This window comes from Enterococcus malodoratus, assembly GCF_027659535.1.
Classification (GTDB): Bacteria; Bacillota; Bacilli; order Lactobacillales; family Enterococcaceae; genus Enterococcus_A; species Enterococcus_A malodoratus.
Map to the genome: position 1 here is coordinate 230,687 of NZ_JAQDPG010000006.1, position 57,671 is coordinate 288,357.

Consider the following 57,671-nt stretch of genomic DNA (forward strand, 5'->3'; position numbering starts at 1 on the left):
GGGCTGCTGTTCATTGTATTGATCATGACAACCGTTCTTACTGGAGGTTATTGGATTGGCCGAAAACTGGGTTTTAATGAAAAGATGGCTATGATGATGGCCGGCGGGAACGCCGTTTGCGGTTCATCAGCGATCGGCGCAATTGCACCTTCGATCGAAGCCAATGATGAAGAGAAGGGGCAGATTATAACGCTGGTCAATTTACTAGGAACCGTCATGATGTTGTCACTCCCTTTTTTGGGTCTGTCATTATTCGGTGATGCTTTGCTAAGTAAAAGTGCTTTGCTGGGCGGAACATTGCAGTCTGTCGGCCAAGTCGTTGCTGGCGCCAGCCTGATTAATCCAGAAACGGTAAAATATGCGATGCTCTTCAAGATTACCCGTATCATATTTTTGGTAGTCGTCGTCTTTATTTTTGAACGTAAAGCTCAACAGGATGGCTTGGTGACCGCTAAGGGTTCAAAGAAAAAGTTCCCGATTCCTTGGTATGTTACTAGCTTTTTGATTTTCTGTGTCATCAACAGCTTCTTTTCATTGCCGCCGCTCTTTAGTGACGGGGCTCATTTTATCAGCACTTGGTTTGAGACCACGGCATTGGCAGCAATCGGACTGCGGTTGGATTTCCGAAAATTCTTAAAAGAAGGACCGCGTTTCTTGCTTTATGGTCTATCGGTCGGAGCAGTTCAAACAGTTGCTGCGGTAGTATTTATTTTCCTTTTGCATATCTAAAAAAACAGAGCAGGTTGTATTCCTGCTCTGTTTATCTTTATTCAACTACCGCTACAATCTCAACTTCTACCAAAGCGTCCTTCGGTAAATTAGCGACACCCACACACGAACGACTAGGTTTTTCATTATCGAAAAAGCTTTCGTAAATCTGATTAAATGCAGTAAAATCAGACATGTTTTTCAAGAAGCAAGTTGTTTTGACTACTTGGTCATAGTCTACTCCAACAGCCTTCAAAACCCCTCCGACATTCCGTAAAACCTGATACGTTTGATCTTCAATCGTTTCGCCGACTAATTCTCCACTCGCCGGATCAAGCGCGATTTGACCAGACGCATACAGCATGCCGTTCACGACTTTGCCCTGAACATAGGGGCCGATTGCTTTTGGCGCTTCTGTTGTTTCGACTGTTTGGATCATTGGTTCTTGAAAGTTCACCTTTGTTACGTTGTTTTCCATTTTCCCCACTCCTTTTTTTGATTGCAATTACCCAACAATTGACTCGACACAAACTTGACTATTTTTCTGCTTATTTCCTTGAAATCACGAACAGAACTGATCTGGACTGACAGCTAATTCGTACTAATGGAAAATATTTCTAATCCTCATCGCGCATATCATTTTGCTAAACAACTTGTCACTAACTTGATTAGAAATCATGCTTAGCTGTCATACTCTATACACTGCGAAAAGCAAAACTGACAAAAAAAGCATCTCACTAATTAAAGTGGGATGCTTGGAGAATCCCACTCAACAAATGTCAAACAGGACTTCAATCTGTTTTGCACAAAACAGAATTCAAGTCCTCAGTCTAATAATAATCATTTGTTTAGTAGTCGTCGCGTTCATAGAAATTCTCCTTTAAAATTAAATTTAAATGGCAATTAAATTAATTTATGATTGTAATGATAACGGAGGTTCTATTACTTGTCAATAAGTTTAAAGAATTTTCTGACATTTCAACCTCTCATTTTTGTAAGTAGATTGTTCGCTCAATATATGGTGATCGGCAAAAATATTCGTTAATGTGACATTAAGGAAAGAGCGGATACTCACTTCGCTGTACGTCAATCAACTTTATTTTTCTTGAAATAAGGTTGATTGACGGCTGAGTAAATAGAAATTTTCTTTAAATTAGTGAAAGAGGTTTTTTAATGAATAAAGGAATGACTGGTTTCCAGTTGAAAGTTTTAGGGGTTGTAACGATGGTGCTTGATCACCTTGGAGAATTTTTTCTCTTTTTAGGTGTCCCCATGTGGTTTCATTGGATTGGACGAATTGCCGCACCGATTTTCTTATTTGAAAGTTCTGAAGGCTTCATCCACACGAGTAATCGGAAGAGATATCTGTTTCGTTTATTAGCAGGCTATTGGTTGATGGGCATTATCAATATGATTTTGAATCACTATTTTACAATTGATGGCGCGATCGTGATCAACAATGTCTTCGGTACACTATTTTTAGGTACCGTCTATATGCAGGCCTGCGAATTTTTCAAACAAAAGAAATTCGGCAAAGGAATGATATGGTTCCTTGTGCCAACGCTTTTGAGTGTGTTTGTAATGATATTATTATCTAGCGGCAGTCTATTGGCTTCAAAATTCGGACTGCTCTTCTTCCAAATCTTTACTTTGCTTGTTCCAACCTTAATGATGACTGAAGGCGGTATTCTATTTGTTTTACTTGCCGTTCTATTTTATCTTTTTCACGGTAGGAAGGCTTTACAAATCGCTGCTTTGGTTATAGCAGCAATGATCACTCTAATTCTTGGCGGCGGCATTCAATACGCCTTTACCTTCAATTTCCAATGGATGATGTTTTTAGCAGCAATTCCAATCATTCTATACAACGGTGAAAAAGGCCGCAGCATGCGGAATTTCTTTTATATTTTTTATCCCGTACACATCGCGATTTTTGCTGTGATCAGCTTTTTGCTTCAACGCTGAACTTGACCTTGTTCGTAAAAAGCTTTACAATGCTTTTTGTGAATAAATCGTACAGATAACACGCAATGCGTGTCGAGAGAGAGGCGGTTTCTATTAATTTAGAAACCTTCCTCTCTCTTTTTTTGCCAATTCCACTTTTCTCAGTTTATAGCATTAGCAATCGGTACAAAAATTTTTTATCGGTTTAGATACCGAGCGTTTTGGTGAAATGGCATGCATGACGAAGATAAAGCTATTTGTCTGTTTTTTTGAAAAACAGCTGTAGGTTCTATTCCTTAATCTACTGATTTGGTGCGAATCGATCTTCTAAAATAAAGTTATCTGTGGAAATAAAGTGAGGTTATATTATATGAAAGAAAAGAAAATCCATTTGTTGTTAGCTGTTCTTGCCACTGGGATTATGTCCTTCGCAGGTGTTCTGATTGAAACTGCGATGAACGTAACCTTCCCTACTTTGATCAATCAATTCGGAATATCCACCGGTATGGTGCAATGGGTCACGACCATTTATCTCTTAGTGATCTCCATTATGGTGCCCTTCTCCAATTATTTATTGAAAAATTTTTCGATTCGTAAATTATTTATCGTCGCAAATCTCTTTTTCATCGCAGGTTTAGTGATTGATTTATGGTCGCCCTCCTTCAGCATCTTATTATTTGGCCGTTTATTGCAAGGAGTCAGCACAGGGATCGCTTTGCCGCTGATGTTTCATATTATTTTAAATTTCACACCTATGCACAAACGCGGCACAATGATGGGAGTCGGCACTTTAACGACTTCGATCGCCCCGGCAATTGGACCGACTTACGGCGGAATTATGACCGCTAGTCTCTCTTGGCATGCAATCTTTCTATTCTTATTGCCAGTATTAGCCATTTCGTTAGTGATCGGCCTCTATGCCATTCCGGAAATACCGGTAAAAAAATCTGGCGCTTTAGATGTCGTAAGCTTACTCGGTGTTGCGTTGCTCTTCAGCGGGTTGTTACTTTTCTTAAATCAAATAGGCAGTTTATTAGGGCTGCTTTCATTAGCTGTCGGCATTGTTGGCTTCCTGATTTTTTATCGTCAAGCCACTCGCGGAAAAAATCCTTTGGTACGAATTGCAGTTTTGAAAAATAAAGTCTTTGTTTTATTCTTGTGCGGCTTTTTAGTTTGTCAGTTTTTACTTTTAGGCATTTCTTTTGTCTTGCCTAACTTTATTCAAATCGTTTTAGGAAAAGACGCGTTTATTGCTGGTCTTGTAATGATGCCCGGAGCAGCTGTCGGCGCAATCCTAGCTCCCATTTCTGGCCGCGTCTTAGATACATTCGGTTCAAAAAAACCGATTCTGCTTGGATTGAGCTTCGCAACCATTGGCTGGATTGTCTTAACCTTGTTATTACGCTCACCGATTTTGCTTGGATTTGTCGCTGGACATGTCTTTTATATGATCGGCATCGGCTTTGCCTACAGCAATTTAATGACTACTGGTATGAACTTGCTTTCAGAGGAGGAATACGGGGACGGCAACACCCTGTTCAATACTCTACAACAATTCTCTGGCGCAATTGCCACAGCGATCGTTGCTACGATCATCAACTTGGCACAGCAATCGCAGTCTGATTTTATCGCGGCTACTGTTAACGGCTCACAGATTTCGCTGCTTGTTCTACTGGCTCTACTTGTAGCAGTATTTATCGCTAGTCTGATTCATTTCCGCAAAGAGCCTAAATTGGGTTAATGTTAAGAAAAAGGGCAAAAATTCATAGCTTCGTCGCTGGTTTTCACAGCCCATCCTGATAAACTGAAACTATAGTAAGTTTGGAGGTAGCGAGAATGACACTAGGAACTAACTTTTTCAATGCTCGAAAGAAACAAGGCCTATCGCAAGAAGATGTGGCGGAAAAACTTGGTGTAAGCAGACAGACTATTTCAAAATGGGAACTCGACGAAACACTACCCGATATCAACCAGTCAAAAAGGTTGGCGACCCTGTACAAAATATCTTTAGATGATTTGATCGAATTTGATCCCGATCTAAACGATATAAAGGAAGTTATCGCGAAGACTAGTGAAGAAAAACAGCAGGAAATCGATTGGACATCGGTCTGGTCAGAAAAATATCCAGTTTTAGCAACTTATCAAAAAGTGGTGCGTATCGATGATTATGTCCCAAAAATAACCGACATGCTGCTGCGTTTAAAAAAAGACTATGGATACAACGATCAAGATGCTTTTCTAGTTTTTAAAGATATCCTTGCCAAGACGTATAAATAAAGTAAAAAGCCGTGACTTTTGTGGTCACGGCTTTTGCTTGTCTAAATTTTTCTATTTTTCACATTCAGCAACATCATTCAATGAAATAGTTGCTTCACTTTTCTTCACTTGCATGACTAAGACGATCGCCAATAAAACAATTACTGCACCAAAAATTGGTGTGTAGGCAATCCCCATTTTTCCAGTTACTTGAGCGCCAACAGTTGATCCTAAAGTAATACCAATATTAAATGCTGCAATATTGAGTGCAGAAGCCAACGTAATATCTTGCGGCACATATTTTTCCGCCAATTGCACGACATACAATTGCAGCCCAGGTACATTCATGAAGGCGAACAACCCTAAGAGCATTGCCGCTATCAATCCCAAAATAGTATTTCCAATCAAAATCGTCGCAAATAAGAACACGAGCGCTGCCATCAATAGACCAAACATTTTAATCAACGAAGCCAGTGGTTTTTCATTAGCGAAATGTCCTCCAACAGTATTACCAATGGCCACCATCACACCGTAAACGATCAAAATAATCACAACTGCGCTGGCTGAAAAACCAAAGCCCTCTAAAATCGGGGATAGATAAGTGTAAGCCGCGAATGTTCCGCCATACCCAAAAGCAGTGATCAAGAAAGACATCACTAATGGCTTATTGGTAAATATCCGAGCAAAACCCTTCAAGTCAACCTTACCAGGAATTGGCAAATGACGAGGAACCAAGAAACTGCTGGCAATCAGACCTAGTAATCCAACGACAGCGATAAAAATGAAGGACATGTTCCAAGATGTTTGCTGACCAATAAATGTTCCCAGCGGCACACCCGTCACTGTCGCTACAGTTAAACCAGTAAACATGATGGCGATCGCACTTGCACGTCGTGAAGGTTCTACGACATCAGCTGCGATAACCGTTGATACCGACATAAAGATTCCATGAGCCAACGCTGCTAAAATACGACCCAGTAATAAAATCATAAAGGTTGGTGCAAAAGCTGCCAGCAAATTTCCACCAATGAACAATGCCATGATACCAAGCATCAAATTTCGACGATTCCATTTTCCTGTTAAAACAGTCAGCAATGGCGCGCCGATCGTAACTCCTAACGCATATAAAGAAACAGTCAAGCCCGCTTGAGCCAATGTAACGTTGAAGCTTTTGACGATCATCGGTAAAAGTCCAACACTGATAAATTCAGTCGACCCAATCGCAAAGGCGTTGATTGCGAGAGCTAGTAAAGTTAAGTTTGGTGATATTTTCTTTTCCATGTTGTTCCTCCAAAAAAAGTATTTGTAACCTACGAGAAGATACTATATACTGTTGATGACCTTTTGATAAGTACCCACTTTTTTGTACTATAGGTACCTTTTAGTAACTTTTGGATCATATCAATGTTTTTAGGAGGAATTTTTTTGGAGAATCGTGCATATATGATTGGTGTCGAAGCAACAATGGATGTTATCGGCGGAAAATGGAAACCCATTATTCTTTGTAACCTTCGTCATGGACCAATGCGTCCCAGTGATTTGAAACGCGGAATTACAGGGATCAGCCAAAAAATGCTGACACAACAGCTGCGGGAATTAGAAGACGACAATATCATTGATCGCAAAGTCTATCAGCAAGTCCCACCGAAAGTCGAATATTCATTAAGCGACTACGGCCGCAGTCTTTCAGATATTTTAGATAGTCTATGCAGTTGGGGCGAGCAGCATGTCTCCCACTTACAAGAACAGGGACAAGATATTTGTTTGAAAGCAAACTAAAAAGAAGTTGAGACATTGAAGTGCGAATAGTTAGATTTTTGATCTAACTATTCGCACTCGCTTTACATGCCCAACTTCTTTTTTATTTGATCACGATATCATCTGTCATTTTTGCCCAATGATTGGTTGGTCCATGTCCATGACCGACGAAAATTGGTTGGCTGATCGCTGCTTGGATAAATTTCTTTCCAATAATGATCGCCTCTTTTAATTCCACCCCTTTGGCTAATTCAGCCGCTATACACGCCGAAAAAGTATCACCCGTTCCATGTGTATTAGCTGTAACAACTCTTGGAGCACTCATCCAAAAACTTTCTCCCGATGCCAATAAGACAAAGTCCGCTGCCTCTTCGTTTTGGCTATGTCCGCCTTTAACGACGACATTTTTTGTTCCTAAGACCTGTAATTTTTTGGCTGCATCAATCATTTCCTGGTCTGTAACGATCCGCTGCCCAATGATCACTTCTGCCTCTGGCAAATTCGGTGTAACGATCGTGGCTAACGGTAATAATTGTTCATTGATGGTTTTCACGGCATCACTTTGCAGCAAGTGATGGCCGCCCTTTGCCACCATTACTGGGTCAACAACTAGCGGGCCAAAGTCGACTTCTTTTAGCTTCTTAACCACTGTTTCTACCCGTTCCACGTCTGCCAGCATCCCTGTCTTTGCAGCTCCAATCGCAAAATCTGCTGCTAATGAATCAAACTGCTCTTCAATAAAGGCACTTGGAATCGCCATGCTATCTTGCACGCCATAGGTATTTTGCGACGTCAGTGCCACGATAATACTCATGCCAAAAGCTTTTCGCGCTTGGAAGGTTTTTAAATCTGCTTGGATTCCTGCTCCGCCGCCGGAATCAGAGCCGGCGATCGTTACGACTTGAGGTGTTGCATTGATCATTTTTGTTCCTCCAATACTTCTTCGATTTTTTGTTTTAAATGGCGAACCTTTTCCCCGACATCCTTCGCCCGCATGATCTCACTAACGATCGAAACACCTGCGATGCCCGTTCCGCAAAAATCGATCAAATTGTCTTCTTTAATCCCGCCGATCACAACACTTGGAATCCTTACAGCCTCATTGATAGCTTTCAAGGTTTCAATCGAAGTCAATGCAGTATCCTTGGTTTTCGTTGAAAAAATTGCTCCGATACCCAAATAATCTGCACCCGCTTCTTCGGCTTCCAATCCTCGTTCCACGGTCTTTGCTGAAACGCCCAATATTTTTTCTGGGCCGATCATAGCTCGGACGATCTCTACCGGCAGTTCATCATCTCCGATATGGACACCTGCCGCATCAACTGCCAAACAAATATCCACTCGGTCATTGATGATCAATGGTATCTGATACCGATCCGTGATTGCTTTTACCTGTAAAGCCAAATCATAAAATTTTCCTGCCACTAATTCTTTTTCTCGTAATTGAACAAGTGTCACACCATTTTTACAAGCCGCATCAATCACCGATAAAAATTCTGCCTCGTTAAAATCATAACGTCCAGTCACAAGATATAACGTTAAGTCCATTGTTTTTCCCATCCCTTCACCGCAGTCCACCAATTTTTTTCCATCAGAATCGACAGTTGGTTCAACGTTTCCTGACGGAATGCGGCCAAGCCAATCAGGTCTCCTGCTTGCTCTCCGCAAAGATTAAAATAGCTGACCGCCGTAACAGCTGCATCTGCCGCACTCACTCCATTCCCTAACAGAGCCGCGATCAATGCTCCGACGATATCGCCTGTTCCAGTAAAACGATCTAATGCTGGCACCCCGTTCTTCAAACACCAAATACGCTTTTGATCAACGATAATATCTTGACTGCCAGTGGCTAAAAAAATCGTATTTGGATAGGTCGCTGTTAATTTCTGCATTGCTTCTGATAGCTCTTCTATAGCTGTCTCACTTTGATCTAATACACTGCCGTCTACTCCTCGAGCATAGCTCGGCAATCCGCAAAAATTCCGCAACTCAGAAATATTTCCCTTCACCACAGTTGGTCGTTCTGCGACTAGCCAGCGTCCGACCTGATCGCGAACCTGGCTAACACCGTATCCAACGAGATCAATAACTGTAGGCTTTTGTAGTTTTTTGGCTAGTTTACTAGCGGCTACCAAACTTTTTTGCCGTTCTTCCGACAAATGACCAAGATTCAACAGCAAACTGTCTGTCTGCTGAAACAACTCTTTGAACTCTCTTGTATCCGAGGCCATGATCGGCTTTGCGCCTACATACAGCAAGGCATTCGCCAGTGTTTCGCAAGTCACCTCATTCGTTATACAATGAACTAATGGCGCATTCTCTAACGGAAATACTTTTGAAAAATTCGTTTTGATCATCCAAACATCCTCTCACTCAAAAATAAGCGCTGCCAACGTTTAAAAATCGTCGTCTCCTGCAGCTTAACCAACACGACAAAGGCAATTGCCGAACCAATCAAAGCCGCACCGATAAATCTTGGGGTGTAAATCAACCAATACAAATCACTTTGACTCCCGGTGAACCAGACCATCACAGGATACGACAATAGTGAGCCGATAATCCCTGTGCCCACAATTTCACCTATCATCGACCAGACCAGCCTTTTTCCCAAACGATAAAATAGTCCCGCAAAAAATGCCCCAAATACTGCACCGGTTAAAGCTAACGGCGGAATGCCCAACATCGTCATCCGAATCAAAGCACAAACGAATGCCATCGCAGTTCCATAGATTGGCCCCAACAATACTCCAGCGATAATATTCATGACACTGGACATCGGTGCCATCCCTTCGATTCGCATTAGTGGTGACAGAACAACATCCAACGCAACCATTAAAGCCAGTAATGTTAATTTGTGGATTTTATTTTTCTCCACGACAAATACCCTCCCTTTATTAGAGAAATGCGCAACAGACATCCAAAATTAGCTAACGTAAATTTGAATGATCTTTATCCGCATACCTTTTCACTAATCCATGCTGCAAAAATAAATCACTTCGCCATAACCTGATTAAAATGAAATCGGCAAAAAAGAGTGTCTGAAAAGACAGAAAAACCCAACCAAAATAAACTGGTCGGGTACGATTAGTTAACTAGCTACATTTCCCTGCGACAGTCTTAACTGCATCAGGTTCAATGGGTATAATCTCAGCTAAACAGCACCCCAAATGTTTCTCTTCAATTGCTTGGAGTATAACATACTTTTTTTAATTCAACTAGCGTATACGGAGAAAACAAACACGGATTATTTTGCTAGATCACTTCTTTGTGTTAGAAAATTTTCAAACATCCTTTATACTTAGAGAAAATAGAGAGGATGTTTTTATGTCTAAACCAGATTTTTCGGCGATCCATCATATCGCCATCATTGTTTCTGACTATCAAAAAGCGAAGCACTTCTATGTTACTGTACTCGGTTTGCCGATCATTCGCGAAAATTTCCGTCCGGAACGTCAAGACTACAAACTAGATTTACAGTTAAACGATGCGGAACTAGAAATCTTTGCTGTACAAAATCCGCCAAAGCGTCCCAGTTTTCCTGAAGCAGCCGGTTTGCGCCACTTGGCATTTAAAACAGAGGATATCGAAGCCACCATCGCTTATTTAAACAGCCACGGAATCGACTGCGAGCCTTTGAGAACCGATGATTTCACAGGCGAGAGGATGACTTTTTTCTTTGATCCGGATGGTCTTCCGCTAGAATTGCATGAATAATAGCAAAAACATCCCTTTCTAGAGCAAAATCATCTACTCTAGAAAGGGACATTTAACTACTCCTGAAATTTTTATACTTCTTCCACAGGATATTTAATCGCATTTTTCTTTAATTTTTCACTAATGATCTCATCAATATCAAAATCCAAATTATCCGCCATCATATAAGAATAGATCAGTACATCGGCCAATTCTTCTTTTAAACGTTCCGTTTGCGTGCGCGCTTCTTCAGAATCCTTCCACTGGAAAAGTTCTAACAGCTCTGCAGATTCCAAACAAATCGATAAAGCAAGATCTTTTTCGTTATGAAACGGACGCCAGTTTCGTTCATCACGAAATTGATTGATTTTTTCCATGCTAGTCATACGTCAACCTTCTTTCGCTACTATTCTACCATAGAAACAAAGTTGCGATTTTTTTCAAGCTCATTGATCATTTCTTGAATCCAACGTGTACTTTGTCTTGTCAGAAAAGGATCGATTACAACTACTGGATAGTCCACCGGCAGTCCTTCTGCGGAACCCGTCGTAATCAAGCAGTCATAATGCCTCAACTCATTATGTAATTGGAAAGTGCCGCCAGATAATTTTTCAAAATTGACGATCATTAAATTCCCATAGATCGTATCAGAAATTTGCTTTGCTAAAAAGCTTTCTTCTGTTGGTGTTAAATCAGATAACAGCAGAATCTTCAGCAAAGGTTCCTGGCTAGCCAACCATCTCATACTCTGTTCTTCTGTCGTGATCAATAAGTAAGTATAGTTTCGTACAAAGTCTTCTTCCTGATACATTTCGTATTTATCAACAAACCTCTGTACCAAAGCCTTCACTTTTTCCAGCCCGCAGTTATAAACTTTTGAAACCTCGGACAAAAAAACAGTTCGATTACGCCGCAACAAGCACACATAACTCCCTTGTGGATTGTAAAGGTAGAAATCATTTGATAGGACAGTTGCCAAATTGATTTTACTTTGTCTATCCAAATGATAACCCAGCATTTCATTATATTTTTCCACTAGTTCATAATGGCGGGTAAATAATTGCTGGTATTTTTCATTGTCCTTCATTGCAAGTTCCCGATGGGGCGTACTGAATACGATAGAATCAGAAAAGATTAACCATAGACCATCACGTACTATTTCCGGCGTCAAAACAAGGTCTGTCGCCTCTCTGACAGCCTGCTTCAATGCCTTAAAAGATAATTCCATCGGCAATCGAAATCCTGCCGTTCGTAATTCTTGTTTAGGATACCTATGCCCATTTTTAATTCGCCAAATACTAATATAGAAATTGTAGACTAAGCGTTTTTGAAAGATATATTTTTCATGAATCTGATTGATTTTAACCAAATCCTGCACATATCGTTCAATGATGTGATAATGCTTGGCGGGCAATTTAGGCAAGGTACTCTCAAAGGCATTTTGCCGTTCGCTATAAAAGCGAAAATAAAAATTGCGAATCTCTCCCTCGTCACCTTCCACCCGCAACGGACGGTAGCACAACTCCATCCCTGCTTGAGTCAATGTCTTTTCGATTTTCTTTAAATAGCGTTGCGTATTTGATGAACTGAGATACAGCTTTTTAGCCAATGCCGTGATGTTTTCGCATTCCTCATACAATAGTTCTTCAATGATTTGAAATTCAGGATTGGTAGTTAAAATATTGGCATACAGATTTCCCAGACTGACTTTTTTATCAATAACTAAACGATAGAGACCTTTTGTCTTCTTAATTTGAAATTTCGTATGGCCTTCATTAATCAATTCGATATCATTCAATAAAATTGGTAATGAGCAATTCAGTTTGTTCATTAATTGATCGCTCGACCAACCATCACGACGATAATATAGTTGTTCTAATAGCGCTAATCGTCGTTTGTTGCTTGTCCCTAAAACTGCACGAAAGTCCATGACCATTCCCCTCTCAAAAGAACGCCTTCGCTTAAAACTATCTACTCTTTCCCCTTTAACCGACGACACATCCGAAAACAAGTTTTGGTATTATATTAAAGAACGCTGGATCAATGATTAATAACCTCATTCTGTGCTATTTCCTCAACATTAATTCAATTTTTAATTATAAGAAATGCCAAACACTTGTAATCTTTTTTTGTTGTTAACAAATAATAATATAAAAAAATGATAATGGCAATTTTTGTTAAAAACATTCAAAATACACAATTCTAAAATTACTTTTTTTTAATTTAAGGAAAAAAAACGGAAAAAGCTCTTTAAAATCGCAAAAAAGAACAGAATTAAGCGATCTTTTGGCGTATATCCAAAGGAATAGGCCCACCCATTAACAGAATTTATCAAAAATTTGTTTTCACCATTTTCCCAAATTTTTTCAAAAAATGAAAAAACAAGAACTAAATCAGTTCTTGTTTTTCATTTTCTAATTAATTTTCTGTTTGTTGTATATGACCACACTTAATGAATATACCTGTTGATGGCAAGAAACCGCCTTTTGAACTATTGGGTTGTTAATCTCTCGCTCACACCAAAGAGAGCTTTAGCCGCCTCAAATTCTTTATCTTCATCAATGACTGAAAAACGTTGGGTGCTTCAAATAAAAATAAAAACACTCATTATCTTAAATGAGTGTTCGTTATTCTTTCTATTTCGAAAGGAGTCTAATTGACTAGACTCAAATAATAGTCTTGCCAAAATTTTTCAGTCACAACTTTTTCACCATCTTCAATGGTGAATTCCCCCGTCTCTGGTTCAATGATTCGGTCATCCGGCACATGATACAAACGTCGTTGCCCCTTAATGGGGAATGGCTTGATACAGCGAACATTCGCAAAAACCCATGCATACGAACCTTCGTCCAATTGTTTTACATCCACAAGATCTACAATACAGACAGCATGCCCTGATATACAGTCTGGCGTTTTAATAGCGGTCGAACAAATCAGTAATGGACCGCGATAGTGTGTAGACCACGAACGATACTCTTCTGTTTTTTTTCCTGAAAGAATTTCCATAACTGGCGCTGGATGGATTGAGATAGCTTTCAAAGCATTCGCCTCACTTTTGCATATTTACTATTATCTTATCACTTTATCTACGATCTAATAGAATTAAATTAACCGTTTACATATATTATCTTAAATTTTTTTTTTTCAGAATTTTATCAAAGAGCGGCAGCCAAAATTCTTCATAAACGATTACATAGGTTGTAACCGCATGATTTTCAGCTCTAGCAGCTACCTTATAAAGAACATAAGCTGCGGTTTCTTTTGGGTAGCCGTAAATTCCTGCACTTAACACTGGAATTGCGAGGGTAGACAGCTCGTATTCACGAGCCAGTTGAAAGACTGTTTCATATTCAGAATACAGCAGCTCCTCTTCATTATGCTTGCCATCAATATAACGTGGTCCTACCGCATGGATCACATAAGTCGCTGACAGCTCGAATGCTGGAGTGATCACTGCCGTGCCTGTCGGTGTTCCACCAATCGCGGCCATTGCCTGCTTTAATTTAGGACCTGCGGCTTGGTTAAGAGCCCCATCCACACCTCCACCAGGAATCAGCGCCGAGTTTGCTGCATTGACGATTGCATCCACTTGAAAATCTAAACGGGAAATATCTCCTAGTGTTACTTTGATCATTGTTCTCCGCTCCTTTAATTAGTTTTATCTATTATAACAATAATCATATATGCCCTTCCTTGACCACTCTACCAGATACTGCTGACCTTCGTCAGTTTAGTAAAAAAAATTCAGCCGCAGAGACACTTCTAAGCGGCTGATTAAAAAAATAACCTATCGTTTTACAGATCTTCTCTACTTCGCTATAATCTGAAAATTGGTTTATTCTTGAAAGAAGGACTTTAGTATGAAATTAATTATCTACGGATTATTGCTATTTTTAGCTTTTCGCTTATCCTTGCACGCATTTGAATTCGAAAAGATCTCACGTTTAAAACTACTGAGCATCCCTGTTTATTCGATCCTCATGTTTTTCGCTACGATGAGGTGGACTTCGGAAAATTTCTTTACAGCATTTATTTTGATTCTTGCTGCGGGCTTTATCGGCTGGTTTCAAACCACTAAATCAGAAATCAAGGTAACTGACGAACTCGATCGACACCAGCGTCCAGTGATACTCATCAAAAAAGGATTTCCTTATATTTTGGGCTGGATTGCGCTCTTTATATTGGGGATCATGATGCATTTCTTTCACCATGCCTCTATTGCGATCGACGATATTTTCTCCGAATTCGCCCACGAGTTATTGAAGGATATTGCTGTCTTCACTCGCTTCAGCAGTAAGGACAGCTGGTATGTTTGGGCTTTATCCGGTGTCTCCAGTATGACGTTTACTTTCTTTCTCGAGAAAAAAGAGGCTCGTCTGAAAGATATTTTACATCAAGGAACTAAAAATCAGCAGAAAAGAGCACATCCTGATAATCGCTAACACAAAAAAGGAGAGGGGACACTTCTGTAAGAAAGTGTCTCTTCTCCTTTTTTGCATCAATTTTTAACTAGGCAATTTCTTCATGTGCCCGTTTAAAATCATCCAATATCGCTCGAACTTCTGCTGTTGATTTCGTATTCATCAAACTTACTCGCAGATCATTTGCTCCGGGAAATCCTTTGACATAGATTTTGAAAAAACGATGCAAGCCGACAATCGAACGCGGAACTTGCTCCGCATATTTATCTTGCAGATCAAGCTGTAACCGTAGTAGGTCAATCAGTTCTTTAGGTGAATGCTCTTGCGGTTTCTTCTCAAAGGCATAAGGATTTTTAAAGATTCCGCGCCCGATCATTAACCCATCCACACCATATTTTTCTGCCAAATCTAAGCCCATCTGACGATCCAAGATATCCCCATTGATCGTTATCAACGTTTCTGGCGCGATTTCATCTCGCATTTTTACGATTTTTGGGATCAATTCCCAATGTGCCTCGACCTTACTCATTTCTTTTCGTGTGCGCATATGAACTGAAAGATTCGCGATGTTTTGCTTTAATAGATGGCTGATCCAGCCTTCCATCTCGTCCATCTCATTAAAACCGATTCTAGTTTTCACACTGACGGGCAATCCGCCGGCTTTGGCCGCTTCGATCAGTTCCGCCGCTACCTCTGGACGTAAAATCAAGCCACTGCCTTTCCCCCGCTCTGCAACATTCGGTACAGGACAACCCATATTCAGATCGATTCCTTTGAAACCCATGTCTGCTAGCGCAATACTCATCTCGCGGAAAAATTCTGGCTTGTCGCCCCAGATATGTGCCACCATCGGCTGCTCATCCTCCGTGAACGCCAAACGCCCTCGAACACTCTCAATTCCCTCTGGATGACAAAAACTATCCGAATTCGTAAACTCCGTAAAGAAAACATCTGGTGCGCCAGCCTCTTTCACAACGTGACGAAATACCACATCTGTTACATCTTCCATTGGCGCCAGTATAAAAAAGGGCTTTGGCAGTTCTGCCCAAAAATTATTTATCATTATGTATATGTCCTCCCATCGCACGCTGCACGATCTCCGTTATCATTTCAAAACAACGTTATTATACTAAGGTTTGAGAGAAGAAGCAAAAAGCTAGTTTGAAGCATACCAGCAAATCAAAAATAAAAGCAAGGCCTCATTTAAACAAACAAAAAATGACGGCCTTGCTACTAATAGCTATTTCAAAATATCGATCAATTCTTTTTTCGCGGCGGCTGAAGCGGGTAAATAGCTAAAGCATACACCAATCAAAACGGAGGTACCAATCGAAATCAACACAGTCATCAGATCTGGTCGAACAGAAAACGGCAACGCAAAGGACGCTCCATAGGCGATCAAAATTCCCAAAATATAGCCAATTATGCCGCCGCTAATGGTCAATACGATCCCTTCAAATAAAAATTGCAATTTGATAGATCTCGCATTCGCGCCAAGTGCTCGCCGAATCCCGATTTCCTTTGTTCGCTCGGAGACTGAAATATACATCATATTCATCACACCCACACCTGCGATAAATAATGAAATGGCCGCTACAGCATTAATGAACAGCGTTAGATTATCCAACATTGAACCTAGCTGCTTAATTTCTGAAGTTGGATCATAATTTTGATACTCTCCCTGCAGACGACTCTCACCATTCAGGTTGAGTTGTTTCACCACTTTGTTCATTGCTGCAGCGTCATTATTTTTAGCATTGAACGTGATCGCTAACACCGAATGATCTTCTTTCTTGCCTAAATAATGGGTATAGGTCTTTTTAGGAAAAAAGGCTAACGGTTCATAATTTTGAGGACTGATCGCTCCTGAAGTGTTCGCTGATACACCGACCACAGTAAAAACCTGCCCCTTTAAATCAAACCCCTGATTCAAAGCCGCCTCTTTCGATCCAAAAATCTGTTTTGCTACTACTTCGTCAAGAACAACTACCTTATTGAGTCCATCATTATCAGCAGAATTAAGCTGACGCCCATTCAACAGAGATAAATCCGTTTTTTTCGTTGGTTGAACCGTCATAGTTAGTTTTGTATTTTTATCATAGAAATCAATCGATGGATTACTGTCTTTTTTCATCGCTTTATAATAAGATACAGTTTTAACTTCCGGCAGGTTAGCAACCATGTTTTTATCTGTTTGCGAGATACCGCTATCGTCTTTGACTAAATTGTCAAAATCATTGTATTTGATGTTGATGTATTTGGTTTGGCCAGATTCATCTGCTCCAGTCGTTTCTGACAAAATATTTCGCTTAAAGCCATTTCCTAAAGCAACGATCGTTATGACGGCCGCAATCCCAATAATAATGCCGACCATGGTTAAAAAACTACGCCGCTTATTCTTAAAAATCGAACGAAAGGCTGTTCGCCAGAGAATGTATTTTCTCATGACTGCAACACCTCCTCGATCATTTTTCCATCCCGAATTTTTAATAAACGATCACAGTAAACTACCGTTTCCGGATCATGCGTGACTAGTATGATCGTGACGCCCTCATCATTCAATTGTTTAAATAATTGCATAATTTCCTCGGTCGTATGCGTATCTAATGCTCCGGTAGGTTCATCAGCGATGATAAAACTCGGTTGATTGATCAATGCTCGAGCAATGGCCACTCGCTGCTGCTGTCCACCAGATAATTGTTTAGGTAATTGGTTCAACTTATCAGCTAAGCCCACCCTTGCCAAAGCTTCCGCTACTTTCTTTTGTGTCTCATTGTGTTTGGCACCATTATATAAAAGCGGCAGCTCGACATTTTCAGCCACGGTTAAATTTTCAATCAAACTAAAATTTTGAAAAACGAAGCCCACGGATCGGTTACGAATCACGGATAATTCTTCATCCTCAAAATTCGCTATTTCATGTCCGTTGAAAAGATAATCCCCTTCAAAATTACGATCAATGAATCCCAAGAGATTAATCAAAGTCGACTTTCCTGAACCGGAGGGGCCCATGATCGCCACGAACTCACCGGCATCAATGGAAAAACTAATATCGTCCAAAACATTTAACCGTGTTCCTCCAGTATCATAGTATTTATAAATATGCTCCAATTTAATCATTGGTATTCACCTGAATTTCCGCCCCGTCTTTTAAAGCATCATCGGGATTTTCGATAATTTTATCATTGTCCTTTAGTCCTTCTTGGACAACCTTGCGTCCATTGATATCCATCGTTTGAATTTTAGTCTTCTTCACTTTGCCATTTATATATTTAAAGACATATTGTTCCTTCGCCGTTTTCTTAACGGCAGAATCTGGAAGCAAGAGCTGTTTTTGCTGCAAAGTAATCAGTGTTGATAAATCATCGGTCCAAGGGAAATTTCCTTCTACTGTAAATTCATAAGAAGCAACATTACTGCTATCTCCGCTAGTTGGAAGCGCACTGGCAGCGATATCTTTGACCGTCCCTTCTACTTTTTTATTATTCCCAACCGTTGCTACTTGAACAGCCTGGCCAGACACGAGTTTGTCTAGATCATATTCTGTTACCACACCTTTGATCTGCTTGTTCTTACTAGAAACAGTGACTACCGGCACTTCCGGGGAACCTTTCCCTTTTTCATCCACGGAGGCAACCCCCTCAATTTCTGAACTTACCGTCATCGAAGCCTGCTTTTGCTGTCCGGCCAAAACATCCTTGGCTGATTGAACATCCTCGTACGCACCTTGCACTGCAAAACGAGATTGGCGCAGCTGATCATTGGCTGATTGCAGTTCCGTCTGCTGCTGCTTCAATTGTTCATTGAGTGCCGCTTTTTCCTCCTCTTCTTGTGCTCGTGCGATTTTCTGCTGTGTTTCATTGATCTGTTTCGTGACTGTTTGTACTTGGTTTTCTCCCGCCGTCACGGCAGCCTCAGCTTGAGTGGCGTCCAAAGAGCTTTTATTCACAGCATGCTGCTGTGTAATCGTCTCATTTTGTGCCGTGTCATTCTGATACTCGATCAATGGAGTCCCTACCGCAACTTCCGCGCCATTGCTTACGGGAATGCTTTTTATAGCTCCTTTACTCGTATCTAAAAAATAAAGTTGTCTCTTAATTGGTTCTACTTTCCCTTTCAACTGCAATGGATCTGCTGTTTTGACCGTATAAACATGATAAGGTGATTCTTCATTCTTGGAACTCAATATAAAAAATCCACAACCGGCTATAACTAAACCGGCGATTCCAGCAATCACAAACTTTGTCTTTTTCTTCATAATCTTCCCCCACATAAACTTTCTAGGCCTAGTCTACAAGGAAGATAAATTCTGAAACATCGAATCAGCTTAATTTAAACTAACAAAAAAGTAATACAAGAAAAAACGCTTCCAACTAAATAGCGAAACACGTAAACTTTCGTTATAAACCTAGAGTGATTTATGTTGAGATAAGTCGTTGAAAATGATTCGTTTACTAGACGTTTGAATAATCTTTCATGCTTATTTTATTAATCAGAATGACTAATAATCGATTAGTTTATAGCATCGCCTTTATAAATAATGGCAAATAATCGATTATTCTTACAATTTTAAATGTATTTTGTTTTAAAATTTAATTTCCGAATTAAAAAAGTTAAAAAAAAGGAAAAAATAATCGATCTTTTTTTGATAATGTATTTTTAAGATGATACCAAATAAAAATACGAAGAATTAGTTATCATTTATTGGATTAGTCGCTATATAGTACTTTTCTTACATGAGCTAATTTATTATTGGGAGCGATTATTATGACAAAGGTATTGATTATAACAAAGAATTTATTAGCGGAACAAGATTTACAAGCTGTTCTGCAACGTTCAAATGCAGAAGTATATTGCTCATATGATTTGATGTTGGATGCACAGCACTTTCCACAAGTGATCAGCTATTTCTCGGTGGTCATTTTTAGTGATACAATTTCCACTTTAGAGGTTTCAAAATATTATTCTACCTTCAAGCAAAATGGTCTTTTCATTTTAAGAAAGGGAAATCCTGAACATTTGAAACAGACGGAACTTTCCTATCTATTTGATGAAATCGATGATTGGATTGATCCGGTAACTTCAAATTTGGGAATCATTGAAAAAATCGCTAAATTGACGAATAAACAATCGATATATCCTTCTAGTGAAAAAAGGACGAATTCAAAAATTGACATAAATTCAGAGACCTTCTTTTTTAGTCTCTCTTCTAATGAAAAGAAGTTACTCTACCATTTGTATCAATTTCAAAAAGATGGCGCGATCCTTTCCCGAGAAAAACTCTGTTCATTACTCTGGGAAACGCAAGTAACAAAATCAAACTTGTGTCAGCTTTCCAATTTAACGAATCGTATTAGAAAAAAACTTTCTACTTATAACTTTCCTGAGGGTGAATTGATCACCTCTTGGAATAAGGGATATTTTTTAGGCGATCTGTTATTTAATGAAGTGAAAAATTATCTCGATTAAACAGCGGTCGCTTTCATTCCAAACGAAAAACGGAAGCTGCTACTCTTTAATTACCAACAGCTTTAATTGTTGCACCTAAGTAATACAAAGAAAGACGACTTGCTCATTCTTTATTGACATTTTCCTGGATTTAATAGCGTAAGGAGACAATCAATTGATAGACAACTTTATAGAAAAAGATATTATACGTAGAGTTAAAATTACATATGTATTGTATGAATGCAGGCCGGTCAAGATTGGTGAGCTTGCAGAAAATATGAATGCTAGTTTTAATACTATTAAGAAAGATTGTCAAAAAATAGCTTCAAAATTGGAAGATGATATCGTTTCCTATTCAATTTCTCGATCTGAGTTGTCTTTTCATTTCAAACAAGACACAAGTTGTTATGAGTTGGTACGTAAGCTCTATGCGGACTCTCCTTTCTTAAAAGTTTGCTATCGATATCTTCTAGGAAAAAATAACTATACTGCCATTTCTGAAGAAGAATTTATTTCAGTGACAAAAGTATTTAATTTAAAAAAAAAGGCCGAAAGGTATTTTATACAAAGTTTGGGAACCAACTCCAAAGGCAAAGTAAACTTTGAGAATCATTTAAAATTACGCTATCTGTTTTTGACCATCTGGATGAGAGGAATCGGTACTAGCGAGTTAAATAATCAGCCGCTATTTTTAAAATCCGAACAAATAGCCCATGATCTGGGAGAACTTTTAAAAAACAGATTCAGCAAAAAAAGCCTGCTTTATTTACAATATGCCATTTTCTTGAGTATCAATAAAAAAGAGACTCTTGCGATAGATGATGAAACTATTATGTTTTTAAAAACAGGTATTATTTTTAATAGTATTAAAACTTGTTTCCTACAACATGATTTGGACATAGACGATGGAAATATTGCCTTCATTTCTTTAATCTATAAAAATTTGCCTTATAATCCAGATAGTTATCGGTTAATCGAAGTTGATTATCAATACTATAGAAACAGATTACTGAAAAGTTATCCTTCTGTTGTCCAACTAATCAGAAATTTTGAAGCGGCTTTTGAAATGAATCTATTAGGTGAAATTGAGTTTGAAAAACCATTAATGGATCTAGTTTATACAACCTCCTTAGGAATTAATGAATTTTTACTTAATCAATACTACTTTACAAACTGTAGCGATAGGTACATAAAAGAAAAAGTTAGCCAGACAATCAGGTTATGGTTGAAAGACAATTTTTTGTCCAATATAACGATGTCGGAATCCATCATTTTACAGTTCTGCCATTTAGTCATGCCCATCCTAAAAAAAGGCGAAAAAAAGAAAACGCCGATAATTCTTGTTGCTAAAGATGAATACTCTCATATGCTGTTTCGGAATAATATAAACAAGATCATTTCTGAGAATTATTTTTTTATCAATGACGAAATCTATTACTCCATTGACGAAATTCCAGAATTGTTTTTCAATATAAATTGCTTTATCGTCTGTGAACGCTGCCTTTTAGATCAAGAAAAAAAGTTCATCCTACCAATTTCTATCAACAATCTAACCAATGATCTAAAAGATATCTCTAACTATATTTTTTCCTGCGTATTAACAAAACAGTAAATATATAGTTTTTAAAAGATGTATCCACTTCTATTTACTTTAGTTAGTGGTCCTTCTTTCACTAGTTACCTGATAAATTCGCAACACTTTTCCTTAAAATTTATAATTACGGATAAAAAAATAGAAAAAATGAACAAAAATAAGGCCTCAATCTCGAAAAATCGACATTGAGGCCTTATTAGCTGACAGTTGAGATTAACTTATGTAAAACAACTAAAACGATTGACACTGATGAATGACCGGCCTTGTTAATCTTCCTTATTAGAAATAGTTAGGTCTGTTGGTTTTTCAACATATTCTTTCAAGTTAGCAAATAACTGTTTTAATAATGGATTCTCATTGTGTCTGTTAATTGCCTCTTGGTTTTCCCAGTTCTCCACCATCACAAATTGATTTTTCTCTTCAATCGATTCGTACAGATGATACTTTAGGCAGCCCTCTTCTAGTCTTGCAGATTGAATCAAGGGCAGTACATCCTTTAAGAAATCTTCTCTTTTTTCATTTTTAATATAAAAAGTTGCTTGAATAATTTTCATCATATTCTCCAATTTCTATTTGAAATCAGTAATTTTTTCTGCTGGTAGTCGAACAGATGTATACCCTGCTTCTGTTGCTTTTCCTACTGAAAGAATCATTACTGGAACATAGCGTTCTTTGTCTAACCCAAATGCTTCGGCCAATAAATCTTCTTCAAATCCACCAATCGGATTTGTTTCATAGCCATGCGCACGAGCAATTAACATAAACTGCATCGCTGCTAAACTAGAATCGATTTTTACCACATCATTCATTTGTTCTTTAGTAAAACTCTTGTAATAAGGAATAATCGCTTCCAATTGTTGATCTCTTACTTCTGGCGGCATTTTCCCTTCTGCTACTGCTTGATCATAAATTTCTTCTCCAAACTCATAGCATAGCATATCACCGAAAATCAATACCATTGCCGAAGATGTAGCATTCTGACGTGTATTAAAACGAATCAGCGGTTTTAATTTTGCTTTTTGTTCTTCACTTTCAACCACGACAAAACGCCAAGGCTGCATATTAACTGATGATGGAGCGGTCGTTGCTTCTTGAATCATTTCAAGCATTTCTTCATGAGAAATTTTAAAGGTTTCATCGTACTCACGGACAGATTTTCTGCCGAATGTAATTTCTGAAAAATCATTTGTTACAAATTCTTTTGACATGTTTTTTCCTCTTTTACTTTACTAATTTTGTTAACAATTCAAGCAATGTTTCCTCTTCTGTTTCACTTAGCGGCAACATTTCTTGTTTATCCAACTGACTATGTTCTTTTTCGCATTGCTCTAATTCTTTTGCTGCTTGATTCGTTATCCGCACAAAGACTTCTCGATTATTCTCTTTATTTCTTTCGCGAATCACGTAATTTTTCTCTTCTAATATCTTTAGATGTCTAGTAACTGCAGCGCTATCTATCTTTAGTTCGTTTTGTAATATTGTTTGAGAACAGGGGCCGTTCTCCTTTAAGAACATCATTAATTCATATCGAGTAATACTAAAACCGGTTCTTTTTTCAAATTTACTTGTCAGTTCCTGGTTGGCAAGTTTCAATTGATAAAAAAGCTTACTTATTTGTCTTAGATTCATTACATGCTCCTCTCTGTATTTGACTAATCAACAGTTGACTAGTCAAATATAGAGCATTTTTCTTTTTTTGGAAAGTGTTTTGCTCTGATTCAGCCTATAAAAAAAGAAATTTCTTTTTTCGATTTTATTTTCTTTGGATTTTTAATGGCTCATGAGGTGATTGCTCATTCAGTAAAAAATGTGAAAAAATTTTTCTTTCGAAGTTATTTCCAAAAAATTGCAACTCAGCTCCTCCAAAATGCAACAAAGGAAAATTCGGTGGAAAACCATTTTCCAGTCACATATGATGACTTTAAAGATAAAAAGAACGTTACGGAGGAGAAGAAAATGAAACAATCAATCAAAAAGAAAATCATCATCGGTGTAAGTATTTTATTAGGGATTATTTTAATCACTGGAATTGGGGCCAGCTACTATTTTGGGAAGATGGTAACAGAAGGCTTGTTTTACCAAAACAAAGGAAATGATACAAAGAAAAATAGTTTAGTGCAGTTGAAGGAATGGGGCTATGATTTAGAGCAATTTAATGCAAAATACTCAGGAGAGACTTTTCACTTGGAGGCTGAAGATGGTAATACTTTTCCAGTAACCTCTTTCAGCACGGATGGCGATAAGGCTAAAGATACTGCAATTTTGATTCATGGCGCAGGTGGAGATAACATTTTTCTTTCCCCTTTAGCAGAAATTTACTTGGAAAATGGCTGGAACGTGTTGACCTTTGATATGCGCGGACATGGTGATAATGAAGATCCTTTGGTCACTTTTGGCTACTTAGAACGAATGGACGTACATGCGATCGTAGATTATGCAGAAAAAATAAATTTGGATAAACAAATTGTCGTTCACGGTCAGTCAATGGGCGGCGCAACTGCTGGGATGTATGCAGCGACTGAACATGCGGCGAAGCATGTGAATGCTGTAATTATGGATTCGCCAGTTTATAGTATGGAGGAAATGTTTGCCGGAATTTGGCAAGGCATGGAAGATACTGAAGATATCCCATTCCCTTATGTTGTTGCTTGTGGGAACTTCTATATGAAGCTAAACTACGGCTTTACCTTTAAAGATGTTGAAATCACCGAACAACAAAAATATAATGAAATTAAAACACTTGTTATCAAAAGTGAACAAGACGACGTATGCCTTCCTGAAAAGGTTACTTCTTTATATGAGAATGTTGCAGCGGAAGATAAGGAACTCGTTTCCATCAACGTTAAGCACATTAAAGGCATGCTCGACCAAAAAGAAAAGTACACAGCTGCTGTTATGCAATTTTTACAAAATAACTGATTGAATTGGAGCTGAACTATGCGGATCAAATTATTTCAAGAGGACGCTCTTGAAGAAGACCGAACAGAAATTTACTATCGTGAAATGACCGAGCAAATTGAGAAAGTCCGCCAATTGCTGGAGGATTCCGTCCCCCAGCTTTTTGGGTTAGAGGATGGTGAACAGGTACTTCTGTCACTAGAGGAAATCTTTTATATTGATACTGTCGATAAAAAGACGTTTGCGTACTTAAGGGAACAAGTTTACCAAATCCAAGGAAGCCTAACCTTTCTTGAATCCGCTTTGTCCAAACATGGTTTTTGCCGCATTAGTAAAGCCAATATCGTCAACATTCAGCAAATAGAAAGAGTGAAATCAGAAGCCAATATGCGGCTGAAAGTGGTTTTGAATAACCAGGAAGAACTTGTCATCAGTCGTTATTATCGCAAAATTTTTCAAAACTACTTAAAGAAAGTACGAGGTATTTTACATGACTAAAAATCGTTTAAAAGAAATGCTGACAGTGATTTGCGTCAGCTATACGATTATTTCCTTAGGAACGACCCTCTATGATCGCCTGTTTTACGATGGCCGTGACGATTTCTCCAGTCTGCTGTTCAAATTTATCTGTACCACCATTGCAGTGAGTATCTTATACACGCATCCGTTGCTGGAACGCTTGTCACCGTTGTCGATGATTGTGCTGCAATATGTTGGAGCGATGCTGCTGGTATTTTTGACTATTTGGATTAGCAGCTTTTTTGAAGAATTACACGAGAACAGCTACTTCGGGGCTTTCTCTTCCTTTACAATTATTTACATCATTGGTGCAATCGCTTATTATGTCGGCCTGTATATTGATGTTCGCAAACAGAATCGATTACTGAAGGAAATTCAGACAGGACAGAATAATTCAATACGATGAAATAAGATTGGAACCACAAATTATTTCAATGAGAGAAGTCGCGTATTCACTTAATTCATTATTTAAGTGGATACGCATTTTTTTTAGATTTTCCCCTGCTGACTTTGCCTTTAAGCCACTTATCAGAATCAATAGTGGGGAATTGGTGGGAATTTCCGAAAAAAAAAGACACTCCCCAAAATTGGAAAGTGTCTTGAATGTCGATATATAAAATATATTAACGTTTTGAGAACTGTGAAGCTTTACGGGCTTTTTTAAGACCTGGTTTTTTACGTTCAACCATACGTGAATCACGAGTAAGTAATCCAGCGCGTTTTAATGGTGCACGGAAATCAGGATCTACTTCTAATAAAGCGCGTGAGATACCATGACGGATAGCGCCGGCTTGACCTGCGTAACCTCCGCCATCAACGTTTACAAATACATCATATGAACCTGTTGTTTCAGTAACGCCAAATGGTTGGTTGATTACTAAACGTAAGTCAGCATGTGGGATGTATTCTGCAACGTCTTTTTTATTTACAGTAATTTTACCAGTTCCTGGTACTAAACGTACGCGAGCAACTGCATTTTTACGACGGCCTGTGCCGCTATATTGAACTTGTGCCAATGAATTTCCCTCCTATTTAAATTAAGTTTGTGATGTCTAAAACTTCTGGTTGCTGTGCTGCATGTGGATGTTCTGCTCCACCGTAAACGTGAAGTTTCATGCCTTGAGCGCGACCTAAAGTGTTTTTAGGAAGCATACCTTTAACAGAAGTTTCGATCAAACGGCGAGAATTTTTAGCACGCAATTCGCCTGCTGAGACTGATTTCAATCCACCAGGGAAGTTTGAGTGACGGTAATAAATCTTGTCAGCTGCTTTGTTACCTGTTAATTTGATTTGATCCGCATTGATTACAATTACAAAATCACCAGTATCTACATGTGGTGTGAATGTTGGTTTATTTTTACCGCGTAGTACAGATGCAACTACAGTTGAAAGACGTCCTAAAGGAACATCAGTCGCGTCTACTACGTACCATTTACGTTCTACTTCGTTTGGCTTAGCCATATATGTTGTACGCACGTTTTTTTTCCTCCAATTTCAATTTCGAATGTTTGACAAACACTTGAGTTTCCGGGGCTCTCATGGGGCAAACAATACCATTTACCATAATACTTGCAAAGCCTTGCCATGTCAATGTTTTTCTCTTTGAAAACGCAAAATATTTTCATTTCTCTTTGTTCCTTCTACTATTCATAATAGTTTGTCTTATACATCTTAAAATGAATAAAGACACGTAAATTCAAAATTATTTTGCATAAATATTTAAAAAGTGCTTGCTTTTTGTATTTTACGGTGCTAATATGACTTCAACACATTAATTAGAATTTAATGAAAAAGCGATAAGGGAGCAATCAGGATGAAAGAAAAAGTGATTTTAGCATACTCAGGTGGATTAGATACTTCAGTCTCAATTAAATGGCTTGTCGATGAAGGCTACGACGTGATTGCATGTTGTTTAGATATCGGAGAAGGTCGCGACACCGAATTTATTAAAAATAAAGCATTACAAGTTGGCGCATCAGAATCTTATGCTATCGACGCTCGTGAAGAGTTCTCACAAGATTTCGTATTGGTCGCATTGCAAGGCAATACCTACTATGAAAATTCTTACCCATTGGTTTCTGCTTTGTCTCGCCCACTTATCTCGAAGAAACTGGTTGAGCTCGCTCACAAAACTGGAGCGACTACGATCGCCCACGGATGTACCGGAAAAGGAAATGACCAAGTTCGGTTTGAAGTTTCCATCGCTGCCCTTGATCCGAATTTGAAGATCATTGCGCCAGTCCGTGAATGGAAATGGTCGCGTGAAGAAGAAATCAATTATGCGGCTGAAAAAGGGGTGCCGATCCCGGCGGACTTAGACAATCCCTATTCGATTGACCAAAACTTATGGGGCCGTGCTTGTGAATGCGGCGTATTAGAAGATCCTTGGGCTACTCCGCCTGCTGGAGCCTACGCTATTACCGCAGAATTAGAAGAAACACCAGATAAGCCAACCATCGTTGAAATTACCTTTGAAAAAGGTGTACCAACTGCATTAGATGGTGAAGAATTATCTTTAGCTACTTTAATCATGAAACTGAATACGATCGCCGGCGTACACGGTATCGGCAGAATCGATCACATTGAAAATCGTCTAGTTGGTATCAAGTCGCGTGAAGTTTATGAATGTCCAGGTGCGGAAGTCTTGATGAAAGCACATAAAGAATTAGAAGATTTGACCTTTGTTCGTGAGATGGCTCATTTCAAACCAGTCATTGAACAACAATTATGCCAAATGATCTATGACGGTCTATGGTTCAATCCGACGATGGATGCTTTGATCGCTTTCTTGAAGCAATCACAAGAAGTCGTAAACGGCGTATTGCGTGTGAAATTATTCAAGGGCAATGTGATCGTAGAAGGACGTAAATCTGACAACAGCTTATACAACGAAAACTTGGCGACTTATACGTCTGCCGATACATTCGATCAAGATGCAGCGATCGGCTTCATCAAACTTTGGGGCTTGCCAACGAAGGTAAACGCTGAGGTCCAAGCTGAGAAGAAACAACCAAGCATTTAATGAAAGTGCAAGAGAAACCAGATGTGAGGCGGCTTTTACTTGCCGGTAAATAAGGCCGTCCGGTTTCACATCTTGCCATTGCTCTAGGTGAGTTTCTTTTCCTGTCAGGAAATAAGGAAACCAGCAATGTTTTCATCCTGAGGTATCTGAAAAGATGCCTCCTCCCTAAAATCAAAGCTGCGCAGGCTCGTTCAGCTCTCGAAAATTCTCATAAAGAGTTAGTCTGCATGCTAGAGAAAAAGAAAGACTATGATTATCCGTTATAGTCAAGAAAAGACCGTTGCGACGGTCTTTTTTGTTAAAAATCTATAGATAAAAGCGAGGATAAAACGATGGCAAAATTATGGGGCGGACGTTTTGATGGAAAAAATGAAGCATGGATTGATGCATTCGGTGCCTCGATTCCCTTTGATCAGCAACTAGCTGTACAAGATATCACCGGCAGTTTAGCACATGTCAAAATGCTTGGTGAAACAGGCATTATCACAAAAGAAGAAGCGCAGCAGATCACTGTTGGTCTAAATATATTGGCTGAAAAGGCTGCGAAGGATGAATTAACCTTTACTATTGAAAATGAAGACATTCATTTGAACTTAGAAAAAATGCTTCACGACGAGATCGGACCCGTCGCCGGAAAACTCCATACTGCCCGCAGCCGAAATGATCAAGTCGCTACCGATATGCATTTATATTTGAAGGAACATTTAAATGAAATTATTGAGAAGGTTCAGCATTTTCGCGCGGTCTTAGTCAATAAGGCCGAAGAACATGTTGAAACAATCATGCCCGGCTATACGCACCTGCAGCATGCGCAGCCAATTTCTTTTGGGCATCACTTGATGGCCTATTACGGCATGCTGACGCGTGATCAGTCTCGCCTTGAGGAAAGTATGAAGCGCGTGGACATTTCACCGCTAGGCTGTGCTGCTTTGGCGGGTACGACTTTCCCGATTGATCGTCAGATGACCGCGGACAAGCTGGGTTTTGCGGATCTTTATATGAACAGTCTCGATGGAGTCAGCGACCGCGATTTCATTCTTGAATTTTTAAGCAACAGTTCGATCTTGATGATGCATCTTTCCCGTTTTTGCGAAGAGATCATTCTCTGGTGCAGCCATGAATTCAAATTTGTCGAGCTGACAGATACTTTTTCGACGGGCAGCTCGATCATGCCGCAAAAGAAAAATCCTGACATGGCGGAATTGATCCGTGGTAAATCAGGACGTGTCTTTGGTGACTTAGTTGGCCTTCTAACGGTCATAAAGGGGCTGCCGCTGGCTTATAACAAAGACCTGCAAGAAGACAAAGAGGGAATGTTTGATACCGTCCACACTGTCGCTACGAGCTTAGACATCATGGCCGGCATGATTGATACTATGAAGGTGCACACACAGACGATGCATGATGCGACTGAAAAAGACTTTTCAAATGCAACTGAGTTGGCCGACTATTTGGCCGCAAAAGGGATTCCTTTCCGTCAAGCACACGAAATTGTCGGAAAGCTGGTATTGGCCTGCACTCAAAAAGGTATTTATTTGCAAGACGTCCCACTAGAAGAATATCAAGCGATCAATTCAATCATCGAAGAAGATATCTATGATACATTGGCCTCCAAAACAGCGGTAATTCGCCGGCACTCATTAGGCGGTACCGGTTTCGACCAAGTCAAAAAGCAAATTCAATTGGCGAAGACAGCTTTATAAGACGAAAAAAACGACTACCCATCGCGGGTAGTCGTTTTCTTATACATTGGTATAAACAGAAGTCGCAGTTTCTTTTAATACTGCATTCAATTCTTCGATATTCCGCTTTCCTTGATCGGATAACCAGTCGATCGCTGATGCTTCGCCCTCTTTCACAAACGACTCCACACCGTTTGCCCAAGTTGCCCGGCCGCATAAGACTCCGTTAAAGCTAGAGCCTGATTGCTTCGCAAAGCGTAGGGTTTCTTGGAATAGTTCAGCACTAACACCTGCACTTAAGAAAATGAATGGCAAATCCGTTGCTTCGGACTGTTCTTTGAAGTAAGCCGCTGCCTCTGATTGACTGTAGCCGATCTCTTGACCGTATCCTTCAACAAAGTTCATATTTACTGGCACTTCTACTTTCAAGACATCGACTTGATAACGTTCCTTCGAAAATTCCCGCATCGCTTCAATCACTTTTCGTGGTTTCACCTTTGCATAATCCAATGAAGTCGTATCCGTAATTTCCGCATCATAGGAAACAATTTCTAAGAAGAACGGAATATCTTCCGCCGTACATTCTGATCCGATGCGTTCCATATACGCTCGTTTTTGCTCATTGATCTCATCAGGCTCATCGACATCATAATATAGTAGAAACTTGCAGGCGTCGGCTCCAGATTCTTTCAACCGTTTAACTGACCAAACATTCAGTACATCTGGCAAACGACCGGGTGTTGTTGCATCATAACCCGTTTTTTCGTAAGCCAACAACAGACCACAATCGTTGTCGCGAACCTCTGCGGCTGGAAGACCATATTCCGGATCTAACAAGATTGCGGAGGCATATGGCGTCAACTGCTGAGAGACCAATTCTTTGAACTTGATTACATCCTCTGTGGTTGCTTCCTTGTATTTGCCGATCATTTTTTTCAACGCACCACGTTGATCAATAGCTAAAGCACCAATAATCCCCTCGTCATTCGTCATTTGTTTTAAATAAGCCTTTTTCCCTGCACTGATTGTCTTCATTCATTCTCACCTATTTTTTCATTTAGTAGTGTTGCGATTTCCGTTTTTGTTTGGGCTGTCTTTAATTTTTCCGTTACTTCATTTCTCATCAACAACCGTGCGACCGCTGATAGTAATTTCAAGTGTGTTGTGCCCGCCTCTGAATCCGGGATAAACAGCGTAATCACAAAATTGATTGATTGACCGTCCAAGCTGTTCCATTCAATCCCTTCAGCCAGCGTTACAATGATGATACTCGGTTCACTGATTGACTGATCCTTTGCATGAGGAATCGCAAAGCCATCCATCATGCCGGTGGTCCCTTCATTTTCTCGTTCAACAAGTTTTTTATAGACCTGCTGTTCATCCTCTGAGATCGCTAAACCTTTTGCTTGCCTAGCTAAAAATTCAAAGACTTTTTCTTGCGTGGTCATTGTTTGATTTAAAAAGATTTTTTCTTCTTGAATAATTCCCATTCTTGATCCCTCGCTATTCTGTGATTACCGATTTATCTGCTTGTTCGGCGTTCGCTTTCTTTTCTTTCGCAGCAACACTGCTCTTTTGGATAAAGCCTAAAATTACGCCGCCGACGATCGAACCAATCAGAATCGAAAGCACCCATTGGAGTTTACCAGTCACGACTGGCAGCACTAGGAATCCGCCATGAGGAGCAGGTACTTGTACACCAAACATATATGTTAAGACCGCTGCGATCGACGAACCTAGCATCATTGTTGGCAGTACGCGAATTGGATCTTTTGCTGCGAATGGAATCGCACCTTCAGTAATATGTGTCGAGCCCAAAATAAAGTTAACCAATCCAGCATTGCGGTCATTCGTATCGAAATATTTTCCAAAGAACAATGTCGCAAACCCTGTAATCAACGGCGGCGCGATACACGCTGCTGAAACACCGGCCATGAAGGTTGTATTGCCTTGCGCCAATAACGCCGTGCCCGTTACATAAGCTGCCTTATTGATTGGTCCGCCCATGTCAAAGGCACACATACATCCCACTACTACACCAAGAATCAACGGATTCGAATTTTCAAATCCCGCTAAGAAGCTCATCATTCCTTCGTTAACTGCTTTCATTGGCCCCGCCAATAAAGACATAACGATCCCAATAACCGCTACACCAATGACTGGATATAAGAAGATTGCCTTCAAGCCATCCAGCTGTTTTGGTAAAACATCTAAGATTTTTTGCAAGAATAAAATGAAGTATCCAGCTAAGAATCCGGCTAAAATTCCGCCTAAGAATCCAGTACCGCCATTCATCGCGACAATCCCGCCGACAAAACCAACGACTAATCCCGGCCGTTTTGCGATTCCTTCAGCAATGTATGCGGCCAACACGGGAACCATCATGCCCATTGCTGCATCACCGACTGCTTTTAGCATTGCGGCTGTAGCGTTATACTGCGCATTATCGGGATCAAATGAATAAATCCCCCAAACGGCAAAGGAAATGGCAATCAACACCCCGCCTGCAACTACAAAAGGCAGCATGTGCGAAACGCCGTTCATCAGATTTTTATAAATACTGCGACCAAAACTAGTATTACTCCCCGTTTCCTGTTCTAAAGCATCCACGGCATCATTCTCCGCTGCAATCGAACCTTTTCCAGCCAATGCATCATCAATCAAGCGCTCCGCATCCTTGATCCCCGTACTAACGGAAACATCGATAATTCGTTTTCCCGCGAAGCGTTCCGGATGAACATCTTTATCTGCGGCAATAATCACGGCATCTGCATTTTTGATCTCTTCCGCTGTTAACTCATTCTCAACACCGATTTGCCCATGCGTTTCGACTTTGATCGTGACCCCTTTTTTCTTAGCCGCCTGTTCCAGAGCCTCTTGAGCCATGTATGTGTGTGCAATTCCTGTCGGACAGCCTGTTGCTGCTATTAATTGATAATTCCCCATGTTTTTACCCTCTCTTCTTTGATTTCAATTTCTTTGCTTAACTCATCCACATCCGAAAAATCAGTCAGTCCTTTGCGAAAAGCCGTTGAGCTTCCTGCCGCTAAACTCTTTCGCAACGTGTCTTCCAGCGGCTGATCTGTCAAATACCCCGCTAGAAATGTTCCCAACAACGTGTCTCCGGCACAAGCTGTGTTGACTACTTTCCCTTTTGGCGAATTTCCTCGAATAATTTTATTTTGTGTGAAAAAAATGGCTCCTTCTCCACCAAGAGATAACAACACATTTTGCGCGCCTGCTGCCAATAACTGCTGCCCATAAAATAAATAGGCTTCTTCTGTATCGATCACTTGTCCAAACCAAGACTCCAATTCCTCTTCATTCGGCTTTAGCAAAAACGGTTGATAAGGCAAACAATCCATCACTTCCTGATAACTGCTGTCAATGATCAAGTGAACATCTCGCTCATGGCAGATGCGGCTGATTTCAACAAGTATCTTTGGCTCCACTCCTCTTGGCAAACTCCCTGAGATACAGAGATGATCCCCCGCTTGCAACCCCTTAATCTGTTCTAAAAAGGCTTGAACCTTTTCCGTCGGTATTTCCGGTCCTTGATTGACTAGCTTGTATTCCTCCTGTGTCTGATTAACTTGCGTGAATACATTGATACGAGTCATCCCTGGAACCTCAATAAAATCTGTAGAAATAACTTTTTCGTGCAAGTAATCCTCGATATAATTTCCTGTAAAACCCGCCCGAAATCCTAATGCTGTGGTGGCGACGCCCAGCATCTTTAATATGAGTGAGACATTCACTCCTTTTCCATTTGCTTGGATATCATCATCCTTCGTTCGATTTACAGTAAAAGGATTCATTGTGTCGGTTTCAATAAATAGATCAATCGCTAAATTCATAGTGCATGTATAGATAGACATGAGTGATGACCTCCTTGTCTTTATTATGGGGCATGACTCACCGAAAAGGTTTTCACATTCCGGTCAATTTCCTGAAAAGCTTTACATCTTTTTACGAAACGTGATACTTTTTAACTAGTGATATGTTGAAAGAAGGTTATTGAGACCATGGAACATAAGTTAAGCGACACTGAACAATACCTCTGGGATTTTATTGAAAGCCATATTCTTGAGATTCCTAATTACTCCATCGTCAAACTTAGCGAGCAAGCCAATGTTTCGACAGCAACGATCGTCCGCACGATGAAAAAGAAGGGGTACGAAGGATTCACCGCCTTTAAGCACCATTTAAAGGAGCAAGAGAATAAAAATATTAATTTTTCTTCATTAGATAAGGTCGATAAAGGAATTCGGCGAGCGATTCTAAAAAATGAACAAGAGGTCGTTCGTACGATCAACATGATGGAGATCGGCAATATTGAAGATGCGATCCAAAAGATCAAGTTCGCGGAACGAGTGATTATTTTTGCGCGGGGTTTTTCAGAGATGATCGGACAGGAAATGATGGTGAAGTTTCAATTGACTGGTAAAAACTGTCAGATGCATACCGATCCAGAGATCATTAAAAATATCAGTCGTAAGCTCAATAAGCGCGACATCGTGATCTTTATTTCTCTAAACGGCGAAACCAAAGAACTCGTCGTCGCAGCTAAAAATTGCTACGACGCGGAAATCGGTTCAATTTTGCTGACGGCAAATAACTCTTCCAGCTTGATGAATTATTGTGAGATCGCTTTGGTTGGTTTCAAATCCGAAGGTTCTTACTTTCCTGATTATGAGGTTCGTTCGCGATTGCCGTTGCAGATCATTGCACGAATTTTACTTGATTCCTATGCTTTACGGGTCACTGATAATTGAAAATAGCTTATTCACTAAAGAGGAAATATGACTTTTAGGTACAAACAGTCTGTATAGACAACCTTCCTCCAGATAGAAAAGAAAAAGGAGTGAATCGATGAATCAAAAACTAAAAGAAAATATTTCAGAGTCTTTGTCGGCCGTTCTGCCGATCACAATTACCGTTCTAGCCGTTAGTGTTTTTTTGGTCCCTATGGAAATAGGAACCTTCGCGATGTTTTTAATGGGAGCTGTTATGCTGATCATTGGCATGGGGTTCTTCCAATTAGGTGCAGAGATGTCCATGACACCCCTTGGTGAAGGAATGGGTATTCAGCTTTCAAAAAATAAAAAAATAGGTATACTGGCCTTCAGTGTTTTCATTATCGGAGCTGTTATTACTATTGCAGAGCCTGATCTGCAAGTATTGGCAGATCAAATGCCTGCTATTCCCAGTAATTTATTGGTTTGGACTGTAGCCGTTGGGGTCGGTATTTGTTTAACGATCGCCGTTTTACGAATCTTGTTCAAAATCAATCTATCCCTCATACTGACGGTGCTATACTCTGTTGTCATCTTACTCTCCTTTCTAACACCCAATGATTTCGTGCCTGTAGCTTTCGACTCAGGAGGGGCTACCACTGGACCAATTACTGTGCCGTTCATTCTGGCTTTAGGGGTCGGGCTTGCATCCGTTCGTAGCGATAAGCACGCCTCCGACGACAGCTTTGGTTTAGTAGCGATTTCCAGTATCGGCCCTATTTTAGCGGTGTTGCTGTTAGGTATTTTCTTTCAGCCCACAGATGCTGCTTATACGCCGACAGAATTTCTTAATGTAAGCACCACCCAAGATGTCATGCGTGAGTTCATGCTGGAACTGCCTCATTTTGCTAAAGAGGTTTTCATCTCTATGCTGCCGATCGCGTTCTTATTTTTTGTTTTTCAGCTTATCAGTCGTCGTTACCATCACAGACAATACATCCGAATGATCGTCGGCCTTATTTATACCTATATTGGACTCGTACTCTTTCTAACTGGTGTAAGTATCGGATTTGCGCCGGTCGGAAGCCTGCTTGGCGGAGAACTGGCCGCAAGTAAATATAAGTGGCTGTTGATTCCAATTGGGATGTTGATCGGCTATTTTATCGTAAAAGCCGAACCGGCCATTCAAGTATTGAATCATCAAGTCGAAAACGTCACTGGCGGATCGATTTCAGCCTCTGCCATGAACTTGTGTCTTTCCATTGGAGTCGCAGTCAGTGTTGGGCTTGCTATGATGCGTTCTATTACTGGTGTTAGTATTTATTGGATCATAATCCCTGGCTATCTTATCGCGCTGCTCCTTTCCAGATTCGTCCCTAAAATATTTATCGGGATCGCCTTTGACTCCGGTGGTGTTGCTAGCGGACCGATGACCAGCACGTTCCTGCTTCCTCTTTGTATCGGAGTCAGTGAAGCGTTAGATGGAAATATCATGGCCGATGCTTTCGGTGTAGTCGCGCTTGTTGCATTGACGCCGTTGATTGCTATTCAGATCATGGGGATCGTTTATAAGTGGCAAGAAAATAAGGCTGCTCAAGAAGCTGATTTGGCTATAGAAGAACTTAATGAAATTGAAGAATGGGAGGACACTGAAGAGGATGCATAATAAACCGGCAGTTCGAATGTTGATATTGATTATAGACCACAAAGATAAGAAAAAAGCCCATGCCATTTTTGATGCTCAAAATACACCGGTCCAATATTTGTGTATGGGCGAAGGGACCGCTACCAATGAAGTCATGGACTATTTAGGCTTAGGCTCCTCAGAAAAAGCGATCTTTGTCTGTCCTGTATTAAAGAAATGTGTACCAGATTTATTCGCGGCCTTGGGCGAAGGCTTAGGCCTTCATAAACCAAACAGAGGGTGTGCTTTTACTTTCCCCATTTCTGGAGCGAGCACCTATGTCATGAAACTTTTAGATTCAGAAATGCATGAAAAAATCCAAAAACATATGGAGAGAGAGGAAAAGCAGATGATCCAAGATGCTAAATACAGTTTACTAATGGTGACGATCAACCAAGGATTCAGTGAAGAAGTCATGATTGCTGCCACTGCTGCTGGCGCGGCTGGCGGTACTGTCGTCCACGCGCGTCGCCTAGACTCGCAAGAGACCATGAAAAAATGGGGCATCAGTATTCAGCCTGAAAAAGAAATGGTTTATATTTTAGTAGAACAAGACAAAAAAATGGCGATCATGAAAGCCATTGGCGAACAATGCGGTCTGCTTAGTGAAGCTCAAGGGATTTTGATTTCCATTCCGGTCGATGGCGTCATTGGTTTAAGTACTGATATTCCTCAATAACAAGAAAAAAGAGGCACACATCATTAAAGGTGTGCGCCTCTTTTCAATTGAATTAAGCATCAATTTCTGGAGCTTTTCCTAGGTGTGCTTGGATCATCCAAATGCGTTTTTCAGTCGCTGTTTTGAATTCGATGAAGATATCTTGTGTTGGATCATCGCCTTCTTCACCAGTTACGTCGATTCCTTTTTGGTAAAGGTCTGCTAAATAGCGGTAGCCTTCAACAAGCGTAGCTAAGCGTTCTTCCATTGTACGATCCCAACGTCCGATTTCGTCTGGGATTTTTGTTTGGTCAGCCATTTCACGTAATGTTGAGTAAGGTGAACCGTCTAAAGTAATTAAGCGTTCTGAAATTTCGTCCAATTGATCGTTCACGTCATCCATGAAATCATCCATCATTGGGTGTAATGTCAAGAAACCAGGGCCGCGCATATACCAATGTGTTTGGTGAATGACCATGGACATTTGACTCAAGTCTGCAACTAGTTGGTTCAATACTTCTTTTGTTTTTTCGAATTTCATTCCTACATACCTCCTAATTTATACTCCATTAAAAGCATAATACAATTATGGCAAAAGCACAAAGAAAATGCTGGGAAATTGCCTCTTTTTCGTATCTTATTGAAAAAGGGAGGTGAACACGATCATACATTTCATTTTTGGCACAGTCATCGGATCTTTCTTGGCTGTCGTTTGCACCCGTATACCTTGAAACGAATCTATACTTTATCCACCTTCTCATTGTGATCATTGCAAGCATAAGCTCCGCCCTATCGAAATGATTCCATTATTTTCAGCATTACGTCAAAATTTTCATTGCACTTACTGTCGGCAAAAATTCTCTACACGGAGTTTCTGGTTGGAGCTGTTTTGCGGTCTGCTCTTTTTAATCTTTTTACAGAATTTTACTTGGATCAAGCTTTGGCAGTTATTTTGGGTGTTGAGTTCATTGGTTTTAGCCATAATCGATTGGGATTTTTTAATTGTAGAAATGTCTATCTTTTGGTCAACCGGAATTATTTTATTGATTAGCGGAACTTTTCTATTCCAACTCTCTTGGACTCAACCGCTGATTATATGTGCTTTGTTCTACCTTAGCCAAAAAATACTCCCAAACAGCTTAGGTTTGGGAGATCTTTGGATAATTGGATTATGGAGTTTCTTTTTATCTAGTTACGAACTTTTACAAGTCTTATTTATTGCCTCGTTCAATGGTCTGACTTTTTTCGGCTGTCAGGCCTTGCGCAAAAAGATACCCGAGCAGCTGCCTTTTGTACCTTTTTTATTTGTTGGGCTTTTATTTATACTTTTAAAAGATCGTTAGGCATTCCAATGTTGACGAATAAAGCCTTTACGTCCGGATCCTTCGCTATACGCGTTGTAATGGTCCGGATTTTTTCGATAAAAATCTTGGTGGTAATCTTCTGCAGGATAAAAGGCTTGTGCTGATTCAATCGTAGTAACGATCGGATCTTTGAAACGACCACTATTTTGCAAACGTTCCTTCGATGCTTCCGCCGTTTCTTTTTGTTCTGGAGAAGAATAAAAAATCACTGGACGATACGAATCCCCACGATCGGCAAATTGTCCAAAAGCATCGGTAGGATCTGTTTGCTGCCAATAAATCTCAACTAACTGCTGATATGAGATAACCATCGGGTCAAAAGTAATTTCTACAGCTTCCGTATGACCTGTTGTACCGCTGCCGACCTCTTCATAAGTTGGATTGGGTACATGTCCGCCAGTGTACCCGGAAACAACGCTTTTAATACCAGGCATTTGATCAAAAGGTTTCACCATACACCAGAAACATCCGCCGGCAAATATTGCTTTTTCTTCTGTCATCTTATACTCCCCCTTGTGCTTTCATCATAACCATTTTTTGAAAAATTGAAACGATTCTGCTCAACTCCTTCCTAAAAAAAAAGAAAGCGGACCATTTTAGGTCGCGCTCTCTTGCCATTCATTATTCTTAATAATTATCGGGATCAATTGGATAAATAATTTTTCCATACCCAGTATAATCATAATGTGTGCCTGCACTGATTTTATCTACATCACTATCATCAAAGAAGAGTTGATTGTCATCCTCCTCATCCAGATTCGGCAATTTCTTTTTCGTAGGCAACTCCAGTTGTTTCTTCAAAACGTTCTGTTCTTCCAATAGATTTTTTAAGCCTAATACTTGGAAGTAAATATCATTGATCATCTCGCCTTGGCCTTCAACTTGCGTCTGTTTGATATTTTCTGCAGCCGGTGTGTAATCTTTTGCCACTGTCAGCATTTCGCTCCAGCTCAAGTCTGTCCGCACGTAATCTTCTACTGCATGCAAATATTTTTTATACTTCGTCACTGAATTAACCGAAAGCATTTTATGAACAATTTTGGATAAAATTTCTCGCTGCCGCGCCTGCCGCCCCACATCACCTTTTGGATCCTCGTGACGCATTCGAACGTATTCCAAGGCATGTCTGCCATCTAAGACCTGTTTGCCCTTCTTCACACGTACACCATCTAAAGTAAAATCGATTTTATTGTCTACCTCGATTCCGCCAACAGCATCAACTAAGGTTTTTAACCCTTTCATATTGATCTCAACATAATGATCAATGGGAATATCCATCATTTTTTGAACAGTCTCAATCGCCATCTTAGTACCGCCTAACGAATATGCGGCGTTTAATTTATCATAATAAGTATCGCCTTTTGCGACATAATTATCATCATCACCCTTATAACCGACAATCTGTGTATAGATATCTCGGTCTAGACTAGTCATCAATGTCTGTTTCTTCTTAGGATTGATGGTCACAACCATCATGGAATCTGAACGTCCTTGGTACGTTCTCCCCTTGTCCCCCGTGTCTGTGCCCATTAATAAAATTGAGAAAGGTTCTTCACTTTTCAAATCAACTGCATCTGAACGGCTGCTTTTATAGTTGACCTTTTTGGTCATTTTACTGATTGCCTGATCAACATCATTATTTACTTTTAATAAGTAGGCGGTTGCACCACCGACAAGTATCACGATTATTCCCACGACAATCAAGATGATTTTCTTTGTTCTGCTCATGTAGCACCTCAAAAATTTTACATAGCTGTATGGTTTCCGTCATTTTCTCATAAATCGTCTCATTACAATAGTATTTGTTTATTGCTCTAAACGAAATTTAATATCTGATCAAAGTTATCGCTGTCATTTTGTCAGATACCTTCTTATAATAGCGCGAAAATAAAAAGACCACAAGATTCTTTTGAATCTTGTGGTCTTTCTAATGAGCTTTACAAAGCCTTCAAATCTAGTTTAATGGATTGTTCAAAGCATCTTCGGCAGCCATTTGCGCTTCAATATCAGAGATACTGTACACATTTTCGCTTGCTACAACGACTTCTTTAGGTTCCATATTGCGGTAAGTTGCCATACCTGTACCAGCAGGGATGATCTTACCGATGATAACATTTTCTTTCAATCCAAGTAGCGGATCTTTCTTACCGCGAATTGCAGCATCCGTCAAGACACGAGTTGTTTCTTGGAATGATGCAGCAGATAAGAAGCTGTTTGTTTCCAATGAAGCTTTGGTAATACCAAGCAAGACTGGACGAGATGTCGCAGGCGTACCGCCGGCAACCAGTGTATTGTAGTTTTGATCTTTAAAGTCAGCAATATCCAGCAATGTACCTGGCAAGATATCTGTATCGCCTGGGTCCATAACGCGGACTTTACGCAACATTTGACGAACCATTACTTCAATATGTTTATCGCCGATTTCAACCCCTTGCATCCGGTAAACGCGTTGTACTTCACGTAGCAAGTAAGTTTCAACTGAAATCACATCACGCACTTGCAACAAGTGTTTAGGATCGATTGAACCTTCTGTCAAGCGTTCGCCACGGTGAATCAAATCACCTTCAGCGACTTTCATACGGGCAGTATAAGGAACTGTATAGGTACGAGTATCTGTTTCACCCTTAACAGTAACTTCTTTCGAACGAGTCGCAGCGTCTTCAGCGATTTCTACAACTTCACCAGTAACCTCAGTGATAACAGCCAAACCTTTAGGATTACGTGCTTCGAAGATTTCTTGGACACGAGGAAGACCTTGTGTGATATCATCTCCGGCAACCCCACCGGTATGGAATGTACGCATGGTTAACTGAGTACCTGGTTCACCGATTGATTGAGCAGCGATAGTACCAACTGCCTCACCAACTTCAACATCATCGCCAGTTGCCAAGTTACGGCCGTAACAATGTTTACATACACCATGTTTGGTATTACATGTAAAGACTGAGCGAATCGTTAATTTTTCTACGCCGGCGTCAATAAGACGTTTTGCATCAGCTTCACTGATCAGCGCATCAGCAGGTAAAAGAACTTCGCCTGTTTCAGGATGTTTAACAGCTTTTTGTGTATAACGTCCAACTAGACGTTCTTCTAATGATTCGATAATTTCATTGCCTTCACGGATCGCAGAAATTTCCAACCCGCGATCAGTTCCACAATCTTCTTCACGAACGATAACATCTTGGGCAACGTCAACCAAACGACGAGTCAAGTAACCTGAATCGGCTGTCTTCAAGGCGGTATCGGTCATCCCTTTACGAGCCCCGTGAGTCGAGATAAACATTTCCAAGACAGATAGACCTTCACGGAAGTTTGAGATGATCGGCAATTCCATGATTTGTCCATTCGGAGCGGCCATCAGTCCACGCATACCAGCAAGCTGAGTAAAGTTGGAGATGTTACCACGGGCTCCAGAATCAGACATCATGAAGATTGGGTTCTTAGCATCCAATGACTCCATTAGTCGTTGTTGGATTTCATCTTTTGCTGCATTCCAAACAGCGATAACTCGTTCATAACGTTCATCATCAGTGATCAAACCACGACGGAATTGTTTCGTGATCGTGCCGACTTGTTTGTGGGCATTGTCGATGATTTCTTGTTTTTCTGCCAGTGCCATGATATCCGCGATACCAACGGTCATACCAGCCATTGTTGAATGTTTGTATCCTAAGTCTTTCATACGGTCAAGCATCATTGATGTATCAGTGACTTTGAAACGTTTGAAGACTTCAGCGATAATGTTCCCAAGATTTTTCTTCTTGAATGGCAAGATAATTTCTTGTTCTTTGATCGCTGCAGGAATATCGACACCTTTTTCAACAAAATATTTATCAGGTGTGTATTGCGTTAAGTTGAAATCAGTTGGTTCGTTCAAATAAGGGAATTCTTGCGGCATGATCTCGTTGAAAATAATTTTCCCAACAGTCGTGATTAGCATACGCTCTTTTTGTTCTTCAGTGAATGGTTTGTCGCCTAACGTATTAGGGTCAACAGCCACACGTGAATGCAAATGAACATACCCATTGCGCCATGCTAACACAGCTTCATTCATGTCACGGAAGATCATTCCTTCGCCTTCACGGCCTTCTTCTTCCATAGTCAGGTAATAGTTACCTAAGACCATATCTTGAGAAGGCGTAACAACTGGTTTACCATCTTTAGGGTTCAAGATATGTGTTGCCGCAAGCATCAACATACGAGCTTCAGCTTGTGCTTCTTCTCCTAATGGTAAATGGACAGCCATTTGGTCTCCATCGAAATCGGCATTGTAGGCTTCACATACTAGTGGGTGAAGACGGATCGCACGACCTTCAACTAAGATTGGCTCGAATGCTTGGATACCTAATCTATGCAATGTAGGTGCCCGGTTAAGTAAAACAGGATGTTCTCTGATGACTTCTTCTAAAACATCCCAAACAACGTCTTCTTGACGTTCGATTTTACGTTTTGCATTTTTGATATTTGAAGCAATTTCGCGTTGAACCAATTCTTTCATTACGAAAGGTTTGAATAATTCGATCGCCATTTCTTTCGGCAGACCACATTGATACATCTTCAAGAAAGGTCCAACAACGATAACTGAACGAGCAGAGTAATCGACACGTTTACCCAGCAAGTTTTGACGGAAACGACCTTGTTTCCCTTTCAACATGTGAGATAGGGATTTCAATGGGCGGTTACCTGGTCCAGTTACTGGACGGCCGCGACGACCATTATCAATCAAAGCATCAACTGCTTCTTGCAGCATCCGTTTCTCATTTTGAACAATAATATTTGGTGCATTCAAGTCTAACAAACGTTTCAAGCGGTTGTTACGATTGATTACACGACGATATAGGTCATTCAAGTCGGAAGTCGCAAAACGACCACCTTCTAATTGAACCATTGGACGTAGATCTGGCGGGATGACAGGGATAACATCCATGACCATCCAACCTGGAAGATTTCCAGATGAACGGAATGCTTCCAGAACATCTAAACGACGAATCGCACGTGTCCGTTTTTGACCTTGAGCTGTTTTCAACTCTTCTTTTAATTCTGCTGACTCACCATCTAGATCGACTTTATCTAGTAATTGTTTGATCGCTTCAGCACCCATTGCTGCATGAAATTCTTGACCATATTGATCACGTTTTTCACGGTATTCACGTTCAGTCAATAATTGTTTTTTCTCTAGGCTTGTATTACCTGGATCGATTACGACATAAGATGCAAAGTAGATGATTTCTTCCAACGCACGAGGACTCATATCTAATACAAGACCCATCCGAGAAGGAATTCCTTTGAAATACCAGATATGTGTTACAGGCGCTGCTAATTCGATGTGACCCATCCGTTCACGACGAACTTTCGAACGGGTAACTTCAACACCACAACGGTCGCAGACAATTCCTTTATAACGAATCCGTTTGTATTTTCCACAGGCACATTCCCAGTCTTTGGTTGGCCCAAAAATTCTTTCATCGAATAACCCTTCACGTTCAGGTTTCAATGTACGATAGTTAATGGTTTCCGGTTTTTTTACTTCACCGTAAGACCAGCTTCTGATTTTTTCAGGAGAAGCCAAACCTATTTGCATACTTTCGAATTTATTTACATCGATCAAAAGGGTTTCCCTCCATTTCATTTTATCGTAAGTCAGCTAGGAGTTAGCTGACTTACATATGGCAAGTGTGACTCTTATAAGTCTTCGGCAGTTTCGATTTCTTGGATTAAATCAGATTTTTGCTCAGCTTTTTCAGCAACTGCTTGTTCTTCAACTTGTTTTGCAGATTGTTGTTGTTCTGCATATTTCGTCAAAGCGTCAACTGTGATCAAGTCATCATCGTCATCGTCCATGTCTCGCAACTCGATTTCTTTGTCATTAATATCTAAGACTTGCATATCTAAACCAAGAGCTTGTAATTCTTTCACTAATACGCGGAAAGACTCAGGCACACCTGGTTTTGGAATAGGTTCACCTTTGACGATGGCTTCGTAAGTTTTCACACGACCAACCACATCATCTGATTTGTAAGTCAAGATTTCTTGTAAAGTATAAGCTGCACCATACGCTTCTAGTGCCCAAACTTCCATTTCTCCGAAACGTTGTCCACCAAATTGAGCTTTACCACCCAATGGTTGCTGCGTAACAAGAGAGTAAGGTCCGATTGAACGAGCATGCAATTTATCATCGACCATGTGGGCCAATTTAATCATGTACATAACACCAACAGAAATACGATTATCAAATGGTTCCCCTGTACGTCCGTCGTAAAGAACAGTCTTAGCGTCTGCCGCCATACGAGCTTCACGAACAGTTTCCCAAACATCGCTATCTTGCGCGCCATCAAAAACTGGTGTTGCAACATGGATACCTAGTTGACGAGCTGCCATACCTAAGTGTAATTCCAATACTTGCCCAATGTTCATCCGAGATGGTACCCCTAGTGGATTCAACATGATATCAACTGGTGTGCCGTCTGGTAAGAATGGCATATCTTCTTCCGGCATGATCCGAGAAACGACCCCTTTGTTTCCGTGACGGCCGGCCATTTTATCTCCTTCATGGATCTTACGTTTTTGCACGATATATACGCGCACTAACATATTCACACCTGGAGATAATTCGTCGCCTGCTTCACGAGTAAAGATCTTCACATCATGAACGATTCCGCCGCCACCGTGAGGAACACGTAAAGACGTATCGCGAACTTCGCGGGCTTTTTCTCCGAAGATTGCGTGTAACAAGCGTTCTTCAGCAGATAGTTCAGTTACCCCTTTAGGAGTGACTTTACCAACTAATAAATCCCCGTCATGAACTTCGGCACCAATGCGGATAATTCCCATTTCGTCTAAGTTCTTCAATGCGTCTTCCCCAACGTTAGGGATCTCGCGAGTGATTTCTTCAGGTCCTAATTTCGTATCACGTGCTTCTGATTCGTATTCTTCAATATGAATCGAAGTGTAGACATCATCTTTCACCAAGCGACGGCTCATGATGATGGCATCTTCATAGTTATACCCTTCCCAAGTCATGAAGGCTACGACAACGTTTTGACCTAAAGCCAATTCGCCGTTTTCCATTGAAGGTCCGTCAGCTAAGATATCGCCAACATCTACTTTTTCACCTAATCCAACTAATGGACGTTGATTGTAGCTTGTTCCTGAGTTTGAACGGCGGAACTTAGTGATATCGTATTTATCTAATGCGCCATTGTCGCGACGTACACGTACTTCGTGAGCATCAACGAATTCAACAACACCTTCGTTTTTACATAGCAAAGCGGCACCTGAGTCATGCGCTGCTTTGTATTCCATACCAGTACCAACCCATGGAGAACGTGGTTGAATCAACGGTACTGCTTGACGCTGCATGTTGGCACCCATCAAGGCACGGTTGGAGTCATCATTTTCCAAGAAAGGAATACAAGCTGTCGCAACTGCAACTACTTGCTTAGGTGATACGTCCATGTAATCAACTTTATCGATCGTTACTTCCAAGTTTTCAGAAGTGGCACGAGCCATAACGACTTCTTCAACGAATGTTCCGTCATCATTTAACTTACTGTTCGCTTGGGCAACAACATAATGGTCTTCAATATCTGCTGTTAAGTAATCAATTTTATCTGTTACACGGCCAGTTGAACGATCAACCCGGCGGTAAGGTGTTTCAATGAAGCCAAACTTATTGACTTTCGCATAAGAAGCCAAACTGTTGATCAGCCCGATATTGGGACCTTCGGGTGTTTCAATCGGACACATACGGCCATAGTGAGAATAGTGAACGTCTCGAACTTCATAACCGGCACGGTCACGAGTCAAACCACCAGGTCCTAAGGCAGATAGACGACGTTTGTGCGTCAATTCCCCTAGTGGGTTGGTTTGGTCCATGAACTGTGACAACTGAGAAGAACCGAAGAATTCTTTGATACTGGCAACAACTGGACGAATGTTGATCAATTGTTGCGGCGTCAATGTTTCTTGGTCTTGAATTGACATACGTTCGCGAACAACACGTTCCATACGAGCTAACCCGATACGGAATTGATTTTGTAATAATTCACCGACTGAACGGATACGGCGATTTCCTAAATGGTCGATGTCATCGACATTGCCGATACCTTCCATCAAGTTCAAGAAGTAGCTCATTGAGGCAATAATATCGCCTGGTCGAACTGTCCGTACAGAAGAATCAGGATAAGCATTCCCGATTACAGTTACTTCACGTTCTGGATCTTTTGGTGAAAATACTTTAATTACTTGAACCGTCATCGGATCCGTCACAACAGCATCTTCAGATGGGTAGTAAGTGACCGAGTTCAACCCATTTTCCAAGTGAGAGCCAAGTGTCTCTTCCATCACTTGATGAGTAAGAACGGTTCCTTTTTCGACGATGATTTCGCCTGTTTCAGGATCAACCAACGTTTCAGCTAAGGTCAAGTTCAATAGACGTGTTTTAAGGTCCAATTTTTTATTTACTTTGTAACGACCAACATTTGCTAAGTCGTAACGTTTTGGATCGAAGAAACGGGCGGTTAATAAACTACGAGAGCTGTCTGCCGTTTTTGGTTCGCCGGGACGTAAACGTTCGTATACATCTTTCAAACCTTCTTCAGTACGAGAGTCACTTGGGTTTTTGTGCAAGTCTTTCTCGATCGTGTTGCGTAATGATTCGCTTTCTCCAAAGATTTCAAAAATCGTATCATCAGAGCCAAAACCTAATGCACGAACTAACGTGGTCAAAGGAATTTTACGTGTACGGTCGATACGTACATAAGAAATGTCTTTCGCATCTGTTTCCATTTCTAACCATGCGCCACGGTTAGGGATGACTGTTGAGCCAAATCCTTCTTTTCCATTTTTATCCACTTTTCCGTGGAAATAGACGCCTGGAGAGCGAACTAATTGGGAAACGATAACCCGTTCAGCTCCGTTAATGATGAACGTTCCTTGTTCTGTCATTAATGGGAAATCACCAAAGAATACTTCTTGGGATTTGATTTCGCCGGTTTCGCGATTTACTAGACGTAATACAACATGTAATGGTGCAGAATAGTTTGCATCGTGTGAACGAGCCTCTGCTACCGTGTATTTAGGTTCTTTCAATTCATAGTCAACAAATTCAAGTGACAAGTTTCCATTAAAATCTTCAATTGGCAAAATGTCTTCAAACATTTCTCGTAAGCCCTCATCTAAGAACCATTGATAAGAATCTGTTTGAATTTCGATCAAATTCGGTAATTCCAACACTTCACTGATTTGTGCGAAGCTTCTACGTTCTCGGTGTTTTCCGTATTTCACTACGTGTCCAGCCAAGTTCTTCACCCCTCTTAAAAGTTTGAAAACCGATCCGAAGATAAATTACATTTATATTACAGAGATTAAATTACTGTAACACCCGACATTTTTTGCGGCTTTTAGGCAAAAAAAAACCAAAAATAGAACGTTCTCTTGAAAATATTCGCGAGCTTCTACTTTTGTTTCCCTATTTAAAAGCCGGAACGGACAATATTTCGTTCCTGCCTTTTATCAGTTCAGATAGTTTTAGCAACTTATTATGATACACGACGATCATATAAAAGTCAATAGTCTTCTTGCTTGAACCCGCACTCCGCAAACTTTTCTTAAAACTTTCAGTAAGAATCAATTGAGTCAATTCTTTTTACATTTTTGAATATTCAGAATATTCTTCGTTTTATTATTGACATCTCATTTTTCTTAACGTATACTAATCTACATCTTAACAAGTTGGAGGTTGTTCTCATGCTGAACAAACAAAACTCACAACTGAATAACCGCTATTACTTTAGCTATTTTAGATAGGTTTGTATTCATCACGATGGATACAAACAACTTAAGTGTTTTTTGTATCTATGATGGCTAGAGCATTTCGACGTACCAACGGCCGCATAGAGAAATCTAAGTGGCTGAAGAATCATACTATTTTTGTATTCGTATCACCCACTTAGAGTTTCGTCAATTCTAAGCGGGTGATTTTTTTATGAAAAAGGGAGAGAAAATTATGAAAAAAACAGTATTAGCAGGAATTGGTTTGGTAAGTTTATTGATGTTAGGTGCTTGCGGCAGCAAAGAAGCTGACAGCAGCGATGACACAAAAAAAGTAGGTGTCCTACAGTTAGTTGAACATCCCTCTTTGGATAATGCTTATGAAGGTTTCAAAGAAGGTTTAGCGGAGGGTGGCTATAAAGAAGACGATAACCTGAAAATCGACTATCAAAATGCGCAAAACAATCAAGATAATCTTAAAAGTATGAGTGAAAAACTAGTGAAGGATGAGCCTGATCTATTGCTAGGAGTTGCTACCCCAGCCGCTCAATCTTTATTAAATGTAACGACTGAAATACCTATCACGGTTACTGCCGTTACTGATTTAGAAGAAGCAAAATTAGTTAAAAGCGACAAAAAACCTGGTGGAAATGTCACAGGGACAACCGATATGGTTCCGATTGATAAACAAATCGATCTATTATTATCGATCGTTCCTGATGCTAAATCAATCGGAATCATGTATAACGCCGGTGAAGCCAACTCAAAAATCCAAGCCGATCTTGCTGAAAAGGCGTTGAAAAAAGCCGGTGTTGAAGTTAAAACGAAAACTGCTAACACAACGAACGATGTTCAACAAGTCACAGAATCACTAGCTAATGAAACGGACGGAATCTACGTACCGACAGATAATACTTTCGCCAGTGCAGCAGCCGTAATCGGCGATGTAGTAAAAGAAAAGAAAATCCCATTGGTCGCAGGTTCAACAGAACAAATCGATGGTGGTGGATTGGCAACTGTGGGGATCGACTACAAATCACTTGGTAAACAAACAGGTAAAATGGCTGCCAAAATTTTGGATGGTGATGCAAAACCTGAAGATACACCTGTTGAATCAGCTGACACACTAAAATTAGTTGTTAATAAAGATATGGCGGAGGCCTTAGGAATTGATCCAGATAGTATTAAAGAACCAAAATAAAGAAATTATTTAGAACAGCACCACAGAGAAAGAAGGAAGAATCATGAATGTTATCACTCTGTTATTATCAGCGACGTCACAAGGTATGCTCTGGTCATTATTGGCCATTGGAGTTTACATGACTTTTCGAATTTTAGATATTGCCGATCTGACCGCCGAGGGAAGCTTTCCTTTGGGCGGCGGGATCGCGGCGATTGGCATCGTTAATGGTATACATCCAGTCCTCGCGACTTTGTTAGCCTTTGGCGGGGGAATGTTAGCTGGTCTCGTTACCGGTATCCTGAATACAAAATTTAAAATTCCTGCACTGCTTGCTGGGATCATTACCATGACCGGTCTATACTCCATTACTTCTCGGGTAATGGGGGCACCTAATATTGCTTTACTAGGAGAAAGCACTATTTTCACAGCTGCACAAGACATGGGATTAACTAAGAATAATGCCGTTATTCTAGTTGGTCTATTGATTGTCCTGCTGGTTATCTTACTGCTAGTTCTATTTTTCAGAACTGAGATCGGATTAGCCGTTCGAGCAACCGGTGACAACCCAGATATGAGTGAGGCAAATGGGATCAAAACAGAAAATATGAAATTAGTAGGTTATATGATCTCGAATGGCAGCATCGCACTTTCAGGCGCTCTATTAGCACAAAATAACGGCTTTGCCGATTTGAACGCAGGTGTGGGGACGATTGTTATTGGGTTGGCCTCGATTATCATCGCAGAAGTTCTGCTTCATAATAAGCCGATCCTTATCCGTTTGATTACGATTGTCGCTGGAGCAATTATTTACCGCTTCATTCTGGCCTTAGTATTCGAAATGAACGTCGAGCCGACCGATTCTAAGTTGGCTTCAGCAATTGTCTTAGTTATTTGTTTATCCTTACCGCAAATTCGTTCAAAATTCACCTTAAAAACAAAAAAGAAAGGGGCAGATACAGATGAAACCAGTCTTAAGAATCAATAATCTTCATCAATATTTTGAGCGCGGAACAGTTAATGAAAATCATGTATTGCGCGGAATCAACCTAAGTCTTGCCCCAGGAGAATTTGTTACAATCATCGGTGGAAATGGTGCAGGTAAATCGACCTTATTGAATAGTGTCGCCGGTACTTTGCCGATCGAAGAAGGTAAAATGTTTTTGAATGAAGAAGACATTACAAAACAATCTGTTACACGTCGTTCAAAAAAAATCGGCCGTGTCTTCCAAGATCCTAAGATGGGGACCGCTGTCCGTTTATCTGTAGAAGAAAATTTGGCACTAGCGATGAAGCGTGGACACAAGCGTGGTTTCTCCCTAGGTGTAAAAAGTAAAGATCGTAGTTTCTTCCAAGAACAATTAGCAATGCTGAATCTGAATTTGGAAAATCGATTAGATGCGGAAATTGGTTTGCTTTCTGGTGGACAACGTCAAGCGATCACATTACTAATGGCGACATTGCAGCGCCCAGATCTAATTTTACTTGATGAACATACAGCAGCACTCGATCCGAAGACTTCGCTAACTGTTATGGAGTTGACCGAACGCTTGATCCGCGAACAAGAACTGACAGCATTCATGGTCACACATAATATGGAAGATGCCATTCGTTACGGCAATCGCATCATTATGTTGCACCAGGGACAAATTGCATTAGATCTTAATCAAGCAGAAAAGAAAAATTTGACGGTACCAAAATTGATGGAACTTTTTCATCAAAACTCGGGTGTCGAACTCAAAGACGATGCCTTGTTACTAAGCTGATTTTAAGTGTTAATCACCTTCCTTCTCGCAGGCTACTTTTATGTAGCCTGTTTTTTTGTTACACTGAAAAAGAAAAAATAAGATATCGACTCAACTAAATTATAAGTAACAGGAACATAATTGTTCCTTCATGAAGCTAGATATCCTAAAAATCAAGGAGGCCTTTCTTTGGCTACAAAAGAAAAAGTTTTGGCACACTTAAAAGCAACCGAAAACATTCTATCCGGAGAAGCCTTAGCCCAAGAGTTAGGGGTGTCTCGTACCGCTATCTGGAAAGCGATCAAAGAATTAGAAAAAAAAGGCTATCAGATCCAACATTTAGCGAATGGCTATCGCTACCGTCCTTCTGATATTTTAGATGAGAAAGAAATTCAGGAACATATCCAGCATCCCATTGATGTAACCGTATTAGAAACATCTGCTTCAACTATGAAAGATGCCCAGCTTGCTGTATTAGAAGGCAAAAAAACACCGCTATTGATTGTGGCTGACATGCAAGAAGCACCACGAGGTCGTTTCAATCGACCATTTTTTGCCGCAAAACAACAAGGCATCTATATGAGTTTGTTACTGGAACCTAAAGAACAGTTACAAGAATTACCGCAATATACAATTTTGATGGCTGTCGCCGTCGCAGAAGCAATCGATGAATTATTGGGTGTGGATAGTCAGATTAAATGGGTCAATGATATTTACTTGAATCAGAAAAAAGTAGCTGGTATTTTGTCAGAAGCAATGACCGACGTCGAATCCAATTCATTAAACTATATCATCATCGGTATGGGAATTAACTTCTCCATTCCACAAGAAAACTATCCTGCCGAATTACAAGAAAAGGCGACTTCGTTATTCTCTGATCGTGCAGCGACAACTACACGAAACCAATTGATCAGCAATATTTGGAATCGCTTCTTTGCTTTATTAGCCGATCAACGAACCTTTCTTGATACCTATCGAAAGAAATCATTCGTTTTAGGCAAGAAAATTACGTTCACACGTAAAAACCAATCCTATCTTGGAACAGCCATCGCCATCACTGAAACAGGTGAGTTAGTGGTCGATTTAGGCAGCGAAAAGGTCACTCTCTCTTCAGGGGAAATCAGTTTAAGTTCAATTCAATAAACATAAAAAAAGATGTGCCAAATGCGGCACATCTTTTTTTATTACTATCGCATTGTTACAAATTCCTCGCTGCCAGTTGGGTGGATTGCAACAGTATCATCGAAGTCTTTTTTAGTTGCACCCATTTTAATTGCTACTGCAAATCCCTGCAACATTTCGTCAACACCAACACCAATAGCGTGTAACCCAATAATTTTTTCTTCTTCCCCTAGACAAATCAATTTCATATCACATTTTTGACGATAGTCGCTTAACGCAAAATACATCGGTGTGAAACGAGAATGATAGATTTTGATTTGATCTTTTCCATAACGTTCAATCGCAGTTTCTTCAGATAAACCGATCGTCGCGATGGTTGGATGCGTAAAGATTACTGTAGGTACATTTTCATAATCTAAAAATTCTTCTGACTTGCCATTAAAAATGCGTTCTGACAAATGGCGCCCCGCCGCAATGGCTACAGGAGTCAAATCAATTTTGCCGATTACATCACCTACCGCATAAATACCGTCACTTGTAGTATTTTGGAATTTATCTACAATCACAAATCCCTTTTCGTTTAAGGTCACCGCAGTATTTTCCAAGCCTAATTTATCGGTATTCGGTACTCGTCCGCCAGCGAATAAGATTTTATCTCCTGTTAAAGTATTCCCATTTTCAAAATAGACCGTATATGTTCCGTCTGTATTATGTTTGATCTCTTTCGCTACATGATGATCGTAAAGCTTCATCTTATTTTCACGATAGATCTCCACTAAATTGTCCGCCAACATATGATCGAAAGTCCGTAGTGGACGTCCATGGCGAAAAGCCCAATGAACCTGAGTTCCCATCCCCTGCAAGACGCCGCTCAATTCTGCTGCAATATACCCTGCGCCAAGAACAACTACTTCTTTCGGCTGTTCGGTTAATTCAAAAAACCCGTTAGAATCAATAGCGAACTCACCACCAGGAATCGTCATCTGACTCGGACGACCTCCCGTTGCGATCAAAATATTTGGTGCAGTATATTCTTCACTGTTCACACTAACAACATGATCTGACTTAAATGTCGCATAACCTTCGATACGTTCTACATTATTACTCTCAAGTCCTCGATAATATGCACCATGTAAAAAATCAATATATTTTTCACGTCGTGCAACTAGTTCTTTAAAATCAAACTTTTCAATATTTGCTTGAACGCCATAACTCGGTGCATCTCGTTCAATCATCTCTAGCATACTGCTAGCTTGCCACATTACCTTTTTGGGAACACAGCCAACATTCACACACGTTCCACCGATTTTATTTCCCTCAATTAATAAAACCTTTGCTCCGTGCATACCGGCGCGATTAGCTGAAGCGATCCCGCCACTTCCTCCGCCAACGACGATGTAATCAAATTCTTTCATTCATCTGCCTCCTAGTTCTTACTAATGAGTATCTATTTTAACTACGCATATCATCCTATTAAATCCGCAAGTAACACTAAAATTCTCAATCTCAATACTTTTATTCTAATACATTCCGGCAAAAAAGAATCACTTTTTGCCCTGCCAGTTCAAAATTAAGTATATTTGGATTCTCTTCACCCATCATTATTCTAAAGTTTTCTTCCATCGGCCGTATTAAACGAATCGTTACACTCGCGGACTCAACCTTAGGCATAATGAATATCGGGCAAAAAAAGACTAAGAAATTCTCAGTCTTTTTTCTTTCGAATCATATCTCCAGGTTGAACGGGTTGAGCAACCGGCATCGTTAAAACCATCATTGGATTCGGCGCGCGGTCAATTGATTCACCTTCATCATTTTTCATCTCAGTAATCGTTTGGTCAAAATGATGGAAATTAGGTCCATAAAATTCAATCTCATCGCCGATTGAAAAATGGTTCCGCTGACGAACGGTCGCGATTCCGCTAGCTTCGTCATAACTTAAAACTTCCCCGATAAATTTATAGACAGGAATTTTTCGGCGCGGTCCAAATAATTGTTCATTTTCTGTCGGTACATGATAATAAAAGCCGGTCGCTAATTCTCGTTGCGCGACTTTCCATAACTCGTCAATCCACTCTTGTTTGCAGACATAATTTTCTGGATCAGCAATATAGCTGTCAACCGCAGCCTTATAGACATTTGATACGGTCGAAACATAATGAATGGATTTCATCCGTCCTTCGATCTTCAAGCTGTCGACACCATTCTCAATCAAATCTGGAATGTGTTCAATCATAGACATGTCCACAGCGCTCATAGAAAATTCTTCCGTCACATCTCCATTTTCGGTCATTGAACGATGTTCTTGCGCAAACGGCATATCGAACAATTCATACTTCCAGCGACATGATTGTGAACACCCACCACGGTTTGCATCCCGCATTGACATGTGATTCGATAAAGTACAACGACCTGAATAAGAAATACACATCGCACCATGAATGAACGCTTCAATTTGAATATCTGTATTGCGGCGAATTTCCGCTAATTCTTCCATTGAAACTTCACGAGCTAGAACAACCCGTTCCAAACCCTCATTTTGCCAAAATTTCAATGTCTCCGCATTTGTTGCTGAGGCTTGTGTAGATAAGTGGATTTCCAATCCTGGTGCCTCTGTCGCGCAAATCTCAATCAATGCTGGGTCAGAAATGATCACTGCGGAGATTCCGATATCTCTTAATTTCTTAAAAAAATCTCCCGCACCCTTTTCATTGCCCTCATGTGTCACCATATTGGCAGCTACATAAACTTTCGCACCGTATTCGTTGGCAAAAGCTACACCTTCTTCCATCTCTTCAAATGAAAAATTTCCAGCTCTGGAACGTAGTCCATAAGCATCCCCACCAATATATACTGCATCCGCACCGTAATGAATCGCGGTTTTTAATTTTTCCAGTGTCCCGGCTGGTGCTAAAACCTCTGGCCGTTTTAATTTTCTTTCTGTCATGTTGCTGCTCCTATTTAATCGCTGTTGGGTCTAAATGGTAAAAACCGGTGTCCATTCCTCGACCAGCAGGATGGTATTTTTTTATTTCTTTTTGCGCATCAACCGCCGTCGCTTCATCCCAAGAATTCGTTTCTAGCGCAGCTTTTGCTGATACAAAGATTTTTGCAATGGCTACAAAATTCGCACCTGGCGTAAACAAACCATCTAATTTCCATGTTTGATACCCCGTTTGATTCAATTCAGCTACTTCACTAATCAAATTTAAATCATTATCAGCAAAGATATGAGTTCCATGTTGATCTTCATAAATCGAATAATGAGTTTCTGCTTTTTTCGGTTCAGAAATAAAAAGACCACGCTCTTTTGAAGTATTTTCCGTTTGCTTTGTATAATTGAAATAATTATCTAACAACGGCCTTTTTGATTGATGGATACATGTTGCACCGTATACTAATACTTCCACTGGTACATCGACGTGCTCTCTCAAACGCTGCATTTCCTCAAAGGGAACTTCACGAGCTAAGACTGCGCCAACCGCGCCTTTCTTTTGCCAAAAATTAATTTGTCGTGCATTGGTCACTAAGGTTTCCGCATCATAAATGTACGGCAAATCATATTCTTGCAATAAATAAATTACACCAGTATCACCGACAACTACATGATCTGGTTTAACTTCCGCTAAAAAAGCCAAGTATTCTGGAATTTTTTTCATCTTATCCGGATGCATAATTCCATTGATTGCGACATTCACTTTTTTCCCTTGATCATGTGCCAATTTAATTAGCGCTCTTTGTTCCTCACGCGAGAAAGAGTACGGCAATCGCAACCCAAAATCCTCTTCCCCTATGTATAAAGTATCTACGCCAGCAGCTAGTAACTCTTCGGCCTGCCCCATTGACTCTGCCGTCGTGATTAATTCGATCATAGTATGTCCCCCTAGTTCATGATGATAAGAACTCATTCAGTCAAAAAAATAAACTCTCGATGTAGATCAGATAAATAAAAATTTCCAACACCAAAGTAAGTTTACTTCTTCATCTATTGTAAAAATGAAACTAACAAACTTAGGTTAGCATCGTTTTAGACTTTCCCATACTATCATAAGCTTCTAAAAGATTCCAACCGAGTATACATAAAAAAGAGGATGACATAAGCGTGCCATCCTCTGATTCATTAAACCTTTTCTGGTATTTTTTCTTCTTTAGTATTCTTCACAGTTAATGTGATCTTACCTTTGCTGGCCCCAATTGTTACTGCATCTCCCAGTTGGATCTGACCAGACAACAGCGCTTCAGCTAGTCGATCTTCAATTTCTTTTTGTAGTGCTCGACGAATTGGTCTTGCACCATATTCTGGATCGAAACCAACTTTCCCGATTACATCATATGCCGCTGCGGTAATTCTCACTTTGATCTCATGCTCTTTCATACGATCTAGAACAGAACGACTCATAATTTTTACGATCTCGTGAATCTGCTCTTGATCCAATGACTTGAATACCACCGTTTCATCAATACGGTTAATAAATTCTGGTCGGAAAGCTTTTTTCAATTCTTCAAGAATTCGTTTTTCCATGGCCGCATGATCTTTCGTAATATCTTTTACATTAAATCCAACATTTTTTTCTTCGCGAATCTCAGTTGCTCCAATATTTGAAGTCATAATCAAGATGGTATTACGAAAATCCACTTTTCGACCTTTAGAGTCTGTCAAATGACCATCATCTAACACTTGAAGTAAAATATTGAAAACATCCGGATGAGCTTTCTCCACTTCGTCCAATAGAATTACTGAGTAAGGTTTTTGACGAATTTTTTCCGTCAACTGTCCGCCTTCTTCGTAACCGACATAGCCTGGAGGAGAACCGATTAAACGGCTGGTACTATATTTTTCCATGTATTCAGACATATCTACTCGGATCAAAGCCTCTTCGCTACCAAACATTGCTTCAGCTAAAGCTTTAGCCAACTCCGTTTTTCCGACACCTGTTGGGCCCAAGAACATAAATGAGCCAATTGGGCGATTTGGATCTTTCAATCCGCTGCGAGCTCGACGAATTGCTCGAGAAATTGCTGTGACCGCTTCTTCTTGTCCGACTACTCGTTTATGCAATACTTTTTCCAAATCCAATAAACGTTGACTTTCCTTTTTCTCTAATTGTTGCAAAGGAACTCCAGTCCATTGAGAGACAACAGATGCTACATCTTCATCAGTTACTTGATCAATATAGCCATTTTCTTGCTTAGCAGCTTTAACTTTTGCTTGTTCTAGCGTTTCAGATAACTGTTTTTCACGTAAACGAAAACGTGCTGCCGATTCAAAATCTTGATTTTGAATAGCCTTTTCTTTATCAGCTACTAATTCCTGTACCTCATCTTCTAATTCTGATAACTCAGAAACTTCATCAGTCGAATCCAAACGTACTTTAGCGGAAGACTCATCCATCAGGTCAATCGCTTTATCGGGTAATTGTCTAGAATTAATGTAACGAACGGATAATGAGACTGCAGCATGCAAAGCT

General features: G+C 40.1%; 53 protein-coding genes, 1 pseudogene and 1 riboswitch (2 of these 55 running past the window's edge). Of the genes and pseudogenes, 22 read left to right on the forward strand and 32 right to left on the reverse strand.

Annotated elements, in window-relative coordinates; all coding sequences use genetic code 11:
- Positions 1-729, forward strand: the 3' portion of a protein-coding gene (locus PGP85_RS11880; RefSeq protein ID WP_010741345.1) for a YeiH family protein. It extends 279 nt beyond the left edge of the window; only the last 729 of its 1,008 coding nucleotides appear in the window; the start codon falls outside the window, past its left edge; it ends in the stop codon at positions 727-729.
- A 37-nt stretch (positions 730-766) separates the two neighbouring features.
- Here the strand turns inward: PGP85_RS11880 and PGP85_RS11885 are convergent, their stop codons facing one another.
- Positions 767-1,186, reverse strand: a complete 420-nt coding sequence (locus PGP85_RS11885) for a Rid family detoxifying hydrolase (protein ID WP_010741346.1) — start codon at positions 1,184-1,186, stop codon at positions 767-769.
- Between the two features lie 695 nt (positions 1,187-1,881).
- Between PGP85_RS11885 and PGP85_RS11890 the strand changes: the two genes are divergently transcribed.
- The 3 genes from PGP85_RS11890 to PGP85_RS11900 all read left to right on the forward strand — a co-directional run bounded on the left by PGP85_RS11890 (position 1,882) and on the right by PGP85_RS11900 (position 4,929).
- Positions 1,882-2,673, forward strand: coding sequence for a TraX family protein (locus tag PGP85_RS11890; RefSeq protein WP_010741347.1), 792 nt, complete (start codon positions 1,882-1,884; stop codon positions 2,671-2,673).
- Between the two features lie 349 nt (positions 2,674-3,022).
- On the forward strand, positions 3,023-4,393 hold the full coding sequence (locus PGP85_RS11895; protein ID WP_270327666.1) for an MFS transporter: 1,371 nt from the start codon (positions 3,023-3,025) through the stop codon (positions 4,391-4,393).
- 95 nt (positions 4,394-4,488) lie between these two features.
- The gene (locus PGP85_RS11900; protein WP_270327669.1) at positions 4,489-4,929 is read left to right on the forward strand and encodes a helix-turn-helix domain-containing protein; all 441 of its coding nucleotides are present in this window, start codon (positions 4,489-4,491) and stop codon (positions 4,927-4,929) included.
- A 51-nt stretch (positions 4,930-4,980) separates the two neighbouring features.
- Here the strand turns inward: PGP85_RS11900 and PGP85_RS11905 are convergent, their stop codons facing one another.
- Positions 4,981-6,189, reverse strand: a complete 1,209-nt coding sequence (locus PGP85_RS11905; protein ID WP_010741350.1) for an MFS transporter — start codon at positions 6,187-6,189, stop codon at positions 4,981-4,983.
- A gap of 144 nt (positions 6,190-6,333) precedes the next feature.
- Here PGP85_RS11905 and PGP85_RS11910 point away from each other — a divergent pair, with 144 nt between their 5' ends.
- Positions 6,334-6,687 carry a winged helix-turn-helix transcriptional regulator gene (locus PGP85_RS11910; protein ID WP_010741351.1) on the forward strand — a complete coding sequence of 118 codons (354 nt, stop codon included), beginning with the start codon at positions 6,334-6,336 and terminating at the stop codon, positions 6,685-6,687.
- Between the two features lie 82 nt (positions 6,688-6,769).
- Here PGP85_RS11910 and thiD read toward each other — a convergent pair whose 3' ends face one another.
- From thiD to thiW, 4 genes are read right to left on the reverse strand one after another with little or no spacing between them, the layout of a single operon-like run.
- Entirely contained in the window at positions 6,770-7,588 is an 819-nt protein-coding gene (gene thiD / locus PGP85_RS11915) for a bifunctional hydroxymethylpyrimidine kinase/phosphomethylpyrimidine kinase (protein ID WP_270327671.1), read from the reverse strand.
- Complete coding sequence (thiE, locus tag PGP85_RS11920) at positions 7,585-8,214, reverse strand: thiamine phosphate synthase (RefSeq protein ID WP_408639895.1); 630 nt, start codon at positions 8,212-8,214, stop codon at positions 7,585-7,587. Before thiE ends, thiD begins: the two co-directional genes overlap by 4 nt.
- Positions 8,205-9,023: a hydroxyethylthiazole kinase gene (locus PGP85_RS11925; protein ID WP_270327673.1), complete on the reverse strand. Its 819-nt coding sequence runs from the start codon at positions 9,021-9,023 to the stop codon at positions 8,205-8,207. Before PGP85_RS11925 ends, thiE begins: the two co-directional genes overlap by 10 nt.
- The gene (gene thiW, locus PGP85_RS11930; RefSeq protein ID WP_270327675.1) at positions 9,020-9,541 is read right to left on the reverse strand and encodes an energy coupling factor transporter S component ThiW; all 522 of its coding nucleotides are present in this window, start codon (positions 9,539-9,541) and stop codon (positions 9,020-9,022) included. Before thiW ends, PGP85_RS11925 begins: the two co-directional genes overlap by 4 nt.
- Positions 9,542-9,752: 211 nt before the next feature.
- Positions 9,753-9,842: riboswitch (TPP riboswitch) on the reverse strand.
- A gap of 148 nt (positions 9,843-9,990) precedes the next feature.
- On the opposite strand from thiW, the gene gloA2 reads away from it, so the two are divergent.
- Positions 9,991-10,380: an SMU1112c/YaeR family gloxylase I-like metalloprotein gene (gloA2, locus tag PGP85_RS11935; protein ID WP_270327677.1), complete on the forward strand. Its 390-nt coding sequence runs from the start codon at positions 9,991-9,993 to the stop codon at positions 10,378-10,380.
- A 71-nt stretch (positions 10,381-10,451) separates the two neighbouring features.
- Here gloA2 and PGP85_RS11940 read toward each other — a convergent pair whose 3' ends face one another.
- The 4 genes from PGP85_RS11940 to PGP85_RS11955 form a co-directional block, all read right to left on the reverse strand.
- Positions 10,452-10,745, reverse strand: coding sequence for a nucleotide pyrophosphohydrolase (locus PGP85_RS11940; protein WP_270327679.1), 294 nt, complete (start codon positions 10,743-10,745; stop codon positions 10,452-10,454).
- A 20-nt stretch (positions 10,746-10,765) separates the two neighbouring features.
- Positions 10,766-12,289 (reverse strand): helix-turn-helix domain-containing protein, encoded by a 1,524-nt coding sequence (locus PGP85_RS11945; protein ID WP_270327681.1) that lies wholly within the window; start codon positions 12,287-12,289, stop codon positions 10,766-10,768.
- 722 nt (positions 12,290-13,011) lie between these two features.
- Complete coding sequence (locus tag PGP85_RS11950; RefSeq protein ID WP_010741359.1) at positions 13,012-13,398, reverse strand: ASCH domain-containing protein; 387 nt, start codon at positions 13,396-13,398, stop codon at positions 13,012-13,014.
- 85 nt (positions 13,399-13,483) lie between these two features.
- Positions 13,484-13,993, reverse strand: coding sequence for a macro domain-containing protein (locus PGP85_RS11955; protein ID WP_270327683.1), 510 nt, complete (start codon positions 13,991-13,993; stop codon positions 13,484-13,486).
- Between the two features lie 226 nt (positions 13,994-14,219).
- Between PGP85_RS11955 and PGP85_RS11960 the strand changes: the two genes are divergently transcribed.
- Entirely contained in the window at positions 14,220-14,801 is a 582-nt protein-coding gene (locus PGP85_RS11960) for a hypothetical protein (protein ID WP_270327684.1), read from the forward strand.
- Between the two features lie 67 nt (positions 14,802-14,868).
- Here PGP85_RS11960 and PGP85_RS11965 read toward each other — a convergent pair whose 3' ends face one another.
- The 4 genes and pseudogenes from PGP85_RS11965 to PGP85_RS11980 form a co-directional block, all read right to left on the reverse strand.
- Entirely contained in the window at positions 14,869-15,843 is a 975-nt protein-coding gene (locus PGP85_RS11965; RefSeq protein ID WP_270327686.1) for a tRNA dihydrouridine synthase, read from the reverse strand.
- A gap of 177 nt (positions 15,844-16,020) precedes the next feature.
- Positions 16,021-17,226, reverse strand: coding sequence for an ABC transporter permease (locus PGP85_RS11970; protein ID WP_270327689.1), 1,206 nt, complete (start codon positions 17,224-17,226; stop codon positions 16,021-16,023).
- A pseudogene (locus PGP85_RS11975) lies at positions 17,223-17,831 on the reverse strand (ABC transporter ATP-binding protein); the annotation flags it as partial. The gene PGP85_RS11970 and the pseudogene PGP85_RS11975, both read right to left, overlap by 4 nt.
- Before the next feature lie 61 nt (positions 17,832-17,892).
- Entirely contained in the window at positions 17,893-19,038 is a 1,146-nt protein-coding gene (locus PGP85_RS11980; protein ID WP_270327692.1) for an efflux RND transporter periplasmic adaptor subunit, read from the reverse strand.
- A gap of 509 nt (positions 19,039-19,547) precedes the next feature.
- On the opposite strand from PGP85_RS11980, the gene PGP85_RS11985 reads away from it, so the two are divergent.
- Positions 19,548-20,249, forward strand: coding sequence for a helix-turn-helix domain-containing protein (locus PGP85_RS11985; protein ID WP_251868225.1), 702 nt, complete (start codon positions 19,548-19,550; stop codon positions 20,247-20,249).
- Between the two features lie 154 nt (positions 20,250-20,403).
- On the forward strand, positions 20,404-21,840 hold the full coding sequence (locus PGP85_RS11990; RefSeq protein WP_010741366.1) for a hypothetical protein: 1,437 nt from the start codon (positions 20,404-20,406) through the stop codon (positions 21,838-21,840).
- Positions 21,841-22,088: 248 nt separating this feature from the next.
- Here PGP85_RS11990 and PGP85_RS11995 read toward each other — a convergent pair whose 3' ends face one another.
- Genes PGP85_RS11995 through PGP85_RS12005 form a run of 3 tightly spaced genes read right to left on the reverse strand, consistent with a single transcriptional unit; the run spans position 22,089 to position 23,451 of the window.
- Positions 22,089-22,376, reverse strand: a complete 288-nt coding sequence (locus PGP85_RS11995; RefSeq protein ID WP_010741367.1) for a putative quinol monooxygenase — start codon at positions 22,374-22,376, stop codon at positions 22,089-22,091.
- A 15-nt stretch (positions 22,377-22,391) separates the two neighbouring features.
- On the reverse strand, positions 22,392-23,030 hold the full coding sequence (locus tag PGP85_RS12000; protein ID WP_010741368.1) for a nitroreductase family protein: 639 nt from the start codon (positions 23,028-23,030) through the stop codon (positions 22,392-22,394).
- A gap of 13 nt (positions 23,031-23,043) precedes the next feature.
- Positions 23,044-23,451, reverse strand: a complete 408-nt coding sequence (locus tag PGP85_RS12005; RefSeq protein WP_090404419.1) for a MarR family winged helix-turn-helix transcriptional regulator — start codon at positions 23,449-23,451, stop codon at positions 23,044-23,046.
- A 327-nt stretch (positions 23,452-23,778) separates the two neighbouring features.
- On the opposite strand from PGP85_RS12005, the gene PGP85_RS12010 reads away from it, so the two are divergent.
- From PGP85_RS12010 to PGP85_RS12020, 3 genes are read left to right on the forward strand one after another with little or no spacing between them, the layout of a single operon-like run.
- Positions 23,779-24,741 (forward strand): alpha/beta hydrolase, encoded by a 963-nt coding sequence (locus PGP85_RS12010; protein ID WP_270327697.1) that lies wholly within the window; start codon positions 23,779-23,781, stop codon positions 24,739-24,741.
- A gap of 18 nt (positions 24,742-24,759) precedes the next feature.
- Positions 24,760-25,218 (forward strand): LytTR family DNA-binding domain-containing protein, encoded by a 459-nt coding sequence (locus PGP85_RS12015; protein ID WP_251868005.1) that lies wholly within the window; start codon positions 24,760-24,762, stop codon positions 25,216-25,218.
- Positions 25,211-25,645, forward strand: coding sequence for a DUF6608 family protein (locus PGP85_RS12020; protein ID WP_251868006.1), 435 nt, complete (start codon positions 25,211-25,213; stop codon positions 25,643-25,645). Before PGP85_RS12015 ends, PGP85_RS12020 begins: the two co-directional genes overlap by 8 nt.
- Before the next feature lie 217 nt (positions 25,646-25,862).
- On the opposite strand, the gene rpsI is transcribed toward PGP85_RS12020, so the two are convergent.
- Together rpsI and rplM are read right to left on the reverse strand one after the other, a co-directional pair.
- The gene (gene rpsI / locus PGP85_RS12025) at positions 25,863-26,255 is read right to left on the reverse strand and encodes a 30S ribosomal protein S9 (RefSeq protein ID WP_010741373.1); all 393 of its coding nucleotides are present in this window, start codon (positions 26,253-26,255) and stop codon (positions 25,863-25,865) included.
- Positions 26,256-26,271: 16 nt separating this feature from the next.
- Complete coding sequence (rplM, locus tag PGP85_RS12030) at positions 26,272-26,700, reverse strand: 50S ribosomal protein L13 (protein WP_034709665.1); 429 nt, start codon at positions 26,698-26,700, stop codon at positions 26,272-26,274.
- Between the two features lie 352 nt (positions 26,701-27,052).
- On the opposite strand from rplM, the gene PGP85_RS12035 reads away from it, so the two are divergent.
- Complete coding sequence (locus PGP85_RS12035) at positions 27,053-28,261, forward strand: argininosuccinate synthase (protein WP_010741375.1); 1,209 nt, start codon at positions 27,053-27,055, stop codon at positions 28,259-28,261.
- A gap of 332 nt (positions 28,262-28,593) precedes the next feature.
- Positions 28,594-29,964 carry an argininosuccinate lyase gene (gene argH, locus PGP85_RS12040; protein ID WP_010741376.1) on the forward strand — a complete coding sequence of 457 codons (1,371 nt, stop codon included), beginning with the start codon at positions 28,594-28,596 and terminating at the stop codon, positions 29,962-29,964.
- 39 nt (positions 29,965-30,003) lie between these two features.
- Here argH and lacD read toward each other — a convergent pair whose 3' ends face one another.
- From lacD to pfkB, 4 genes are read right to left on the reverse strand one after another with little or no spacing between them, the layout of a single operon-like run.
- A complete protein-coding gene (gene lacD, locus PGP85_RS12045) occupies positions 30,004-30,978 on the reverse strand; it encodes a tagatose-bisphosphate aldolase (protein ID WP_010741377.1) in 975 nt (324 codons plus the stop codon).
- Complete coding sequence (locus PGP85_RS12050; RefSeq protein ID WP_270327702.1) at positions 30,975-31,433, reverse strand: fructose PTS transporter subunit IIA; 459 nt, start codon at positions 31,431-31,433, stop codon at positions 30,975-30,977. The genes lacD and PGP85_RS12050 overlap by 4 nt, the downstream gene beginning before the upstream one ends.
- 13 nt (positions 31,434-31,446) lie before the next feature.
- Entirely contained in the window at positions 31,447-32,889 is a 1,443-nt protein-coding gene (locus tag PGP85_RS12055; RefSeq protein ID WP_270327703.1) for a PTS fructose transporter subunit IIC, read from the reverse strand.
- Complete coding sequence (pfkB, locus tag PGP85_RS12060) at positions 32,871-33,821, reverse strand: 1-phosphofructokinase (RefSeq protein WP_270327704.1); 951 nt, start codon at positions 33,819-33,821, stop codon at positions 32,871-32,873. Before pfkB ends, PGP85_RS12055 begins: the two co-directional genes overlap by 19 nt.
- 147 nt (positions 33,822-33,968) lie before the next feature.
- Here pfkB and PGP85_RS12065 point away from each other — a divergent pair, with 147 nt between their 5' ends.
- The 3 genes from PGP85_RS12065 (at position 33,969) to PGP85_RS12075 (ending at position 37,042) form a co-directional block, all read left to right on the forward strand.
- Positions 33,969-34,718 (forward strand): MurR/RpiR family transcriptional regulator, encoded by a 750-nt coding sequence (locus tag PGP85_RS12065; RefSeq protein ID WP_010741381.1) that lies wholly within the window; start codon positions 33,969-33,971, stop codon positions 34,716-34,718.
- Positions 34,719-34,815: 97 nt separating this feature from the next.
- Positions 34,816-36,345, forward strand: a complete 1,530-nt coding sequence (locus tag PGP85_RS12070) for a DUF1538 domain-containing protein (RefSeq protein WP_270327706.1) — start codon at positions 34,816-34,818, stop codon at positions 36,343-36,345.
- On the forward strand, positions 36,338-37,042 hold the full coding sequence (locus PGP85_RS12075) for a hypothetical protein (RefSeq protein ID WP_010741383.1): 705 nt from the start codon (positions 36,338-36,340) through the stop codon (positions 37,040-37,042). The genes PGP85_RS12070 and PGP85_RS12075 overlap by 8 nt, the downstream gene beginning before the upstream one ends.
- 52 nt (positions 37,043-37,094) lie before the next feature.
- Here PGP85_RS12075 and PGP85_RS12080 read toward each other — a convergent pair whose 3' ends face one another.
- Positions 37,095-37,562, reverse strand: a complete 468-nt coding sequence (locus PGP85_RS12080; RefSeq protein ID WP_010741384.1) for a Dps family protein — start codon at positions 37,560-37,562, stop codon at positions 37,095-37,097.
- A 199-nt stretch (positions 37,563-37,761) separates the two neighbouring features.
- Here PGP85_RS12080 and PGP85_RS12085 point away from each other — a divergent pair, with 199 nt between their 5' ends.
- Positions 37,762-38,364: a prepilin peptidase gene (locus PGP85_RS12085; protein WP_270327728.1), complete on the forward strand. Its 603-nt coding sequence runs from the start codon at positions 37,762-37,764 to the stop codon at positions 38,362-38,364.
- Here PGP85_RS12085 and msrA read toward each other — a convergent pair.
- The 4 genes from msrA to rpoB all read right to left on the reverse strand — a co-directional run bounded on the left by msrA (position 38,361) and on the right by rpoB (position 47,694).
- Positions 38,361-38,885 carry a peptide-methionine (S)-S-oxide reductase MsrA gene (gene msrA / locus PGP85_RS12090; protein WP_270327708.1) on the reverse strand — a complete coding sequence of 175 codons (525 nt, stop codon included), beginning with the start codon at positions 38,883-38,885 and terminating at the stop codon, positions 38,361-38,363. The genes PGP85_RS12085 and msrA overlap by 4 nt on opposite strands.
- Before the next feature lie 127 nt (positions 38,886-39,012).
- A complete protein-coding gene (locus PGP85_RS12095; protein WP_270327709.1) occupies positions 39,013-40,113 on the reverse strand; it encodes an LCP family protein in 1,101 nt (366 codons plus the stop codon).
- 226 nt (positions 40,114-40,339) lie between these two features.
- Positions 40,340-43,993, reverse strand: a complete 3,654-nt coding sequence (gene rpoC, locus PGP85_RS12100; protein WP_010741388.1) for a DNA-directed RNA polymerase subunit beta' — start codon at positions 43,991-43,993, stop codon at positions 40,340-40,342.
- 74 nt (positions 43,994-44,067) lie between these two features.
- The gene (gene rpoB / locus PGP85_RS12105; RefSeq protein ID WP_270327711.1) at positions 44,068-47,694 is read right to left on the reverse strand and encodes a DNA-directed RNA polymerase subunit beta; all 3,627 of its coding nucleotides are present in this window, start codon (positions 47,692-47,694) and stop codon (positions 44,068-44,070) included.
- Positions 47,695-48,391: 697 nt separating this feature from the next.
- On the opposite strand from rpoB, the gene PGP85_RS12110 reads away from it, so the two are divergent.
- The 4 genes from PGP85_RS12110 (at position 48,392) to PGP85_RS12125 (ending at position 52,224) form a co-directional block, all read left to right on the forward strand.
- Positions 48,392-49,357: an ABC transporter substrate-binding protein gene (locus PGP85_RS12110; RefSeq protein WP_010741390.1), complete on the forward strand. Its 966-nt coding sequence runs from the start codon at positions 48,392-48,394 to the stop codon at positions 49,355-49,357.
- Between the two features lie 43 nt (positions 49,358-49,400).
- Positions 49,401-50,324 carry an ABC transporter permease gene (locus PGP85_RS12115; RefSeq protein WP_270327713.1) on the forward strand — a complete coding sequence of 308 codons (924 nt, stop codon included), beginning with the start codon at positions 49,401-49,403 and terminating at the stop codon, positions 50,322-50,324.
- On the forward strand, positions 50,299-51,102 hold the full coding sequence (locus PGP85_RS12120) for an ABC transporter ATP-binding protein (RefSeq protein ID WP_270327715.1): 804 nt from the start codon (positions 50,299-50,301) through the stop codon (positions 51,100-51,102). Before PGP85_RS12115 ends, PGP85_RS12120 begins: the two co-directional genes overlap by 26 nt.
- Positions 51,103-51,270: 168 nt before the next feature.
- The gene (locus tag PGP85_RS12125) at positions 51,271-52,224 is read left to right on the forward strand and encodes a biotin--[acetyl-CoA-carboxylase] ligase (RefSeq protein WP_010741393.1); all 954 of its coding nucleotides are present in this window, start codon (positions 51,271-51,273) and stop codon (positions 52,222-52,224) included.
- A gap of 44 nt (positions 52,225-52,268) precedes the next feature.
- On the opposite strand, the gene gor is transcribed toward PGP85_RS12125, so the two are convergent.
- The 4 genes from gor to PGP85_RS12145 form a co-directional block, all read right to left on the reverse strand.
- Positions 52,269-53,618, reverse strand: coding sequence for a glutathione-disulfide reductase (gene gor / locus PGP85_RS12130; RefSeq protein WP_010741394.1), 1,350 nt, complete (start codon positions 53,616-53,618; stop codon positions 52,269-52,271).
- A gap of 290 nt (positions 53,619-53,908) precedes the next feature.
- Entirely contained in the window at positions 53,909-55,150 is a 1,242-nt protein-coding gene (locus tag PGP85_RS12135) for a peptidase U32 family protein (RefSeq protein WP_010741395.1), read from the reverse strand.
- Between the two features lie 10 nt (positions 55,151-55,160).
- Positions 55,161-56,075 (reverse strand): peptidase U32 family protein, encoded by a 915-nt coding sequence (locus tag PGP85_RS12140; protein ID WP_010741396.1) that lies wholly within the window; start codon positions 56,073-56,075, stop codon positions 55,161-55,163.
- Between the two features lie 248 nt (positions 56,076-56,323).
- Positions 56,324-57,671, reverse strand: partial view of an ATP-dependent Clp protease ATP-binding subunit gene (locus tag PGP85_RS12145; RefSeq protein ID WP_010741397.1) — the 3' portion only. The gene runs 1,151 nt beyond the window's last position; the window shows 1,348 of its 2,499 coding nt (coding positions 1,152-2,499); the start codon falls outside the window, past its right edge; the stop codon is at positions 56,324-56,326.

Coding starts and splice junctions, on each gene's coding strand:
- gloA2 (WP_270327677.1), top strand. CDS start 9,991: ATGTCTAAACCAGATTTTTCGGCGATCCATCATATCGCCATCATTGTT.
- PGP85_RS12020 (WP_251868006.1), top strand. CDS start 25,211: ATGACTAAAAATCGTTTAAAAGAAATGCTGACAGTGATTTGCGTCAGC.
- PGP85_RS12055 (WP_270327703.1), bottom strand. CDS start 32,889: ATGGGGAATTATCAATTAATAGCAGCAACAGGCTGTCCGACAGGAATT.
- PGP85_RS12065 (WP_010741381.1), top strand. CDS start 33,969: ATGGAACATAAGTTAAGCGACACTGAACAATACCTCTGGGATTTTATT.
- PGP85_RS11885 (WP_010741346.1), bottom strand. CDS start 1,186: ATGGAAAACAACGTAACAAAGGTGAACTTTCAAGAACCAATGATCCAA.
- PGP85_RS12075 (WP_010741383.1), top strand. CDS start 36,338: ATGCATAATAAACCGGCAGTTCGAATGTTGATATTGATTATAGACCAC.
- PGP85_RS12035 (WP_010741375.1), top strand. CDS start 27,053: ATGAAAGAAAAAGTGATTTTAGCATACTCAGGTGGATTAGATACTTCA.
- PGP85_RS12120 (WP_270327715.1), top strand. CDS start 50,299: ATGAAACCAGTCTTAAGAATCAATAATCTTCATCAATATTTTGAGCGC.
- PGP85_RS11900 (WP_270327669.1), top strand. CDS start 4,489: ATGACACTAGGAACTAACTTTTTCAATGCTCGAAAGAAACAAGGCCTA.
- PGP85_RS11895 (WP_270327666.1), top strand. CDS start 3,023: ATGAAAGAAAAGAAAATCCATTTGTTGTTAGCTGTTCTTGCCACTGGG.
- PGP85_RS11940 (WP_270327679.1), bottom strand. CDS start 10,745: ATGACTAGCATGGAAAAAATCAATCAATTTCGTGATGAACGAAACTGG.
- msrA (WP_270327708.1), bottom strand. CDS start 38,885: ATGACAGAAGAAAAAGCAATATTTGCCGGCGGATGTTTCTGGTGTATG.
- thiE (WP_408639895.1), bottom strand. CDS start 8,214: ATGGACTTAACGTTATATCTTGTGACTGGACGTTATGATTTTAACGAG.
- PGP85_RS11905 (WP_010741350.1), bottom strand. CDS start 6,189: ATGGAAAAGAAAATATCACCAAACTTAACTTTACTAGCTCTCGCAATC.
- PGP85_RS12110 (WP_010741390.1), top strand. CDS start 48,392: ATGAAAAAAACAGTATTAGCAGGAATTGGTTTGGTAAGTTTATTGATG.
- PGP85_RS11985 (WP_251868225.1), top strand. CDS start 19,548: ATGACAAAGGTATTGATTATAACAAAGAATTTATTAGCGGAACAAGAT.
- PGP85_RS11970 (WP_270327689.1), bottom strand. CDS start 17,226: ATGAGAAAATACATTCTCTGGCGAACAGCCTTTCGTTCGATTTTTAAG.
- PGP85_RS11995 (WP_010741367.1), bottom strand. CDS start 22,376: ATGAAAATTATTCAAGCAACTTTTTATATTAAAAATGAAAAAAGAGAA.
- PGP85_RS11960 (WP_270327684.1), top strand. CDS start 14,220: ATGAAATTAATTATCTACGGATTATTGCTATTTTTAGCTTTTCGCTTA.
- PGP85_RS12070 (WP_270327706.1), top strand. CDS start 34,816: ATGAATCAAAAACTAAAAGAAAATATTTCAGAGTCTTTGTCGGCCGTT.
- PGP85_RS12050 (WP_270327702.1), bottom strand. CDS start 31,433: ATGGGAATTATTCAAGAAGAAAAAATCTTTTTAAATCAAACAATGACC.
- gor (WP_010741394.1), bottom strand. CDS start 53,618: ATGAAAGAATTTGATTACATCGTCGTTGGCGGAGGAAGTGGCGGGATC.
- PGP85_RS11945 (WP_270327681.1), bottom strand. CDS start 12,289: ATGGACTTTCGTGCAGTTTTAGGGACAAGCAACAAACGACGATTAGCG.
- PGP85_RS11955 (WP_270327683.1), bottom strand. CDS start 13,993: ATGATCAAAGTAACACTAGGAGATATTTCCCGTTTAGATTTTCAAGTG.
- rplM (WP_034709665.1), bottom strand. CDS start 26,700: ATGGCTAAGCCAAACGAAGTAGAACGTAAATGGTACGTAGTAGACGCG.
- PGP85_RS12140 (WP_010741396.1), bottom strand. CDS start 56,075: ATGATCGAATTAATCACGACGGCAGAGTCAATGGGGCAGGCCGAAGAG.
- PGP85_RS11890 (WP_010741347.1), top strand. CDS start 1,882: ATGAATAAAGGAATGACTGGTTTCCAGTTGAAAGTTTTAGGGGTTGTA.
- PGP85_RS12005 (WP_090404419.1), bottom strand. CDS start 23,451: ATGAATCTAAGACAAATAAGTAAGCTTTTTTATCAATTGAAACTTGCC.
- thiD (WP_270327671.1), bottom strand. CDS start 7,588: ATGATCAATGCAACACCTCAAGTCGTAACGATCGCCGGCTCTGATTCC.
- pfkB (WP_270327704.1), bottom strand. CDS start 33,821: ATGTCTATCTATACATGCACTATGAATTTAGCGATTGATCTATTTATT.
- PGP85_RS12015 (WP_251868005.1), top strand. CDS start 24,760: ATGCGGATCAAATTATTTCAAGAGGACGCTCTTGAAGAAGACCGAACA.
- PGP85_RS12000 (WP_010741368.1), bottom strand. CDS start 23,030: ATGTCAAAAGAATTTGTAACAAATGATTTTTCAGAAATTACATTCGGC.
- PGP85_RS12080 (WP_010741384.1), bottom strand. CDS start 37,562: ATGAAATTCGAAAAAACAAAAGAAGTATTGAACCAACTAGTTGCAGAC.
- PGP85_RS12095 (WP_270327709.1), bottom strand. CDS start 40,113: ATGAGCAGAACAAAGAAAATCATCTTGATTGTCGTGGGAATAATCGTG.
- lacD (WP_010741377.1), bottom strand. CDS start 30,978: ATGAAGACAATCAGTGCAGGGAAAAAGGCTTATTTAAAACAAATGACG.
- PGP85_RS12135 (WP_010741395.1), bottom strand. CDS start 55,150: ATGACAGAAAGAAAATTAAAACGGCCAGAGGTTTTAGCACCAGCCGGG.
- PGP85_RS12010 (WP_270327697.1), top strand. CDS start 23,779: ATGAAACAATCAATCAAAAAGAAAATCATCATCGGTGTAAGTATTTTA.
- PGP85_RS11980 (WP_270327692.1), bottom strand. CDS start 19,038: ATGAAGAAAAAGACAAAGTTTGTGATTGCTGGAATCGCCGGTTTAGTT.
- argH (WP_010741376.1), top strand. CDS start 28,594: ATGGCAAAATTATGGGGCGGACGTTTTGATGGAAAAAATGAAGCATGG.
- PGP85_RS11925 (WP_270327673.1), bottom strand. CDS start 9,023: ATGATCAAAACGAATTTTTCAAAAGTATTTCCGTTAGAGAATGCGCCA.
- PGP85_RS11965 (WP_270327686.1), bottom strand. CDS start 15,843: ATGATAAATAATTTTTGGGCAGAACTGCCAAAGCCCTTTTTTATACTG.
- PGP85_RS12115 (WP_270327713.1), top strand. CDS start 49,401: ATGAATGTTATCACTCTGTTATTATCAGCGACGTCACAAGGTATGCTC.